This is a genomic window from Pseudomonas corni, assembly GCF_057128765.1.
Window position 1 is genome coordinate 27336 of record NZ_JBSKHW010000014.1, and the last position, 57671, is coordinate 85006.

A 57671-nucleotide genomic window follows, 5' to 3' on the forward strand; every position below is an offset into this window, starting at 1 on the left:
GAGTCTGGCTTGCCGACGATCTGGCGCGCAGCGGCAGCAAAACCGGCGAACGCAATATGCCTGACACACCCCGCCACCTAGCTGAGGGCTGCTGCGCAACCCATCGTCGGCAAGCCGGACTCCTACGGCCTGCGGCCAGAATCAACAGCAGGACTGTAACGATCTCCCGCTTCTGCCGAAGGCGTAGGAGTCTGGCTTGCCGACGATCTGGCGCGCAGCGGCAGCAAAACCGGCGAACGCAATATGCCTGACACACCCCGCCACATGGCTGAGGGCTGCTGCGCAACCCATCGTCGGCAAGCCGGACTCCTACGGCCTGCGGCCAGAATCAAAAACAGGACAGTCCCGCTCCCCCGCTTCTCAAAGACCTATCCCCTAGGTTTGCCGTCAAAATCATCGGCAATAAAAAAGGACCTGACGCTTTGGTATAACCCCAGGCTATCGGTGTATGTGATGTTTTGACTAGACGCCGAGGTCGCTCTTTCACACACTCAGCGCAAGGTTTGCCGCCACTGATTGCGGACGAATCACTCATAACAAATACAAGAAAGAGGATCACCATGCCCATCGCATCCTTTCGACGCGCGTCCCGTTTGCTGCTCGGTTGCACGCTGCTCTGCGCCAGCGCTCTCCCCACTCTCGCCCTCGCCTGGGCACCCGACAAAAACGTCGAAATCATCGTCGCAGGCGGCCCCGGTGGCGGCACCGACCAGTTGGGCCGGCTGATCCAGTCGATCATCAGCACGCACAAATTCCTCGACGTGAACACCATCGTCCTCAACAAGGGCGGCGGCAATGGCGCCGAAGCCTTTCTCGACCTGAAGATGTCCAAGGGCGATGCCGACAAACTGGTCATCGGCACCAACAACATCTATCTGCTGCCGCTGGTCTCGAAACTCGGCTACGAGTGGAAAGAGCTGACGCCAGTTGCCGCCGTCGCCGAAGACGACTTCATCCTCTGGACCTACAAAGACGCGCCGTGGAAAGACGCCAAGGGCTTTTACGACGCCGTCAAAGCCGACCCCTCGAAAATGCGCATGGGTGGCAGCCAGTCCAAAGACGTCGATCAGACCCTCACCCTGCTGCTGAACCAGACCACCGGCAGCAAACTGGTGTACATCCCGTTCAAGAGTGGCAGCGAAGCCGCGACTCAGCTGGCTGGCAAGCACATCGCCGCCAACGTCAACAATCCCAGCGAAAGCATCAGCCAATGGCGCGGCGACCAAGTGCAACCGCTGTGCGTGTTCAGTAAAGAGCGCATGGGCTACACAGACAAGGTCGCAGGCGACAAATCCTGGGGTGATGTTCCGACATGCAAAGAAGAAGGATTGGGCGTCGATCAGTACCGTTTCCCACGCACCGTGTTCATGCCGGGTGATGTCAGCGCCGAACAGCGCGCGTTCTACACCGACTTGATGCGCAAGGTCAGTCAGACACCGGAGTTCAAGGCGTACGTCACGCAGAACGCACTGGTGCCCACTTTCCTCGAAGGCGATCAGCTAACGGCCTATATCGAGCAGGACACCGCCCGCGTCACTCCGGTGTTCAAAGAAGCTGGCTGGCTGCGCAACTGATCGACTTTGCCGCCGCTGGCCCGGAATAACGGGCAGCAGCGGCCACCTTCGGAGGTGACTCATGTCTCAATCTTCTCAATCGCCATCACTGGTCAGCACACGCTGCATCGAACTCGGCCTGTCGGTGTTTACATTCGCCATCGGCGCGGTGGTGATGTTCGGCAGTCTCGAACAAGGCATCGGCTGGGGCGACTCAGGCCCGGAGCCTGGCTATTTCCCCTTCTACATTGGCCTGTTGCTAAGCCTGGCGAGCCTGGCCAATGGCGTGTTGACGCTTGTGCGCTGGAAACCCCTGAGCCTGAGCTTCGTCAGCCGCGATCAGTTCAAACAGGTGCTGTCGGTGTTCATCCCGATTGCTTTGTTCGTCTGCGCCATGCCCTTCACTGGCATCTACATTGCCTCAGCGGTGTTCATCGCCTGGTTCATGTGGCGTGACAAGGTGCGCGCCAAACCCTACGGCAAATGGATGATCGGCAGCGTTTCCGGCGGTGCAGTGCTCGCCAGCTACCTGATCTTCGCCTTGTGGTTCAAGGTGCCGCTGGACGCAGGCCCCATGGGTGACTTGATCGCCATGGCTGGGAGATCGATGCGATGAGCGAGTTCGATTCCCTGCTGCAAGGCATGAACCTGATCCTCACGCCCGGTCACATCGGGCTGATGGTGATAGGCGTTTTACTGGGCATTCTGGTCGGCGTGCTACCCGGCCTCGGCGCGCCGAACGGTGTCGCACTGCTGTTGCCACTGACGTTCACCATGTCGCCGGTGTCGGCGATCATTCTGCTGTCGTGCATGTATTGGGGTGCGCTGTTTGGTGGATCGATCACGTCCATCCTGTTCAATATTCCCGGGGAGCCGTCGTCGGTGGCGACCACCTTCGACGGCTATCCCATGGCCCGCGAAGGCCGCGCCGCTGAAGCGCTGACCGCCGCATTCAGTTCGGCATTGATCGGCGCACTGGCCGGCGTGTTGCTGCTGACGTTCCTGTCCACTCGCATCGCCGCCTTTGCCATGACGTTCAGCTCGCCGGAGTTTTTCGCTGTGTATCTGTTGGCGTTCTGCACCTTCATCGGTATGAGCAAAAACCCGCCATTGAAAACCGTGGTCGCGATGATGATCGGCTTCGCCATGGCAGCCGTCGGCATGGATACCGTTTCCGGAAACTTGCGCCTGACCTTCGACCAACCCGTGTTGATGACCGGCATCAGTTTTGAAGTGGCGGTGATCGGCCTGTTCGGTATCGGCGAGATTCTTTGCACTGTTGAAGAAGGCCTGGTGTTTCGCGGCGAGCACGCACGCATCACCCCGATGGTGATTCTGCGCACTTGGGCAAAACTGCCCCGTTACTGGTTCACCATCCTGCGCAGTACGATTGTTGGCTGCTGGATGGGGGTGACGCCGGGCGGTCCTACAGCGGCATCGTTCATGAGCTACAGCATCGCCCGCCGTTTCTCGAAGAATCGTGAGAACTTCGGCAAAGGCGAACTCGAAGGCGTGATCGCCCCGGAAACTGCCGACCACGCAGCGGGCACGAGCGCCTTGCTGCCAATGCTGACGCTTGGGATTCCAGGTTCTGCCACCGCAGCCGTGATGCTCGGCGGCCTGATGATCTGGGGTTTGCACCCTGGCCCGACGCTGTTTGTCGAACAGCATGATTTCGTCTGGGGCCTGATCGCCAGCATGTACCTAGGCAATGTGGTCAGCCTGATCGTGGTGCTGGCGACTGTGCCGTTGTTCGCCTCGATCCTGCGCATTCCGTTCTCGATCATCGCGCCAATCATCATCATGGTCTGCGCCATCGGCGCGTACTCAGTGCATAACTCGATGTTCGACGTCATGTTGATGTTGGGCTTCGGCGCCCTGGGCTATCTGTTCAAGAAGCTCGGTTATCCGATTGCGCCGCTGGTGCTGGCCGCCGTGCTGGGCGACAAGGCCGAAGACGCCTTTCGCCAGTCGATGCTGTTTTCCGACGGGCAATTGGGCATCTTCTGGTCCAACCCGCTGGTGGGTAGCCTGACCACCGCCGCGCTGTTGATGCTGTTCTGGCCGCTGATCTCTGGCGGTATCAGTGCCCTCTTCGGCTGGCGCAGTCGTCACGCGTCCAAGCCCAAAACGCTGTGATCACACGCAACGCTGGCAACGTCCGGGATTTCTTGTCAGGCTCGCCGCAGACTTTACTGCGAGCGAGCCCCATGACCCGAATCCCTGCCGCCAACGTGATTCACAGCCGCCTGCGTCTGCGCCAACTGCGCCTGATGCTGGCGCTGCAGGAGTTCGGCTCGCTGCGCCGCGCCGCCGACAACATCGGCATGACCCAACCCGCCGCCACCAAAATGCTGCACGAAGCCGAGGACCTGCTCGGTGTCGAGTTGTTCGAACGTCTGCCACGTGGCATGCGCGCTACGCCGTTCGGTGAAACCGTCATTTATTACGCGCGCATGGTCTTCGCTGAACTGAGCGGCATGCGCGAAGAACTGGTAGCGCTGGAGTCCGGCAACCTCGGGCGCGTAGCCGTCGGCGCCATTCCGGCACTGGCTTCGGGGCTTTTGACGCGCACCATCGCCACACTGAAAAAGAGCCATCCGCGCTTGTCCATGAGCATTCAGGTCGACACCAGCGATGTGCTGGTACAAGCCTTGTTGCAGGATCAATTGGACGTGGTGCTGGGACGTATTCCCGGTGGCGCGCGGGCCGAAGAGTTGTTGTTCGACAGCCTGGGCGAAGAGGCGCTGTGCGTGATCGCAGGGGCACAAAATCCACTGGCGAAAGCCTCAGACCTGAGCTGGGCCACGTTGCAAAACGAGACCTGGGTTTTGCAGCAACACCCCAGCCCCATGCGCGCGATCATCAATCAGGTATTCCATAACGCTCGCGTCGATATCCCCAATAGCATCGTTGAAACCACTTCAATCATGACCTTGCTGTCTCTGGTGCAGCAGACCGACATGCTCGGCGTGACTCCCGTTTCGGTGGTCGAAGACTATCCGGGCCGCGACCTGCTCACCGTCCTGCCGATCAGCTTCGAAGCCCGCCTGCCGCCCTACGGCCTGATCACCCGCCGCCACCGTATTCAGTCCTCGGCAATGCAGGCGTTTATCAATTCGGTGAAGGCGGCGCAGCCGGGGTGAGTTGTGCCCGGATGAATTGAACTTGCTGTCATCTCGGCATTGCTCAACATGCTGCACCCTTAGTTATCACAATTCATTTAACTCTCCGTGAGGATTCGGGGACCTGCGGCTCGGGATAATTCAGTCATGCCCGATCGCAGCGCCCGCTGCACCCTTCAGCAATCCGAGCTTCAAGGAGATCCACCATGAAAACGTTAGCCACTGCAGTTCTGTCTCTGTGCATGGCGTTCGGCGCCGCCAGCGTGTTTGCCGCCGATACCATGAGCAACGACAGCATGAGCAAAGATTCGATGTCCAAAGACGCCATGTCTCAGGGCACGATGAAAAAAGACATGTCCAAAGATGCGATGAGCAAAGACGGCATGAAAACAGACACCATGAAGAAGGACGGCATGTCCCAGGATTCGATGAGCAAAGACGGCACCAAGCACGATGCGATGTCCAAAGACGCGATGAAAAAAGGCGCCATGAGTCAGTAAGTATCTAGCTGATCTCCAAAAGCCCGCTTCGGCGGGCTTTTCGTTGGGCGAAGAGCTCAGCTGTAACAAAGATACGGTGCATCGCACATTGCCGAGTGAACAAAAACCCTGTGGGAGCGGACCTGTCCGCGAAGGGGCCAGTACATTCAACACATTTTCTGCGTCAGAAATGACGTCTTCGCGGACAGGTCCGCTCCCACGGGCGTTGCACCTGCACCGAGAAAACATTGTGGCCAGGCAACAGCGATTGCCTATCGCCCCCAAGAAAAAAACGAACCAACCCGCCTCGCCCTCCTCTTACGTCCCAGTGCCTTACCCACCGTTCAGCCAGACGACCGGTCTGGCAGCGTCCGCTGTCTACAGCGACACTCCTTACATCAGAAGAAGAGGATTCCCACATGCTATGGAAAAAAGGACGTCGCAGTGACAACGTCGTCGATGCGCGCGATGAATCAGGTGGTGGCGGCGGTGGGATGCGCATTGGTGGCAAGGGGTTGGGCATTGGCGGGATTGTGATCATCGTGGCGTTCGGTTTGTTGACCGGCCAGGACCCAATGCAGATCCTCAGTGAGATCACCGGGCAGTCCGGCCAGACCACAGCGGTCAGCCCGCAGACCAAGCAAGCGCCGCCTGCCAACGATGAACAAGCTGACTTCGTGCGCGCCATCCTTGGCGATACCGAAGACACGTGGGGTCAAGTCTTCCAGCAAGCCGGACGTCAATATAAAAACCCGACACTGATCCTTTTCCGCGGTCAGGTGCAATCGGCCTGTGGCTTCGCGTCGTCGGCCAGTGGACCGTTTTATTGCCCGGCAGATCAACGTGTGTATCTGGACATGGAATTCTTCCAAGAAATGTCGCAACGCTTCAAGGCCGCCGGGGATTTCGCTCAGGCTTACGTGATCGCGCATGAAGTCGGCCACCATGTACAGACGTTACTGGGTGTTTCGGATAAAGTGCAGGCAGCGCGTCAGCGAGGCCAACGCATGGAAGGCGATAACGGCTTGCTGGTGCGTCAGGAGTTGCAGGCCGACTGCCTCGCTGGCGTCTGGGCTTTCAATGCGCAAAAGCGTTTGAACTGGCTTGAACCCGGCGATATTGAAGAGGCGCTGAACGCGGCCAATGCCATTGGCGATGACCGTTTGCAGCAACAAAGCCAAGGCCGTGTCGTGCCGGACTCATTTACTCACGGGTCGTCCGCCCAACGCGTTCGCTGGTTCAAGACCGGCTTCGCCCAAGGCCAAATCAACCAATGCGATACATTCGCCGCGAAGAGCCTCTGATCACATGATGAAACCGCTTTCGATCCTGTTGTTGGGCACCCTGCTGAGCATGACGGCTCACGCTGCGGATCAGGCGGTCAAATCCATCAGCCCAGACCGGCTGTTGATCAACGGCAGCAGTCAGGCGACGCTGGGCTTGAGTCAGAGCTGGACCCGGCCCAGTCCGCAGATTCAGCGGGTGGTCATTGTGTTCCACGGTCGGTTGCGCAATGCCCAGACGTACCTGCGCAGTGTAGAACGCGCCGCGAATCAGTCGCGGCAGCGCTCGAAAACTCTGTTGATCGCGCCGCAGTTTCTCGACGAGAAAGACATCACCGCCCACCACTTGCCGGAAACCGTGCTGCGCTGGCACGCCAACGACTGGATGGCGGGTGATAAATCCGAAGGCGCCAAGCCTGTCAGTTCGTTCGTGGTCATCGACCATATTCTCAAGCGCCTGAGCGACAGCAAGCTGTTCCCGAATCTGAAAGAGATCGTGATCGCCGGCCATTCCGGCGGCGCGCAAGTGGTTCAGCGCTACGCGATGATTGGCGGCAAGGAAGACGCGCTGCTCAAGAAAGAAGGCATCAAGCTGCGTTACGTGATCGCCAACCCCTCGTCCTACGCCTACTTCGACGCGCAACGCCCACACCCTGTGGACGCGGCGAGCTGCCCGACCTTCGACACCTGGAAATACGGCCTGAACAAGTTGCCGGCCTACGCGGAAAAGGACACGCCGGCTGAAATCGAAGCGGCGTACGTCAAGCGCGATATCACGTATCTGCTCGGCGAGAAGGACATCGACCCCAATCACCCGGCGCTGGACAAGGATTGTGGCGCAGAGGCCCAAGGGCCGTTCCGGCTGGCACGGGGCAAGAATTACTTTGAATACCTGACCAAGCGCCACCCCGAAGGCCTGAATCAGCGCCTGGTCGAAGTGCCGAACGTGGGGCATAACGGCGACGAGATTTTCACCTCGCCTGAGGGGCAGGCGGCGTTGTTCAGGCCTTAGCGCCTGAATCCTGTAGGAGCGCGCTTGCCCGCGAAAACGTCAAAAGTATCAATGCATTTTTGGCGTCTGATGAATCGTTCGCGGACAAGCGCATTCCTACAATCGAATGCGCAGCCGTGCAGGTCATGCGTTGATCATTGATCTGAGCGCCAGACAATCCTGTGCATGCCAATCCGTCAGCTCCGGCCAGGGATTGTTCGGCAGGTTAACCAGCACGGTCTGCGTGCCCGCCGCCCGTCCGCAGGCCAGGTCGAATTGATAATCCCCGACCATGACCATCTGCGACGGCTCGACACTCCAGGCGTTCGCCAACTTCAATAAACCGCCAGGATCTGGCTTGGGTGGCGCTTCGTCGCGGCCCAGTACGTCCTCGACCGCAAAGCAATCGGCAAGACCAATCGCCTCAAGCGTCACATGCGCAAGCTCGCGGGCATTGCGGGTCAGAATGCCCAGTCGAATACCTCGCGCCGCCAGCTCGCGCACCAGGTCCACAGCACCAACGGCAGGCCGCGAGCCCAGCGCCAGTTCACGTTCGTGCTCAAGCAGCCACGCGTGTTTGGCCGCACTAACGTCGGTGGGCAGCGCTGCAAGATGGGTGAGGATGTCGTCTTCAAGAGGGATGTCCAGCGCGCGCTTGATCGCCGGAAAGTCATGCACGGCGATGGTCAGCGTGCCGTCCATGTCGAACACCCAATGGCGCAACTGGCTCAGGCTCATGCCCAATCCTTGCGATGGCGAATCAGACCTTCCTGACTGACCGACGCCACCAGTTGTCCGGCGCGGTTATAAACGCTCCCACGGGAAAAACCACGGGAATTGCCAGCCCATGGGCTGTCCATCGCGTAGAGCAGCCACTCGTCCGCGCGCAGGTCGCCGTGAAACCACAACGAATGATCGAGACTGGCGATTTGCATGTCTTTCTGCCACACCGTCTTGCCGTGGGGGCCGAGCGAGGTGGTCAGCAGGTTGAAGTCCGACGCGTAAGCGAGCAGGTATTTGTGCAGCGCGGGGATGTCCGGCAACGTGCCATCGGCGCGAAACCAGATGTACTGCACCGGATCGCCGGGCACCGGGTTGTAAGGATCTTTTTTGGTCACCGGGCGAAATTCGATGGGCTTGGGGCAGAGCAACTTGTCTTTCATGTGCTCGGGAATCAGGTGCTCGCGCTGGCGCATCAGCTCAAGCTCGGAGGGCAGGTTTTCCGGCCCCACTACGTCAGGCATTTGGCTCTGATGTTCAAAACCCGCTTCGTCGTATTGAAACGACGCGCTGCACGTGAAAATCGGATGCCCCTTCTGAATGGCCGTCACGCGACGGGTGCTGAAGCTGCCGCCGTCCCGCACTCGGTCCACTTGATACACCACCGGCAACAGCGCATCGCCCGGGCGCAGAAAGTAGCCGTGCAAAGAGTGAACGTGGCGCGCTTCTTCAACCGTTTGACTGGCCGCTGACAGTGACTGTCCCAACACCTGCCCGCCGAACAGCTGGCGAAAACCAAGGTCCTGGCTGCGCCCGCGGAAGAGGTTTTCTTCAATCGGTTCCAGGCTCAGCAGCGACACCAGATCATCCAGCACTTGGCTCATTGGGGGTTCCTCACACATGAAAATATCCCGCATAAAACAACGCCGCGCACATCGAGTGGCGGCGATCCGCGTTGTTTGCAGGACGGATTGGGCGAAATGATACAGGGGTTTGTAGTCCGATTCTCGCGCAGCGTGGAAGGGATTGATCGTGATTACAGCGTGGCGAGCCATTGCTGACGATTGATCCGATACAGCACGTGCGGTTTCAGCGGATGGCCGTCTGGCAGGTTGGGATGTGCGAAGTCGTCGTCCGGATTATTGTGCATGCCGATGGCCTGCATGACCTTCTGCGACGGCTGATTGTTGACCGCCGTGAACGATACGATTTCGTCCAGATCCAGATGCTCGAAGCCGCAGCCCATCGCAGTCCACGCCGCTTCGCTGGCAAATCCCAGCCCCCAGTGTTCACGCGCCAGGCGCCAGCCGATTTCCACCGCCGGGGTGAAATGGGCGTCGAAACCCACGACGCACAGCCCGGTGAAGCCGATAAATTGACCCGTGTCCTTGCGCTCAAGAGCCCACAAGCCGAAGCCATATTCGGCAAAATGCCCGCGAATACGCCCAATCAGCTTGGCGCTGTCGAGGCGGCTCATGGCGTTGGGGAAAAACTTCATGACCTGCGGGTCCGCGCACATGAGTGCAAAGGCGGGCAAATCATCATCTCGCCATTGACGCATCAACAAGCGTGCGCTGTTGAGCTCAAGTATCGGCTCCATCGACATCTCCCATCCCAGCCTGTGATCGACTCGCCAGCGCTTTGCGAGCCACGGCGTTAAAGGCTGTGCGGCGCCCGGCATTACTGGCAAGATCGCCGTTCAATCCGCACTCGTAAACATCATGTCCCTGCCGCTCATCTACCACGAAGACTACAGCCCGGACTTCCCGGCGGATCATCGTTTTCCGATGGACAAGTTCCGTTTGCTTCACGACCACCTTATCGACACCGGCTTGACCACAGATGCTCAATTGTTTCGCCCGGAGGTTTGTCCGAGGGAGATTCTGGCGCTCGCACATGACCCTTCCTACATCCGCCGGTACATGGATGGCGATCTTTCCCGCGAAGATCAACGCCGTCTCGGCTTGCCATGGAGCGAGGATCTGGCACGCAGAACGGTGCGTGCAGTAGGCGGGTCGCTGCTGACGGCAGAAAAAGCGCTGCAACACGGTATGGCCTGCCATTTGGCCGGCGGAACGCACCACGCCCATTACGACTACCCCGCAGGATTCTGCATTTTTAATGATCTGGCGGTGATCAGCCAATTCCTGTTGCAGAGCGGTCGCGTTGATCGGGTCCTGATCTTCGACTGCGATGTGCACCAGGGCGACGGCACGGCGCGCATTCTGGCGGACACAGACGAGGCGATCACTGTGTCGCTGCACTGTGAAAAAAACTTCCCCGCGCGCAAGGCGCAAAGCGATTGGGACATCCCGCTGCCCATGGGCATGGGCGACGATGAGTATTTGAAAGTCGTGGATGAAACTCTCAATTACCTGCTGCCGTTTTATCAACCGGATCTGGTGCTGTATGACGCAGGCGTGGATGTACACAAGGATGACGCGCTGGGCTACCTGCAGCTGACAGACCAGGGCGTCGCCCGGCGGGATGAGGCGGTATTGCGCCATTGCCTGGGCCGCAACATCCCGGTGATGGGCGTGATTGGCGGCGGATACAGCAAAGACCGCGAAGCACTGGCACGACGACACGGCATCCTGCATCACAGTGCGCAGCGGGTTTGGGTGTCGGAGGGGTTGTAGGTTCGCAAGCCACTCTCTTGTAGGAGCGCGCTTGCCCGCGAAAGATTCTACACACGATAAAGATGGCTGGATTCTGAAGACCCTATCGCGGGCAAGCGCGCTCCTACAGGTCCGTCGTTAGTTACCCACATCCGCTGTGGAGCGGCCTGTGGATAACCTGAGTGCAACACGGTAACCGCCCGCAAACGCGGGGCTTGGCGCGACCTGTACGTTTTTTGCTCAATAGTTGTCCACAGGTCACTCGTTTGCCTTGAGCGTCGGGTAGAATGCGCGACCTTCTTCGCCAGTTCCTGCTCGCCATGACCTCGACAGCCACCTCAACTTCTCAATCAGTCGCCATTATCGGCGGTGGCCCTACTGGCCTGATGGCGGCCGAAGTGCTGAGTCAGGCAGGCGTCAAAGTGGATGTCTATGACGGCATGCCCTCGGTAGGTCGCAAGTTCCTGCTGGCAGGGGTTGGCGGTATGAACATCACCCATTCCGAGGCTTATCCAGCGTTTGTGTCGCGGTACGCCGAGCGCGCGCCGATGATTGCGCCGCTACTGCGTGGCTTCGGCGCTGACGATCTGTGCCAATGGATTCACAAGCTCGGAATCGAGACGTTCATCGGCAGCTCAGGCCGGGTCTTTCCCACCGACATGAAAGCCGCTCCGCTGTTGCGCGCCTGGCTCAAGCGTCTGCGTGACGGCGGCGTGGTTATCCACACCCGCCATCGGTGGTTGGGCTGGAACGACGACGGCAGTCTGCTGATCGACAGCCCTGGTGGCGAACTGTCCATCGCCCCCGCCGCTACGTTGCTCGCTTTGGGCGGCGCCAGTTGGCCGCGATTAGGTTCCAACGGCGCGTGGTTTGAACTGCTAAAAGCGCGAGGCATCCCACTCGCACCGTTGCAAGCCGCCAACTGCGGTTTCGAGGTCGCATCTTGGAGCGAGCTGCTGCGCAGCAAGTTTGCGGGTGCGCCGCTCAAGAACATCGCCATCGGCCTGCAAGGCCACTCCCTGCGATTGGGCGAATGCGTGATCACCGAAACCGGCGTGGAAGGCAGCCTGATTTACGCGTTGTCAGCGCAGATTCGTGGGGCGATCAACCGACAGGGCTCAGCCACGGTTGAAGTCGATCTGCTGCCCGGTAAAGCGCTTGGCGATGTCGAAAAAGCCCTGAGCAAACCCCGTGGTTCGCGTTCGATGTCCAAGCATTTGCACAGCCAGCTGAACCTCGACGGCGCGAAAGCAGCGTTGCTGCGAGAGTTGGCGCCAGCCAGCGCGTTCGCTGACCCGATGTTGCTGGCGCAGGCGCTAAAAGCGTTGCCGCTGACGCTGATCAAACCGCGCCCTCTGGACGAAGCCATCAGTACTGCTGGTGGTGTGCCTTTTGAGGCTTTGGACCAGCGCTCGATGCTCACCACATTGCCGGGGGTATTCTGCGCCGGTGAAATGCTCGACTGGGAGGCCCCAACGGGCGGCTACTTGCTCACAGGCTGTTTTGCCAGTGGACGAGCAGCCGGTCTTGGGATGTTGGAGTGGCTGCGGCGCGATTGAATCGCGCGCGACCGCTCATGCTCAGGCGATGCGATCCAGCCGTTGCTTGATTGCCGGGGCGTCCTGTGGAATCTGCGCAGCCCTGGCCTTCGCCGCACTGACGCCGGTGATCCGTTTGCCCAACTCATACCCCTTCATCTCGATGTACTTGTGCGCCAGTGCGGCAATGCCTAACGCGGCGATCACGACGGCCACGACCATCAAGTTATTGGCCCACAGCGATCCGGTGTCCATGAACCGTTGCCCGTTAATCATCGGCGCCAGTTCTTGGCCCGTGAATTTTTGCGCCACGATGAACACCGTCGACAAGCAGAACAATAAGGCGGCGTGAGTCATGTAGATCGAATACGACAGCTTGCCCAACAGCACGAAAAAGCTCGTCTTTAGAAACGTCGACACCAGCCCGCCTTCAAAGGCGAACAGTAGCACCAGCCCGCAGAAGAACAGGCCGCCGATGGGAGAGCGGTATTCGAAATCATTCATGACGATCACGTACGTGGCGTACATCAGCACGCATTCCAAAACGGTCATCAGCCACAACGTCGGTACAAATTTGTCGCGAATTTGCAGATAAGCCACGTAAGTCACGTTGCCGGCAAAAAAGCACGAGAGCCCTTGCAGCGCACGTTCTACCAGCAAGTCGCTACCGCTGAAAATCACCCCAAACGCGATCAACGACACGCAGGCGAACAGCGCAAATCGCGTCTTCATCGCGAACATGCACAAGCCGCCAAACAGCATGTATATGTAGAACTCGATGCTGATGGTCCAGGACGGATAGTTGAACGACATGGTTTCAGTCAGTGTGGTCCAGGCCTGGACCAGCAGCAGATTGGGCAAGATTTCCGACGGCGCAAAAAGGCCGGTGAACGGGACGTTATTAAAATAAAAACCCTTTTTGTAGGCCGTCCAGCGTACCAGCTCAAATGTGATGAACACCGCCAGCATCACAAGGTGCAGAGGATAGAGACGGAACACCCGTGAGATGAAAAACGACTTGAACGTCAGATGGGCCTTCATGCCGTAGGTGTGCGCCAACACAAAACCGCTGAGCACAAAGAAGAAGTTGAGCAAGACTTCGGCGTGGCGAAAGAAAGGGAGCTCGGTGAACGAACCTACAACGTGCAGATGATAAAAAACCACCAGGAGCGCGCAGACTCCTCTAAAGCTATCAAGTGTCGTAAATCGCTGAGCAGGTTTCATAACGCGACATCCTTGCTGGTCCGTGGAATCTTGATCGGTGAGGCTTGAGAGGGCGGCCAGTGCACACGTTATTTTGTTCAGCGATAGGCAAACAGTTGAATTATTTCATCCCTGATACATTTGCCATTGGAATGTTGACGCCAGTATTTGCCGAGCATGGGTTGCAGCAATAAGTGCGATGAATCGCAGGGGATATGGGTGATGAATTCGCAGCATTTGAGCCCACCGATTGCTGGACCTGCTTTTTTTTAAAAACGCTGGGCCCTCGGTCACGTCGACCCATTGCAGCGTTGAAGCTCATGCCTTGAAATTTGACGCGCTAATTTCTGACGGCGCGCATTCAGATATTCAAACCCCAGCCGATAGCCATGAAGACGTGAACACTCTGCTGGCTTGAACAAGAACAACCTTCCAGCCGCTTGATTTAAAAAATTGAAACACTGGAGGTTTTGGATGAATAGCTGGTTTGCAAACATCAGCGTCAACATGAAATTGGCGCTCGGCTTTGGCGTCGTATTGTTCTTTACTGCCCTGCTTGCAGTGACCGGCTGGACCAGTCTGGGCAGCCTGATTGAACGCAGTGAGCGGATGAACGACATCTCCGACCTCAGCGATCAACTGACCAAACTGCGCGTGACCCGCCTGCAGTACATGATTGCCAATGGCGATGACACCGCAGCCCAGGCCGTACAGAACGCGATGGACGGCTACAAGGCCCTGCAGCAATCGCTGCTGGCTCGCTTTACCAATCCGCTTAACCTCAAGCCGCTCAACGCGTTGGCTGAACAGACGGGTGCCTATCAAAAGTCGCTGGACAAGATGCGCGACGGCTATCGCACCAGCACCAACGTTCGCGCCGAAATGGGCGTCAATGCCGTCAAAGGCGCGGAGCTTATCAACGTCATTAACGATGATGTCGTGCGTCTCGATGCGACCGACGAGCGCCGGTTCGCGCAATACCAGGCAATCATCAAGGCCAAAGAAGACCTGATGCTGGTGCGTTACGAAGTGCGTGGCTTCACCGCCAGCCCGAACGCCAAGACAGAAGAGACCGCACTGCGTCAGCTGGAAACCGCGATCAGCGGCATGGCGCCGCTCAAGGCTGCATTCGCCGATACCCAGGCCGATCGACTCAAGCAACTGGAGGCCTCGCTGCTGAACTACCGCACCTCGGTGCAGGGTTTCCAGGCCGCCAACAGCCAGATTGTGGCTGCCCGCACAGAAATGACCGATGAGGGCGCAGCTATCGTCAAACTCAACGGCGAGCTGCACGATCTTCAGCAAAGCCTGCGTGATCAGGACAGCCAGAACGCCCGCAACCTGCAGATTGGCACAACCTTGCTGGCGCTGATTTTCGGCACGCTGGCGGCGCTAATCATTACGCGACAAATCACCCGTCCGTTGCAGCAGACCCTGGCGGTGGTAGATCGCATCGCATCTGGTGATCTGTCACAGACGCTGGTGGTCACACGCCGCGACGAAATCGGCGTGCTGCAACAAGGCATTCAGCGCATGGGCGCGACCTTGCGTGACTTGATCGGCGGCATCCGCGACAGCGTTACCCAAATCGCCAGCGCGGCCGAGGAGTTGTCAGCCGTTACCGAACAGACCAGCGCTGGCGTTAACAGCCAGAAGGTTGAAACCGATCAGGTTGCCACCGCGATGCACGAGATGTCAGCCACTGTGCAAGAAGTCGCGCGCAACGCCGAGCAGGCCTCGGTTGCCGCATCCGCTGCCGATCAACAGGCGCGCGACGGCGATAAGGTTGTCGGCGAAGCCATTGCCCAGATCGAGAAGCTGGCCAATGAAGTCGGCCGTTCGACTGAAGCGATGACCGTGCTGGAGCAGGAAAGCGACAAGATCGGCAAAGTCATGGACGTGATCAAGGCCGTCGCGCAACAAACCAACCTGCTAGCACTGAATGCTGCCATCGAGGCGGCCCGTGCCGGTGAGGCCGGTCGTGGTTTTGCGGTAGTGGCCGATGAGGTCCGGGGCCTGGCCCAGCGCACTCAGCAGTCCACCGAAGAAATCGAAGGGCTGGTGGCTGGTCTGCAGAACGGTACGCGGCAGGTGTCGGACATCATGCTAAGCAGTCGTACCCTGACCGACAGCAGCGTCGCCCTGACCCGCAAAGCCGGTACATCGCTCAACAGCATCACCCAGACCGTTTCCAACATTCAGGCGATGAACCAGCAAATCGCCGCCGCAGCCGAACAGCAAAGCTCGGTGGCCGAAGAGATCAGCCGCAGTATCCTCAATGTGCGCGACGTCTCCGAACAGACCGCCGCCGCCAGCGAAGAAACCGCCGCCTCCAGCGTCGAACTCGCTCGTCTGGGTAATCAGCTGCAAATGCTGGTGAGTCATTTCAAAGTTTGATCTTGCTACCTGCGCTGGGTTTCGATGCCCGGCGCAGGTACTTTTTAATCATTTTGAGGACGTAAGTTGTTTTTTTAATAATAATGGCGAGTACTTAACGGTTTTGAGAGGCTCCGATGAGCAATCTTGCAGGCTATGCATGGCTGACTCACACCTACCGCGTTGCACTCTGCCAGCCGTTAAAGGTCCGCAGCCACATCGGCAGCAGCCGTAAAGACGTCACCTCCGACGGCGTTACAGAACAAACCTTCCCCGCCCAATATCAGCCAGGCCCCATCCTGAGCGAGCATCTTACTTTTGCGTTTAAGCGCGAGCCTATCCACCTGGAGTGTCTGGCGAGATTATTCTCAACGCTTGATCCTGCCGAGCTTGAGCATTGGATTGATGCGGAACCCACCGGGCAATATGCTCGAAAAGCCTGCTTTCTGTACGAATGGCTGACTCAAAAAACATTAGCTCGTGATGATTTGAACAAAGGCAACTATGTCCCCTTGCTGGACGAGAAGCTCTACCTGACCAGCGTCAATCCTTCGCGAAACACTCGCTGGCGAATCGTCGACAATCTACCCGGCACCCCTGCATTTTGTCCGATGATCCGGATCACTCCCGCCCTGACCGAGCTTATTCAATACGATCTGGATGCAGCACTTGCGCTGCTTGGGGTCGAGTTCGGACCAGACACTCTGTTGCGCAGCGCCGTTTGGCTGACCATCAAGGAAAGTAAATCCAGTTTTGCCATTGAGCATGAAGAACAAAAAGTCGACCGCATCAAACGCTTCGCTGCTGTCATGGAGCAACGCTGCGGTCAGGGCCAGCCGCCGCTGAGTGCTGATCAGATTGAGTCAATTCAACAGGCGATTTTGGGTCCAAGGGCGCTGTCCTACGGTATTCGAAAGTCCCCGGTATTTGTTGGGCAGACGCGAGGGTTCCAGAACGTTTTGCATTACCTGGCGCCGGGCTGGCAGCAGGTTGAAGGCATGCTCAACGGGCTCATGAATTTCGAGAAAAAAACCCGTGGCAGATCGTCGATCTTGAGAGCTGCGGCGATTTCATTTGGATTCGTTTATATACACCCACTCAGCGACGGCAACGGTCGTATCTCACGCTTTCTGGTGAACGACATATTGCGACGAGATCACTACCTTCCCGCGCCCTACATCCTCCCTGTATCGGCGGTTATGCAAGATCACAGTCTTCGTCCGCAAAACTACGATCAGGTGCTTGACGAGTTTTCCCGGCCTTTGATGCAGGCCATCGAAAGCGAGGTGCATTTCGATGAGTATGTGAAATACCAGGACGGTGTCGAGTCAAACCTGAAGTACGAAGGGTACGACGTGACCGGGCCTGCGTGGCGGTATATCGACATGACCTCCCACGGCGAATACATGGCACGTGTGATTCGCCAGACCGTCGATAAGGAGATGCGTGATGAAGCGAGCATTCTTCGTGATCACTATCTGCTGCGCGAGGCGATCAAAAATATTGTGGAAGGCCCGGATGCGGACATTGACCGAATAATCCGCTCCATCCATCAATCTGGAGAACACGTCAGCAACAAACTCCTCAGGCAATATCCGTTACTGGCTGACGAAGCAATCCTGAAAGAAATCATCGCGATCGTGCAACGGTATCTGCGCTAGACATACCTGACGTACTCAAGAAAGGGATTTACTCGGCGTCCTTTTCCCACATACTGCCCGCGCTGTTTTCATCTTCTTATTCAGAATTATCTTCATCATTGCCGGGTTCATATTCATGAAAAAAGTCCTGCCTTATCTGCTGTCTGCCGCTGTCTCCCTCGTCCCTGCCGCCTTCGTCCATGCCGCCACCGCACCTGCGCCCGTACAGCTGATCGTGCTCAGTTCCGGTGGGATCATGGGCGCTTTTCAAGCCATCAGCCCTGAGTACGAGCAAAGAGTCGGTGTGAAGTTGATCCCGGAAGTGGCGCCATCGATGGGTGCCACACCTCAGGCGATTCCTAACCGTCTGGCCCGCCGTGAGCCTGCCGACGTGGTGCTGATGGTGGGCTCGGCGCTGGACAAATTGATCAAGGACGGCCAGGTCGATCCGAAAACCCGTGTCGATATTGGCAAATCCTACATCGCCATGGCCGTGCGACACGGCGCGCCAAAACCGGATATCAGCACCATGGAAGCGTTCAAGGACACGTTGCTGAACGCCAAAAGCATCGCTTATTCCGACAGCGCCAGCGGTGTTTACCTGTCACGCGTGTTGTTCAATCAAATGCATATCGCTGACCGAATCAAGGACAAGAGCCACATGATCCCGGCAGAGCCGGTGGGTGCAGTGGTGGCCCGTGGCGACGCTGATATTGGCTTTCAGCAACTGAGCGAGCTCAAACCGGTTGAAGGCATCGACATCATCGGTCTGATCCCCGATCAAGCCCAGCAGATGACCCTTTATTCGGCGGGCGTCGTCACCCAGAGCAAGCACCCGGAACAGGCCAAAGCGCTGGTGGATTACCTGGGATCGAGCGCAGCGGCGGCGGCAGTCAAGACCAGCGGGCTGGACCCGATCGCGAAGTAAACCCGTGCGGCGTGCGAAGCAGCGGGTCGATCACTGATTTAACGGAATAAGCAGATAACTGTGGGAGCGGACTCGTCCGCGAAGAGGCCAGTACATTCAACGCATTTGTTGCGCCTGACGTATAGCCTTCGCGGACGAGTCCGCTCCCACGGGATTGGCGTCCAACACACCATCGCGGCAATTGGACGAGGGGCCAGGCCAACCTGGGTGAGTTAATCCAGCACCAACTCAATCAACTCGCCCCGTACGTCCTCACCCTCGATGTGCAACATTCCCACTGTAATCGGCAGCTTGAAACGCCGCGGCCCGGCGCTGCCCGGGTTGATGAACAACACGCCATGCCGCATCTGCTGCAACGGTTTATGCGAATGCCCGGTGACCACCACGCGGACATCTGCTGGCAGAGTCACCGGTACATCGGCCAGGATGTGCGTGACATAAATCGCCACCCCGCCCACCCGTAACATAGCCTCATACGGCACATCGCTGGCCCAGGCATCGTCGGTGTCGTTGTTGCCGCGCACCACCGTCAACGGCGCGATGGCACCTAACGCGTCGAGGATTTCCGGCTTGCCGATGTCGCCGCCGTGGATGATCTGATCACAACCCTGCAAAGCGCTCAGCGCTTGCGGTCGCAACAGACCATGGGTGTCGGAAATCAGGCCGATTTTCATGCTGTTCGATTACCCCTGAGCCGAAGCGGCGTTCTGCCGCGCCTGCACACGCTTCATGCTGATCATCGCCAGCAATGCGATCACTGCAACGAGCGAGGCGAAGAACTCGCCCACGTGACGCAAACCAAACGTATGAACACTAAAGCCCACAGCAATGACAGGGACGGAAATCGAGATGTACATCACCACGAAGTAAGCGGAGGTCACCGCCGCTTTATGATCCGGCGGACTCTTCGCACTCACCGCGCCCATGCCCGCGCGGAAAATCATGCCCTGCCCCATCCCGGCAACAAAGCCTGCCAGTACCAGCAACAGCACCTGCGTCGTAAGAATGCTCAAGCACAGGCAAATCATGCCGACGATCAACGCCAGACAACCCAGTGTCATGTGCCGCTGCGCCGGTAACCATTGCAGCGAAGCCTGCCCCACCACAGATGCCACAAAGAACAGGCCGATCACCGCGCCAATCAGCAGCCCGCTGGTTTGCCCCATCACTTGAATCATCAGCGACGGCACCATACTGGTGAACAACCCGGCGACGCTGAAGCCTGCCAGCCCGGCAATCGACGCGGGAATGAACACGCTGCGCACAGAAGCCGGAATCGATGGTTTCTGAATACTCAGGTGCAGCGTCTCAGGCCGAGTCACGGTTTCACGAGCCGACAAGACGCCGATCGCTGCCAACAGCAAAAACGCCAGGTGTATGTAGAAAATAAGATGCAGCGGGTCTGGAAGGTATTGCGAAGTGATCCCGGCCAGCAGCGGGCCAAGCCCCAGTCCAAACATGTTCGCGGCGGTGGCGATCAGCGTCGCGCGCTTGCTCCAGCGCTTGGGCGCCAGCTCAATCACCGCAACGGTGGCAGTACCAGTCATGATCCCCGCAGAAAACCCGGAAAACAGCCGACCGATCAACAGGCCAGCGATAGAGTCTGTGTACAGAAACACCACCGCACTGATTGCCCCCATCAACAGGCCCACGCACAGCAGCGGTTTGCGCCCCAATTGATCCGACCAGCTCCCCACTGCCAGCAGCGCCGCGATCACGCCAGCTGCATAAATAGAAAAGATGATCGTCACCCAACTCGCATCGAAGCCAAGGCGTTGCTGGTAGATCGCATACAGCGGCGTCGGCAGCGTCGTGCCCACCATGGCAATCAACAGCGCGCACGCCACCAGAAAAAAATCGCGCGTTGAAGATGAAGCGGCCTGTGTCATGGGGTCTCCCTGAGAAGTTGAAAACGGGGCGGCCATTATCAACGGATGTCGGCGCAAATCTGGAAATAAATTTACACAACCGAAGGTGCACGCTGTTAACGATGACATTTCAGCAGGCAGCGAAGCCGAAAATCCCGTCAGCGTGCTAGCCTTGCGCAACAACATAACGAAAGTGACTGCCCCGCATGTTATTTCGATTTCAGGCAGCCAGCCGCCCATGACCAAGAAAACCCCCGTCACCATTACTGACATCGCCCGCCGCGTGAACATGACGCCGGTGACTGTGTCCCGCGCGCTGAACAAGCCCGATCTCGTCAAACCGGCCACCCTGGCGCGCATTCTTGAGGTGGCTCAGGAACTGGATTACGTACCGAACGCGTTCGCCCGCAGCCTCAAGCGCAGTGAAAGCATGATCATCGGCGTGATCACAGCGTCGGTGGATAACCCTTTCTACAGCGAGATGATCAAGGCCATTTCGCGAGAAGCGAAAAAGCATGGCTATACCATCATGCTGGTCGACACCGACGGCTCCGAAGAGCTGGAAAGCAAGGCGGTGGACACGCTGCTCAGTTATCGCGTGGCCGGGATCGTGCTTTCACCGGTATCGGACGAGCCCGAATACCAGCCGGGGTATCTCTCACGCTTGAGTAATGGCGACATGCCGGTTGTGCAACTGGATCGGGCGTTGCAGGACAGCCCGTTCAGCCATGTGGTGCTGGACAACTACCACAGCGGCTTGAACGGCGCGCGCTACCTGCTGGCTCAAAATCCGGACATGCAGCGGCTGCTGGTATTGACCGGCCCTGCGCACTCGCGCATCTCCGAGGAGCGACTCAAAGGCGTAAAAGCGGCGCTGGCCGAAACCGGTAAAAAGGTGCAGCTGCATGTCTTTGCCGGGGATTACACCCTGGAACCCTCCTATCAGAGCACGCTGCGCTATCTGCGCGACCAACCCCGACCCGATGCGATTTTCGGTTTCAATCAGTTAATCACCCTAGGCGCGATGAAAGCCCTGCGTGATCAGAAAATCAGCCACGAGGACGTCACCATTTGCGGGATCGATCGGCTGCCTTTCGGTGACATCTTCGGTATCCCCATCGCCTGCATTGCCCACGATGCATCGCTGGCTGGCAGCAGCGCAGTCAGCATGTTGCTGGAGCGGATTCAGGATCGGACGCTGCCCAAAAGCAAAGTGGTGATCGTGGGCGAACTGGAGAATGGCGCCAGCTGAGCAGGCGACAAAGGGTTTAAGCTTCGGGCCCCATTCATGCCACCATGTGCGCCCTTGATTACGGCGCCCAGACCCGCTGCTCGATTTTTATGCAGCCCCGACGGCCTCGGCGCGAAACCAATAACAGTGAGGATTCGTACCATGCAAGACGTCGTTATCGTTGCCGCCACCCGCACCGCGGTCGGCAGTTTCCAAGGATCTCTGGCCAATATTCCTGCGGTTGATCTGGGTGCTGCCGTCATCCGTCAATTGCTGGCTCAGACCGGTCTCGACGGATCGCTTGTCGACGAAGTGATCATGGGCCAGGTACTAACCGCAGGCGCCGGGCAAAACCCTGCGCGCCAGGCATCGATCAAAGCAGGTCTGCCCTTTGCCGTTCCGGCCATGACCCTGAACAAGGTCTGCGGCTCGGGTCTGAAAGCGCTGCATCTGGCGACACAAGCGATTCGCTGCGGTGACGCCGACATCATCATCGCGGGCGGCCAGGAAAACATGAGCCTGTCCAACTACGTCATGCCCGGCGCACGCACCGGCCTGCGCATGGGCCACGCGACCATGATCGACACGATGATCAGCGACGGTTTGTGGGATGCGTTCAACGATTACCACATGGGCATCACCGCCGAGAACCTGTCGGAAAAGTACGACATCAGCCGTGAAGCGCAAGACGTGTTTGCAGCGTCCTCGCAGCAGAAAGCCACCGCCGCCGTTGAAGCGGGGCGTTTCGTCGATGAAATCACCCCGATCCTGATTCCTCAGCGCAAGGGCGACCCGCTGTCGTTCGCCACCGATGAACAGCCTCGCGCCGGCACCACCGCCGAATCGCTGGCCAAACTCAAACCTGCTTTCAAGAAAGACGGCACCGTGACAGCGGGCAATGCCTCGTCGCTCAATGATGGGGCTGCGGCAGTAATCCTCATGAGCGCTGCAAAAGCAGAAGAATTGGGCTTGCCGGTGTTGGCGCGCATCGCGGCTTACGCCAACGCCGGTGTCGATCCGGCCATCATGGGCATCGGCCCGGTAAGCGCGACACGCCGCTGCCTGGACAAGGCCGGCTGGTCGCTGGAAGAACTCGACCTGATCGAAGCCAACGAAGCCTTTGCGGCGCAATCGCTGTCGGTGGGTAAAGAGCTGGGCTGGGACATGAACAAAGTCAACGTCAACGGCGGCGCGATTGCCATCGGCCACCCGATCGGTGCGTCGGGCTGCCGCGTGCTGGTGACCCTGTTGCACGAAATGATCAAGCGCGACGCCAAGAAGGGCCTGGCGACGCTGTGCATTGGTGGTGGGCAAGGCGTGGCGTTGGCGTTGGTGCGGTAACACAGTCCTCATTTGTAGGAGCGCGCTTGCCCGCGATTGCGGTGCGTCAGAGACGTAAATGTGTCTTACGCACCGCAAATCGCGGGCAAGCGCGCTCCTACAACGGGTGGCGTTTCATCACTGCCACCCAAACCGCCGCACATAAAACCCCTTCACCGCCTGCGTCAGCGCGACATACCCCAGCAAGATCACCGGCAAGATGACGAAATACAGCGGCGGCAGTGCCTGCAATTTGAAGTAGTGCGCAAACGGCCCCATCGGCAGGAAAACCCCCACCGCCATGATCATCCCGGTCATCACCATCAACGGCATGGCCGCGCGGCTCTGCAGGAACGGGATCTTCGGAGTGCGGATCATGTGCACCACCAGGGTTTGCGTGAGCAGCCCGACGACAAACCAGCCAGACTGAAACAGCGTCTGATGCTCAGGCGTGTTCGCGCCGAATACGTACCACATGATCGCGAATGTGCTGATGTCGAAGATCGAACTGATCGGCCCGAAAAACAGCATGAAACGCCCCACTTCCGAAGGCTGCCAGCGCTGCGGTTTTTTCAGCAGCTCGTCGTCGACGTTATCGAACGGGATGGCAATCTGCGAAATGTCGTAAAGCAGGTTTTGCACCAGCAGATGCATCGGCAGCATCGGCAGAAACGGGATGAACGCACTGGCCACCAGCACCGAGAACACGTTGCCGAAGTTGGAGCTGGCGGTCATCTTGATGTACTTGAGCATGTTGGCGAATGTCCTGCGCCCCTCGAGTACGCCCTCCTCCAGCACCATCAGGCTTTTCTCCAGCAGAATGATGTCGGCAGCCTCTTTGGCGATGTCCACCGCGCTGTCCACCGAAATACCGATGTCCGCCGTGCGCAAGGCCGGGGCGTCGTTGATACCGTCACCCATGAAACCCACCACATGCCCGTTGGCCTTGAGCAGACGCACGATGCGTTCTTTGTGAGACGGTGTGAGTTTGGCGAAGACGTTGGTGGTTTCCACCGCCACCGCCAGTTCTACATCGCTCATGCGCTCGATATCGCCGCCCAGCAGCAACCCTTGGCGCTCCAGGCCCACTTCTCGGCAGATCTTCACGGTCACGCGCTCGTTGTCGCCGGTCAGCACTTTCACCGCAATGCCATGCTCGGCCAATGCCTTGAGCGCAGGCGCGGTGCTTTCTTTGGGCGGATCAAGAAACGCCACGTAACCGATCAGCGTCATGTCGCTTTCATCGGCCAGGCCATAAGTCTCACGACCGGCCTCCATTGAACGCGCAGCCACGGCGACAACGCGCAGGCCCTCTTCATTGAAAGCAGCCGTCACGTCGAGAATGCGTTCCAGCAATACATCGCTTAGCACCTCTTCGTCTTCGCCATGGCGCACGCGGGTGCAGACGCTAAGCACTTCTTCCAGCGCGCCCTTGCACACCAGCAGGTGCGGATGTCCCTGTTCAGCCACCACGACCGACATCCGGCGCCGATTGAAGTCGAACGGCACTTCATCGATCTTGCGAAACGCCGTGCCCACTTGCAGTTCGCGATGGACCTCAACATGCTCCAGCACCGCCACGTCCAGCAGGTTTTTAAGGCCGGTCTGGTAGTAGCTGTTGAGGTAGGCCATTTCCAGCACATCGTCAGATTCATCGCCCCAGACATCGACATGGCGTGCCAGGAAAATCTTGTCCTGGGTCAACGTGCCGGTCTTGTCCGTACACAGCACGTCCATAGCGCCGAAGTTCTGAATGGCATCCAGACGCTTGACGATGACCTTCTTGCGCGACAGGAACACCGCCCCCTTGGCCAAGGTGGAGGTGACGATCATTGGCAGCATTTCCGGGGTCAGCCCGACCGCGATGGACAGTGCGAACAGCAGCGCCTGCATCCAGTCGCCCTTGGTGAAGCCGTTGATGAACAGCACCAGCGGCGCCATCACGAACATGAAACGAATCAGCAGCCAGCTGACCTTGTTCACCCCGGACTGAAACGCAGTCGGCGCACGGTCGGTGGCGCTGACACGCTGGGCCAGCGCCCCGAAATAGGTGTGATTGCCGGTGGTGAGGATCACGCCGGTCGCCGCACCGGACACTACGTTGGTTCCCATGAACAGGACGTTTTCAAGGTCTAGCGGGGTGTCCGGTTGAGTGCCTTGGCGGCGGGGAAATTTCTCCACGGGCATGGATTCGCCCGTCATGGCGGCCTGGCTGACGAACAGGTCCTTGGCGCTGAGCACGCGGCAATCGGCGGGGATCATGTCGCCCGCTGACAACACGATCACATCCCCGGGCACCAGTTGCTTGATCGGCAGTTCGAGGCGTCGGGACCGGCTGGTTGTCTGCGCAAAATCAGCGTCATCGTGAGCGCGACGAAGCACCGTTGCGGTGTTGCTGACCATGGCCTTGAGCGCATCGGCCGCCTGATTGGAGCGCGCTTCCTGCCAGAACCGCAGCAGGGTCGATAGCACCACCATCGAGAAGATAACCGTGGCCGCTTTCATGTCCTCGGTCAGCCACGAGATGAACGCCAGCAAGGTCAGCAGCAGGTTGAACGGGTTTTTGTAGCAGTGCCACAGATGCACCCACCACGGCAGAGGTTGTTCGTGCTCGACTTCGTTGAGGCCATGGCGCTGACGCAGCGCTGCCGCCTGGGCATCGGTCAGGCCGTCGTTGTGGCTGCCGAGCTGGTCGAGCAAGGATTGAGCGTCGCTACTGGCCCCGCGAGTGAGGGTTTGCGCCAGCGTCGGCGGCACTTCGCGGCTGACGGTGGTGTCGGTCAAGCTGTCGAGCATCGCCAACCGGCGGAAGTGCCGGGCAATGTGCCGATTTTGCAGAAAGCCTGCGAAGAACTCTTTCAGGAGGGTGATTTTCATGGCTATGGCCCTGGGCTGAAGATTTTGCAAAAACCTTGAGCAGGCACTGCCGACCTGTAGCCACGAACCCCTTGGAACGATGGCACAACAGATTGGCCCGCACGCCAAAAAGGCGTGCGCGTTCGTTGCCCGATGGCGACCGGTAAGTCAGCCATCAGGCATTTGGTCAGCGTCATAAGAAAGGACAGGAGCAGATTCAGAACAGAACCTGCCGAGCTGCCGCCTCTCGCGTTGTCGGCGAGCGGGCGGCAGTGAAAAGACTGCGCGCTAGCGTGCCGAGGATTGGCCGGTGATCAATACCGGCTGACGTCTGTCACTCGAACTAGTACCCACTGAGGGTCTCCGCTTTGGTTGAAAACGGGCGAAGATTACGCCCGGCTTTATGCAGAGTAAACCGTCAGAAAGCGCCTTCGCCGGGTATCGGAAAAGTCTTCAGGGAGCGTTCAGGATTAGCCACAGGACGCGCAATCGATAACGCTATGACCGATGAATAAATGCACTTGTGGGAGCGGACCTGTCCGCGAATGCTGAGGTACAGCCGACCGGGATTTATCGTCTGTCCCGGCCTATTCGCGGACAGGTCCGCTCCGACGGTATTAACGCTTGACGACAGTTCCCATTCGGCCAGATCATGCGGCGCTCTACCCAGCCACAACACCGTATTTGACCAAACTGCTAAACTCCCGCGCCTCATTCCGATACCAAGGCGCCGTGCATGTCTTCGCTGAATCAGGCGCTTCGCGTCGCCCTCCATAATCGCCAATCGCTGCTGACTGAACTGCACGCTCAAGGCACCGATTGCTATCGCCTGTTCCATGGCAGCCAAGAAGGCGCCAGCGGCCTGACCATCGATCGCTACGGCCCGCAGTTGCTGATCCAGAGCTTTCATAACAGCCTTGATCGCGAATCCCTTCTGGCGGCGCACGCACTGGTGAACAGTCAACTGGGCCTGGAAACATTGCTGGTCTATAACGACCGCTCCCAAGGCAATTCGCGCATCGACCGCAATGACGCGGTGTACAAGGCCGATGACATAGCGCTGGAGGACATGATCGGCCATGAATGGGGCTTGAACTATCGAGTGCGTGGGCGGCATGCCGGGCAAGACCCGTTGCTGTTTCTGGACCTGCGCAATGCCCGGGGTTGGGTCAAGGATCACAGCGCCGGTAAAAGCGTGCTCAACCTGTTCGCCTATACCTGCGGCGTCGGTTTAAGCGCAGCAGCGGGCGGCGCCAGTGAAGTCTGCAATCTGGATTTCGCCGAAGGCAATCTGGCCGTCGGGCGAGAGAACGGCCTGCTGAACCCGCAGCTCAAAGCGATGGAGTTCATCCAGTCCGATTACTTCCCCGCCATCCGCCAGTTAGCCGGGTTGCCAGTTGCCGCACGTCGCGGCCACAAGCTGCCGGATTACCCTCGTCTGGAACAGCGCCAATACGATTTGGTACTGCTCGATCCCCCAGCGTGGGCCAAGAGCGCTTTTGGTACCGTTGATTTGCTGCGTGATTATCAAAGCCTGCTCAAGCCAGCCATTTTGACCACGGCCGGAGATGGCGTTCTGATCTGCTGCAACAATCTGGCGAAGGTCAGCCTGGAAGACTGGCGCGATCAAGTGCTGCGTTGCGCCACAAAAGTCGGCCGCCCCGTGCGTGAATCCCAGGTATTGACCCCTGGCGCGGACTTCCCGTCGATGGACCAACAGCCGCCGTTGAAAACGCTGATCTTGCAGTTCTGACATCCCGCAGGTATTTAGGAATCTTCCTACAGCCTCTGTAACAACCGATTTCGGAACCAGATTGGCGTGCCATACTCCAAGGACCTCCTATAAAGAGAGTCGACGCCCCACATGCCCAAAGGATTGAAACGCGCCATTGGCGCTTTGCTGGCCGTTTTCGCAATCTACAGTTTGCTGGGGTTTTTGATTTTGCCCGGTATTGCATTGCGGGTGATCAACCAACAGTTGGCGAACTACTCCACCGTTCCGGCGAAACTCGACCGACTGGAACTCAATCCCTATAGCCTTGAGGTCACGTTGTGGGGCTTGAACATCGGCGCACCTGGCAAGGAAGACGTCGGCTTCGAGCGCTTGTACGCGAACCTTCAGATCGACAGCTTGTGGACCCGCGCTCTGCACTTGAAAAAGGTGGAGCTGGACAAGCCCAAGACCGAACTGCTGTTTGCCAAAGACGGCAAACTCAATCTGGCGCAATTGTTCAAACTGCCGCCGAGCGAACCTGCCAAGCCAGACGAGCCCCCAAGTAAGCCGTTCCCGCTGCGCATCGGCGAAATCAAACTGGCCAGCGGTTACGTGCACTTTCAGGACTTGCGCCCGAGTGAGCCAATCGAGTTCCTTTACGACGCCCTGGATTTCGAGCTGAAAAACCTCAGCACTTTGCCTGAAGACAACGCCGACATGACCCTGGTCGCGGCTGGCCCTGCGGGCGGCCAGATTGACTGGGTCGGGCGCATCAGTCTGGTGCCGATCACCTCCGAAGGCACACTCAAAGTTACCGACGGCCAGATGAAAGTCTGGTGGCCCTACGTTCGGGACGCGCTGCCACTGGCGTTGCAGGACGGCATCCTCAATCTCAACACTCACTACAAGCTCAGCCTGGCAAAAGAAACCGAGCTGTTGCTGGATAACACCTCTCTAAGCGTCGCGCCGTTCGGGATCAATGCGCCAGACGGCCGTCCGCTGGTGCGCCTGAAAAAGCTCGAGGTGAGCGACACGTCTATTGATCTGGCCAAGCAGTTGGTCACGGTCGGCAAGATCCGCAGCAACGGTCTTGAGACTTGGGCGGCGCGAGAAGCCGACGGTCAACTCGACTGGCAAAAACTCTTCGCCAGTCAGCCTGCCAAAGCCAGTGAAGCGGCGAAAAAAGAGCCAGCTGCCGCATCGGGAACCGAAGCCAAGAAAGCCGAAATTGCTGCTGCCCCGAGCAAACCGTGGCAGGTCCTGCTGCGCGATGTTCAACTTCGCGACTACAAGGTGCATTTAGCGGACCGAGTGCCGAAAGAACCGGTAGAGATAGACCTCGGGCCGTTGAACCTAGACGTGCAGAATTTCGACAGCCTCAACAAATCGCCCTTTAACCTCAAGCTCGACACCGGGCTTGGCAAGCAGGGCAAGCTGACCGCCGAAGGTGAGGTCAATCTTGCTCCCGTTCGCGCCAAGCTCAATGTCACCACGCGTGATATCGATCTGCGAGTAGCCCAGGCCTACGTCACGCCGTTCATTCGCCTGGAAGTGCGCAGCGGCATGCTCAACACCGATCTTGCCGTTGACCTGAAAAGCACCGAGCCTTTGGCATTGGGTGTGACCGGCAAGGTCCAGGTTGATCAACTCCACACCCTGGATACGCTCAAATCCCGAGACTTCGTTCGCTGGCAGCAACTGAATCTTGAAGGCCTGAATTTCCAGCTCGGCGACAGCCTGACCATCGCTCAGGTCAATCTTGAGCAGCCTTACGCGCGCTTCATCATTGCTGACGATCGCACCACCAACATCAATGACCTCCTGGTACCGCAGCCAGCGGACAGCAGTACCAATGCCGCTGCCGCAAAAACCAAAGCAGCCAGTAACGAAAAGCCCATGGGCATTCGCATCGGTGAAGTGAACATCAACAACGGCTCTGCCAACTTCGCAGACTTCAGCCTGACGCCCAACTTTGCCACCGCTGTTCAGCAGCTCAATGGCAAGATCGGCACCCTCGATAATCGTCAGAACAAACCTGCCAGCGTCAACATCAATGGCAAGGTCGACCGTTACGCGCCAGTGACCATCAAGGGCGCGCTCAACCCGTTTGATCCACTGGCGAGTCTCGACATCGCCACCAGCTTCAAACGCGTCGAGCTGACCAATCTGACGCCTTACTCCGGCAAGTTTGCGGGCTATCGCATTCGCAAGGGCCGGCTGAATCTCGATCTGCATTACCTGATCACCAAAGGTCAGCTCAAGGCAGAGAACAAGGTAGTGCTGGAACAGCTGCAGTTGGGCGAGAAGGTTGATAGCCCTGATGCAGTCAGTTTGCCGCTCAAACTCGCCATCGCATTGCTCAAGGATTCCGACGGCAAGATTTCCATCGAACTGCCGGTCTCGGGCGACCTGAACAATCCGCAGTTCAGCGTAATGCCGATTGTGTGGCAGACCCTGCGCAATCTGGTGGTACGTGCGGCGACCGCACCGTTCAAGTTCATCGGTGGGCTGGTCAGTGGGGGCGGCTCGCAAGACCTCGGTACCGTATCGTTCGCAGCGGGTTCGGATGAATTGAGCGGGGAAGCCCAAGCATCCCTCGACAAGCTGTCGGCGGCGCTCAAGGAGCGTCCGGCATTGCGCCTGGAGATTGAGGGCACCAGCGCTGAATCCAGTGACGGTCCGTTGATTGCCCAGCAGCGCCTGGAACGCGAATACCAGAGCACGTACTACAAGATCCTCCAGCGTCGCGGCGATAAAGTGCCCGCCCAAGCGAGCGATCTGCAAGTGCCTGACAGCGAGAAGCCACCGATGCTCGAAGGCATTTACCGCACGCGCCTTAAACAGCAACCGCCCGCCGAATGGGTTGATCTGGGCAAGGAAGAACGCCAGGGCAAGATGCGTGAAGCGGTACTTAAATCCTGGAGCTCCAGCGCTTTATTGCTTCGTCAATTGGGACAATCGCGCGCCAGCAGCATCAAGGACTATCTGGTCGACAAAGGCCAATTGGCGGATGATCGCGTGTATTTCGTCGACGCCAGTCTGGGTCAGGCCGAAAAAGACGGGCGCGTCATTAGCCCACTGCATCTGGACAGCGAGTAACGGCATTTGAAGAACGTGCGAGCGGGGATTTGGGTTGGACTTGGTCTATCGGTGCTGTCGGCACTGGCTCAGGCAGGAACGTTGCGTTGCGGCAGTCAGCTGATCAGCGTGGGTGACCGTATGTTCGAGGTGCAGCAGAAATGCGGCCAGCCCGTGAGCCAGGACGTGATTGGCTACAAAGAGACGGTCAATCACTTCCGTCAGGTGGATCAGGTTCAGGTTCAGGAATGGATCTACGGACCTAACAACGGCATGTATCAGTATCTGAGATTCGAGGGTGGCCGGCTGGTGTTGATCGACAGCAAGCGCGGTAAGTGAAGCCCTGCAGGATTTGTACGCGTTGCACAATTTGTAGGAGCGCGCTTGCCCGCGATAGGTTTGGTGTCGATGCAGGCTTGTCAGAAACCGCAATCGCGGGCAAGCGCGCTCCTACAGAGTTTCCGAACCCACAATAGAACAGGCCCCGACGTAATCGCCGAGGCCTGTAATGACCACGTCCTTGTGGTCTTTCGCATGAACCTTCAATCGTTCAGTCAGCGCTCGTCATGAGCACCGACTGACGTTTTCCATGGTCATTTCATATCTGGGAGCTGATTACTCAGCTTTCAGGCCGTCAGCCGAAACAGCTTTGACGCCTTTGATTTTCTTGGTGATGGCTACAGCAGTAGTCTTCTGAGCTTCTGTGATAGCAACGGTCGACGACAGGGAAACCACGCCTTTGTTGGTTTCTACCTTGATGTCAGAACCTGGAATGCCTTTTTCAGTCAGCAGATCAGATTTAACTTTGGTGGTGATCCAAGTGTCAGAAGTAGCTTCTTTGGTTTTGGCGACTTCGTTTGCAGCAACCACCATCGGCGCTTTAGTAGAAGTCTCAGCCAGGGCAACGTTGGCCATAGTCAGAGTCAGAGCAGCGGTAGCAGCAGCGATAGCGAACTTCTTCATACGAGTAACTCCTGTTTTTCTCAGAATCTGCAGCAAGCGTATCGCTGCAGGGTTACGGTATATATCGCAAGCGGTGTGCCAACGCAGTGATACGATTAAAACCTATATATTTCAATGGCTTATATTTTTAGCTGGCGTCGACAGTCGTGCAGATTGCCCGTTTACACAAAGTTCCGATTGCAAGATGCATGTTCTGACAAGCGTGGATACGCGCGTTAGCCACGTAACTCCTTAAAAGCGCTCATAAAAAAAGGACCCCGAGGGGTCCTTTTCAACGACAGGTAAAGCCAGGTGCGATTAAACGCCTGAGGCTTTCGCTGCTGCTACGTCTTTGATCGACAGCTTGATACGGCCGCGGTTGTCCACGTCCAGCACCAGAACTTCAACTTCCTGACCTTCTTGCAACACGTCGGTCACTTTCTCGACCCGAGCATCGCTCAGCATTGAGATGTGAACCAGGCCGTCTTTGCCAGGCAGGATGTTGACGAATGCGCCGAAGTCGACGATGCGCTCAACCTTACCGACGTAGATTTTGCCGATCTCGGCTTCGGCAGTGATGCCCAGAACGCGCTGACGTGCTGCTTCAGCTGCTTCTTTGGTTTCGCCGAAGATCTTGATCGAGCCGTCGTCTTCGATGTCGATCGAAGCTTTGGTTTCTTCGCAGATAGCACGGATGGTCGCGCCGCCTTTACCGATAACATCACGGATTTTGTCGGTGTCGATCTTCATTGCGATCATGGTCGGAGCATTTTCCGACAGCTCGGTACGCGACGTGCCGATGATCTGGTTCATCTGACCGAGGATGTTCAGGCGCGCTTCCAGGGCTTGGCCCAGAGCGATCTCCATGATTTCTTCGGTGATGCCTTTGATCTTGATGTCCATCTGCAGCGCGGTAACGCCTTTGGCAGTACCCGCTACTTTGAAGTCCATGTCGCCGAGGTGGTCTTCGTCACCAAGGATGTCGGTCAGGATGGCGAACTTCTCGCCTTCTTTAACCAGGCCCATGGCGATACCGGCGACCGGCGCCTTCATTGGAACGCCAGCGTCCATCAGGGCCAGGGAAGCGCCGCAGACCGAAGCCATGGAGCTCGAACCGTTGGACTCAGTGATTTCCGACACCACACGAATGGTGTACGGGAACACGTCAGCAGCAGGCAGCATCGCCTGAACCGAACGACGAGCCAGGCGGCCGTGACCGATTTCACGACGACCAGCACCGCCCATGCGACCACACTCGCCCACCGAGAACGGAGGGAAGTTGTAGTGCAGCATGAACGGGTCTTTACGCTCGCCTTCAAGGGTGTCGAGCAGCTGAGCGTCACGGGCAGTACCCAAGGTCGCTACAACCAGCGCCTGAGTTTCGCCACGGGTGAACAGTGCAGAACCGTGAGTCTTCGGCAGTACGCCAACTTCGATGTTCAGCGGACGCACGGTCTTGGTGTCGCGACCGTCGATACGTGGCTTGCCGTTTACGATGTTTTCGCGAACGGTGCGGTATTCGATTTCGCCGAACGCTGCTTTCACTTCGCTGGCAGACGGGCTGCCTTCTTCAACGGCCAGTTTTGCAACGATCTGGTCTTTCAGCTCGCCCAGACGCGCGTAGCGGTCAGCCTTGACGGTGATGGTGTAAGCCTGGGAAATCGCGTCGCCGAACTCGGAACGGATAGCACCCAGCAATGCAGTCGCTTCAGGCTTCGGTGCCCATGCCCAAGTAGGCTTGGCGGCTTCAGCAGCCAGCTCGGTAACCGCTTTGATGACCGATTGGAATTCGTCGTGGGCAAACAATACAGCGCCCAGCATCTGGTCTTCGGTGAGCTCTTTGGCTTCCGATTCAACCATCAATACCGCTTCGGACGTACCGGCAACGACCATGTCCAGGCTCGATGCTTTAAGTTGTTCGTAAGTCGGGTTCAGCAAATAGCCGGTGCTTTCGTGGAAAGCAACGCGCGCGGCGCCGATAGGGCCGTCGAACGGAATGCCGGAGATGGCCAACGCAGCCGAAGTACCGATCATTGCAGCGATGTCCGGATCGGTTTTTTTGCTGGTGGAAACGACGGTGCAGACAACCTGCACTTCGTTCATGAAGCCTTCAGGGAAGAGGGGGCGGATCGGACGGTCGATCAAACGCGAGGTCAGGGTTTCTTTTTCGGAAGGACGGCCTTCACGCTTGAAGAAACCGCCTGGGATCTTGCCTGCGGCGTAGGTTTTTTCTTGGTAGTGCACGGAAAGGGGGAAGAAGCCTTTGCTCGCGTCTGCATGCTTGGCGCCGACCACAGTCACGAGAACGGTGACGTCGTCGTCAACGGTGACCAATACTGCACCAGAAGCTTGACGGGCAATGCGGCCTGTCTCGAGGGTTACGGTCGATTGACCGAATTGAAACTTCTTGATTACCGGGTTCACGGTTTCCTACCTTCTTTGTGGCTCTTTGGGGAACTGGTTTCTTGCGAATTCTTGGGCAGCGGCGGGAATCGGACCCGTCGACAGTCCAGATAAAACTTGAGGCTGGAAGCCCGCCCGGCTCACCGATAACCGATGAGCCCGCGACGGACAACCAACCTCTACCTGAGTCGTTATTAGCGACGCAGACCCAGACGCGCGATCAGTGCTGCGTAACGGCTGATCTCTTTGCCCTTCAGGTAATCCAGCAGCTTGCGACGCTGGTTTACCATACGGATCAGACCACGACGAGAGTGGTGATCTTTACCGTTGGCTTTGAAGTGACCTTGCAGTTTGTTGATGTTGGCGGTCAGCAGTGCAACTTGCACTTCTGGCGAACCAGTATCACCAACAGCTTGCTGGTAGTCGGTTACGATCTGAGCTTTTTCTTCAACGCTGAGTGCCATGTGGGCAATCCTTTTATCAGGAAATCGTTTCAGAGAAACGACTTCAACAGGCCGAGAGCAAACTCTCGTATTAAAAAGTGAGGGGTGACCGTGCCTGTTAACAGCCACCCTCATTACCACTGAGCCAGGAAATCCCTGTCTCGATGGGTCCGGTCATTCCGACCGAATCAATCGACGCGGCGCGATTCGCCCGTCTTCACTCACTTCACCGATTCCGATGAAGCGTCCTTCATGATCCTGCACCCGAACCATGCCTGACTGCGGCGCGTCCGGTGCTCTGACTGGCTGACCGTGCAACCAGTAAAACGAACTGTGCTCGGAAAACTGTAGCAGCGGCCAGTGCAGCAATCCGCTGTCTGATGGCATCAGGAACCGATCAACCGCTTCATTGCCACCTTCGGCGTGAACCGCTTCCAACTCTTCCAGCGTTACCGTCTGGGTGAGGTCGAAAGGCCCTGCATGCGTGCGGCGCAGCTCTGCAACATAAGCACCACACCCCAGCTGCTCGCCGATGTCTTCAACCAGGGTACGAATATAAGTGCCCTTGGTGCAGTCGACCGACAGACGCGCTGTTTCGCCTTCACACGCCAGTAATTCCAGGCGCGCAATAGTAACAGAACGCGCCTCGCGCTCCACCACTTCCCCCGCACGTGCCAGCTTGTACAACGGCTGGCCATCACGCTTGAGGGCGGAGTACATCGGAGGTATCTGACTGATTTGTCCACGAAAACAGGGCAACGCCGCTTCGATTTCGGTACGACCAACGGTTACCGGACGCGTCTGCAAAACCTCACCCTCAGCATCTGCCGTGGTGGTGGTTTTCCCCAACTGCATCAGGGTTTCATAACCCTTGTCCGAATCGAGCAGGTATTGCGAAAACTTGGTTGCCTCTCCAAAGCACAACGGCAGCACGCCTGTGGCCAGAGGATCAAGGCTGCCGGTATGGCCAGCCTTTTCGGCATTGAGCAACCAACGCACCTTCTGCAAAGCTGCGTTGGACGTAAAACCCAGCGGCTTGTCGAGCAGGATGATCCCGCTGACGTTGCGGCGAATACGCTTGACCTGAGCCACGCCTTACTCCCCGGAACCGTCTGGCTTTTCGCCCTGCGGATGTTGACCGTCTTCGGCCACCGCACGCTCGATCAGCGCAGAAAGGTGAGCACCACGCACGACGCTTTCGTCGTAGTGGAAGTGCAGTTGAGGCACGCTGCGCAGCTTCATTTCACGAGCCAACTGCATACGCAGGAAACCTGCTGCTGCGTTAAGCACCTTTATCGTCTGAGCGATTTCTTCCGCGCTGTCCTGACCCATGACGGTCATGAAAATCTTGGCGTGGCCCACATCGCGACTCACATCGACCGCGGTGATGGTGACCAACCCTACGCGGGGGTCCTTGATTTCACGGCGGATCAACTGCGCCAGCTCACGCTGCATCTGATCACCGATACGTTGGGTACGGCTGTATTCTTTTGCCATGTCTTGTTACCTGTCACTGACCCATGGCAAAAGCCATGCGGTCTGAAAGCGGCAAACGCCCGGCCTGGCAGAAGCCGGACCGGGCGTTGCGTTTAGAGTCCATGATGGGCGCCGAGCATAAGCATGCGGCGCTCACCATCGCTCCTGAAGCTCGCAAATTAGAGGCTGCGAGCCACTTGGACCTTCTCGAAGACTTCGATCTTGTCACCGACCTTGACGTCGTTGTAGCTCTTGACGCCGATACCGCATTCCATGCCGGCACGAACTTCCGAAGCGTCATCCTTGAAGCGGCGCAGGGATTCCAGCTCGCCTTCGAAGATAACGATGTCTTCGCGCAGTACGCGGATTGGACGGTTACGGTGAACAACACCTTCAAGAACCATACAGCCAGCGATCGCGCCAAACTTCGGCGAACGGAAAACATCGCGAACTTCAGCGATACCCAGGATGTTCTCCCGGACGTCACTGCCAAGCATACCGGTGAGGGCTTTCTTGACGTCTTCGATGATGTCGTAGATCACGTTGTAATAACGCATATCCAGACCTTCCTGCTCGACGATCTTGCGAGCGCCAGCATCGGCACGCACGTTGAAGCCGAACAAGACAGCATTCGAAGCCAGCGCCAGGTTAGCGTCGCTCTCGGTGATACCACCGACACCGCCGCCGACTACGCGCACTTGCACTTCGTCGTTGCCCAATCCGTTCAACGCGCCGTTCAAAGCTTCCAGCGATCCACGGACGTCGGATTTGAGGACGATATTGAGCGTCTTCTTCTCTTCCTGACCCATGTTTTCGAAGATGTTTTCCAGCTTGCCTGCGTGAGCACGAGCCAGTTTAACTTCGCGGAACTTGCCTTGACGGAACATCGCCACTTCACGGGCTTTCTTCTCGTCTGCAACAACGCTCATCTCGTCGCCAGCGTCCGGTGTACCGTCCAGGCCAAGAATCTCGACCGGGATGGATGGACCGGCTTCCTTGATAGGCTTGCCGTTCTCGTCGAGCATGGCGCGAACGCGGCCATAGTTCGAACCAACCAGCACCATGTCGCCCTGACGCAGCGTACCGTCCTGAACCAGCACAGTCGCAACCGGACCACGGCCTTTATCAAGGCGCGATTCAACCACAACACCACGACCAGGGGCCGACGGCGTAGCGGTGAGTTCCAGAACCTCTGCCTGCAACAGAACAGCTTCGAGCAATGCGTCGACGCCGGTACCCATTTTCGCGGAGACCGAAACGAACGGCGTATCACCGCCCCACTCTTCAGATGTCACGCCGTGAACCGAAAGCTCACTGCGGATGCGATCAAGGTCTGCGCCTGGCTTGTCGATCTTGTTCACTGCAACGACCAGCGGAACACCGGCCGCCTTGGCATGTTGCACGGCTTCGATGGTCTGCGGCATCACACCGTCGTCAGCAGCGACAACGAGGATCACGATATCGGTCGCCTTGGCACCACGAGCACGCATTGCGGTAAACGCGGCGTGACCCGGGGTATCGAGGAAGGTAACCATGCCACGCTCGGTTTCAACGTGGTAAGCACCGATGTGCTGAGTGATACCGCCGGCTTCGCCAGCAGCAACCTTGGCACGACGGATGTAGTCGAGCAGCGAGGTTTTACCGTGGTCGACGTGGCCCATAACGGTCACGACTGGAGCACGGGAGAACGTCTCGCCTTCAAACTTCAACGACTCAGCCAGAGAATCTTCCAGAGCGGTGTCGCTGACCAGGGTCACTTTGTGGCCCAGCTCTTCGGCGACCAGTTGGGCAGTTTCCTGATCCAGTACCTGGTTGATCGTGGCTGGAGTGCCCAGCTTGAACATGAACTTGATGATTTCAGCAGCCTTGACCGACATCTGCTGAGCGAGATCGCCAACAGTGATGGTCTCGCCGATCTTCACTTCGCGCACAACAGGGCCGGTTGGGCTCTGGAAACCGTGAGCGTTGCGTTTCTTCAGCTTGGCCTTGCCGCGACCGCCGCGACGGAAACCATCGCTTTCTTCGTCGGTAGTGCGTGGCGCAACACGTGGCGCAGGCGCTTTCTCTTTGACCGATGCACGATGAGGAGCGTTTTTACGCTCGCCATCACCACCGCCGCCACGACGACTGTTGTCATCTGCACGCGGTTTGTCCGGACGACGCTGCTCTTCACGCTTGCGAACGTCCAGAGTAGGCGTCGGTGCAGCAGCAGGCGTTTCGCGAACAGGCGCAGCAGCAACGACAGGCGTCGGCTCCGGCGCAGGTGCGGCAACAGCGCCCGCAGCATCAGAAGACGGCTGAACACCAGCAGGCTGGCGACGCGCTTCTTCGTCAACACGTGCGCGAGCTTCTTCTTCAGCCTTTTGACGTGCGGCATTTTCTACAGCACGACGTTCGTCCAGCTCACGCTTGCGCTCGGCTTCGATTTCTTCCGGGCTGCGCTGAACGAATACTTTCTTTTTACGTACTTCAACACTGATGCTCTTGCTGCCAGCAACACGCAGTGTGCTAGTGGTTTTGCGCTGCAAAGTGATCTTGCGCGGCTCTTCCACTTTCGCCTTGTGACCGCTTTTCAAATGAGTCAAAAGGGCTTGTTTTTCAATATCAGTCACATCTTGCTCGGCGGCGGTGTGCGGCAGACCTGCCTCACGCATCTGCTGCAACAGGCGCTCTACCGGTGTTTTGACCTCATCGGCCAGTTGTTTCACCGTGACTTGCGTCATGCACTTCTCTCCTCAGGCCGCGCCTAATTACTCGAACCAATGGGCTCGGGCGGCCATGATCAACTTGCCGGCACGATCATCGTCAATGCCGTCGATGTCGAGCAGGTCGTCAATAGACTGCTCGGCCAGGTCTTCGCGGGTAACTACGCCGCGCACCGCCAGTTCCATCGCCAAATCCTTGTCCATACCCTCAAGCGAGAGTAGGTCTTCGGCCGGATGGGCGTCTGCCAGCTTTTCCTCTGTAGCAATGGCTTTGGTCAACAAACGATCCTTGGCCCGAGCGCGAAGCTCGTTGACGGTATCTTCGTCAAAGCCGTCGATGTTGAGCATCTCTTCCACGGGTACGTAGGCAATTTCTTCCAGGCTGGTGAAACCTTCATCAACCAGCACCTGTGCCAAATCTTCGTCGACTTCCAGCTCGTCGATGAAGTTGCGCAAGATGTCGCCGGTTTCTGCCTGTTGCTTAGCCTGGATGTCCGATTCGGTCATCACGTTCAACGTCCACCCAGTCAACTGACTGGCCAACCGAACGTTCTGACCACCACGGCCAATCGCCTGGGCCAGGTTGTCTGCGCCTACAGCGATGTCCATGGCATGGGCATCTTCATCAACGATGATCGCGGCAACTTCAGCCGGCGACATTGCGTTGATAACAAACTGTGCCGGGTTGTCGTCCCACAGCACGATATCCACACGCTCGCCACCCAACTCCCCGGATACAGCCTGAACGCGAGAACCGCGCATGCCGATACAGGCGCCTTGCGGGTCGATACGTTTGTCCTTGGAGCGAACGGCGATTTTTGCACGCGAACCCGGATCACGAGAGGCCGCCATCACTTCGATGAGGCCTTCAGCGATTTCAGGAACTTCGATCCGGAACAGCTCGATCAGCATCTCAGGCGCAGTACGCGACAGGATCAACTGAGGGCCACGGTTCTCCGTGCGGATTTCTTTGAGCAGTGCGCGCACCCGGACACCGACGCGGAAAGTTTCCCGCGAGATGATGTCTTCACGTGCCAGCAATGCTTCAGCATTGTTACCCAAGTCGACGATGACATTGTCACGTGTAACTTTTTTAACAGTGCCAGAAATGATTTCGTTGAGACGTTCACGATAAGCATCGACGACCTGAGCACGCTCAGCTTCACGGACCTTCTGCACGATGACCTGTTTTGCAGTCTGTGCAGCGATGCGGCCAAACTCGATGGAGTCGATCTTCTCTTCGATCAGATCGCCAGCCACCGCGCCAGGCTTTTTCTCTTGGGCCTGATCTACAGCTAACTCGTAGGCCGGATCATCAAGGTCTTCGTCTTCGACGACCGTCCAGCGACGGAAAGTTTCGTAGTTACCGGTCTGGCGATTGATTTCCACACGCAGTTCAACTTCGTCTTCGAAACGTTTTTTGGTAGCAGTGGCCAGAGCCAGCTCCAACGCTTCGAAAATTACACTCGCCGGTACGCCTTTTTCATTGGATACCGACTCAACAACCAGCAGTACTTCTTTGCTCATCGTACGCCTCGCCTTTCGCAAGCCATTGGATCCGCGGGATCCGCGTCTCAGTCAAACGTGGGAATAATGTTGGCTTTGTCGATCTGGTCGATCGGCAACAGGTATTCGTGGTCCTCAACTTGCACCACGACGTCCTGCTCCTCCACCCCGCGGAGAAGGCCCTGAAAGTTGCGTCGGCCATCAAAGGGCGAGCGCAGCTTTATCTTCACTTGTGCCCCGGCGTGCAAGGCAAACTGTTCGATGGTGAACAGTGGGCGATCCATGCCAGGAGAAGAAACCTCAAGCGTATATTCAGCGCTGATCGGATCTTCGACATCCAGAATGCCGCTGAGCTGGCGACTGACAATTGCGCAGTCTTCAACCAGAACGCCGTCTTCTTTATCGATAAAAATACGCAGCAGTGAATGTCGGCCCTGGGAGACGTATTCGATCCCCCAACATTGATAGCCAAGACCTTCGACCACCGGGACCAACAAGGCCTGCAACTGTTCTAGCTTGCTCGACACCTGAACCCCCTCGTGCATGCTGTGCAAATAAAAAAATGGGCGAAACGCCCATCAATGAAAACGCCGTCGAACAGCGGCGTAGTAAAGTGTCCAGCTAACAAAAAGCCCCTAAAAAGGGGCTCCGCTAAAACTGGTTGCGGGGGCTGGATTTGAACCAACGACCTTCGGGTTATGAGCCCGACGAGCTACCAGACTGCTCCACCCCGCGACAAAGCTGGGGCGGAAGTATACGACCGATCCCGTTAAGAATCAATCCAACATCCACCTACAAGAAAGCCCGCATCTGCGGGCTATCTTGTTAATTGGTACCGAGAAGGGGACTCGAACCCCTACACCCTATGGGCACAACCACCTCAAGGTTGCGTGTCTACCAATTCCACCACCTCGGCATTACAACTCTTTTTGCAGCCCCAATATCAGCTGCGAATCCCGTGCTACTTCTGCTGCGGAGCTTGAGGTACGTCAGCTGGAACAGCGGCTGGCTTCTGTTGCCCTTCTAGCACCGGAACATCATCTGCTGCCGGCTTTTGCTTTACTTCAAGTACCGCTGGATCTGGCAAACCTACTTGAGTTAGCTGGTGAGCTTTCTCTTTAGCAAAGTAACCTAACCCTAAGCTAGTTATGAAGAAACAGGCCGCGAGTATAGCAGTAAATTTACTGAGAAAGGTAGAGGAACCTTGTCCGCCGAATACAGTATTTGACGCACCTGCTCCGAAAGACGCACCAGCGTCCGCACCTTTACCCTGCTGTAGCAATACAAGAGCAACAACGCCCAAAGCACCCAGCAGATGAAAAACGACTACGACTGTTTCCAGCATTTTTTCAGTTTCCCGCGGCGCGAATAATCGCACCGAACTCATCTGCATTCAGGGAGGCACCACCAATGAGCCCCCCATCGATATCCGGCATGCCGAACAGTTCAGCCGCATTGGCCGCCTTCACGCTGCCGCCATAAAGAAGCCGCACGCCTTGTGCGACCTCAGCATTCTCTTTTGCCAACTGCGCACGAATAGCGGCGTGCACGTCTTGAGCTTGTTGTGGCGATGCAGTCAGTCCGGTGCCAATGGCCCAAACTGGCTCGTACGCAATAACCGCGTTCACAAGCGCATCAATACCAAGCTCTTCGATGATGCTATCAAGCTGTTGCCCAACAACATCAAGCGTCTTGCCAGCCTCACGCTCTTCAAGGGTCTCTCCAACGCAAAGCACTGGAATAAGACCACTCGCTTGCGCTGCAGCGAACTTGCGGTTCAGGACTTCATTGCGCTCACCCATTATCTGGCGACGCTCAGAATGACCCACAAGTACCAGCTTGCAGCCCGCATCAGCTAGTTGACTAGGGGAGACCTCACCGGTCAACGCCCCCTGCCCTGCCTCATGCGCGCAGTTTTGACCACCGACAAGAATTGATCTGCCATGCAGTCCACCCACTACCTGATCGATATGCAGACTCGACGGAAAAACCGCGATATCTACACCACCAGGGAGGGACAAATTGCCCAGACCCTCGATCAGCTCAGCGACGCTGGCGCGGGTACCGTGCATTTTCCAGTTACCAGCTACCATAGGGCGACGCATGCTGTACCTCGTCGGTCAAAGTGGGCGCAGATGTTACCCAACAGTTTCAACACTGGCAAGCCGAATTCAGGCGCATATTTCAGTAACGAGCTTTGCCAACTCATCTGCATAACCGCTGACCTGCGCCTGGTCTTCACCTTCGACCATTACTCGCACCAACGGCTCGGTCCCAGACTTGCGCAGCAGCACGCGGCCACGGCCAGCCATGGCCGCCGTAACGCGGTCGCAAGCTTCAATGATGGATGGGTGCGATATTGGATCAATATCACCGCCACTGAAACGCACATTGACCAGCACTTGGGGGCATTTGCGCAGAGCCTGACGCGATTGGGCGAGGGTCTCGCCACTGCGCCTCAACGCCAGCAACACCTGAAGCGCCGCAATAATCGCATCACCAGTAGTGGTGTGCTGGAAACAGACGATGTGTCCTGAGTTCTCACCACCCACCTGCCAGTTGCGCTCCAGCAGCTCGGCAATTACGTAGCGGTCGCCGACATTTGCGCGCACGAACGGAATATTCAGTTCGCCTAATGCCAGCTCAAGCCCCAGATTGCTCATTAAAGTCCCGACAACACCGCCCTGCAAACGGCCACGCTCGTGGAGATCACGGGCGATGATGAACAACAATTCATCCCCATCAACAATCGCCCCCGTGTGGTCCACCATCAGGACCCGATCGCCGTCGCCATCAAAACCGATACCCATATCAGCCTTCTCGGCCACTACCGCAGCCTGAAGCGCGCCCATGTGGGTCGAGCCACAATCTTCGTTGATGTTCAGACCGTTAGGCGCTGCCGACAGGACAGTGACCTGGGCGCCGAGCTCTCGGAATACGTTCGGCGCGACTTTATAGGTGGCCCCGTGTGCGCAATCGATGACCAGCTTCAGGCCCGCGAAATCGGTACTGGTGGGCACGCTGCTTTTGCAGAATTCGATATAGCGACCAGCAGCATCGTTGATGCGAGAGACCTTGCCCAGCTTTTCTGACTCGGCAACCGTCATCGGCGCATCGAGCAGTTCTTCGATCATCATCTCGATCTCGTCAGGCAGCTTGGTGCCCTGCCCCGAGAAGAATTTGATGCCGTTGTCGTAGTGCGGGTTATGCGATGCACTGATCACGATGCCTGCTTCAGCATGAAACGTCCGGGTCAGGTAGGCGATGGCCGGTGTCGGCATGGGACCCAGCAGCATCACGTCAGCACCGGCGGCAGAGAGCCCGGCCTCTAACGCCGATTCAAACATGTAGCCTGAAATTCGCGTGTCTTTACCTACAAGGATCCGACAGGCACCCATCTTGCGAAAAGCCATCCCGGCTGCCCAGCCCAGTTTGAGCATGAAATCAGGCGTGATCGGAAACTGACCAACGCGACCGCGTATGCCGTCGGTACCGAAATATTTCTTGGTGCTCATGGAAACTCCATCGTTCTTATTTTGCCGATTCAACAGCGGCAATCATGCGCACGACATCGACGGTTTCGGCGACATCATGCACACGAAGTATTCGGGCACCCTGGATCATTGCCATAGCAGCGAGCGCAAGGCCACCAGACAAGCGTTCAGCGACCGGCCGATCAAGCACCTTACCGATCATGCTCTTGCGTGAAACACCTACCAGCAATGGGCGCCCTAAAGCTTGAAGCGCCTGCATATGCTTGAATAAGCTCAGATTATGGTCCAGGGTTTTGGCAAAGCCAAACCCGGGATCCAGGATGATTTTTTCGCGGTCAATCCCCGCCGCGACACATTCAGCCATCCGGTCACGCAAAAATGCGCTCACCTCGCCCACCAGATCGACATAGTGAGGATCGTCCTGCATGTCGGTGGGCTCGCCACGCATATGCATCAGACAAACAGGCAGCCCGGTAGCAACAGCAGCATCCAGCGCACCTTCGCGTCGCAGCGAACGCACGTCGTTGATCAAACCAGCACCCAGACGCGCTGTTTCACGAATGACGGCAGGCGTCGACGTGTCCACAGAGATAACGACATCAAGCTCAGAATGGATCGCTTCGACAATGGGCGCAACGCGTTCCAGCTCTTGTAGCGGGGATATGGCATTAGCGCCCGGACGAGTCGACTCACCGCCCACATCGATTAGCGTCGCACCTGCGCCAACCATTGCTTCTGCATGACGCAATGCCGCATCCCGTTGAGCGAAACGGCCGCCATCGGAGAAGGAATCAGGAGTGATATTTAGGATACCCATCACGTGCGTATGGGTTAAATCAAGAACCCGGTTGCCGCAAGGCAACCGGGTTGGGTACAGCGCAGAAGTCATATCAAGCCCTAGTGATCAGCAGCAGGGCCGCCAATCGGAGTTTCAGGACGAGGACCAACCGGAGCGGTAGGCGTGCCAGAGTTACCCGAACCACCTTCCCAGTCGCGAGGCTCGCGAGGCGCGCGGCCCGCCATGATGTCGTCGATTTGCTCAGCATCAATTGTCTCGTACTTCATCAAGGCATCTGCCATGGCGTCCAGCTTGTCACGGTTATCCGTGAGGATCTGCTTGGCGGTGCCATAGCACTGATCAATGATGCTGCGCACTTCGGAGTCGATCAAACGTGCAGTATCAGCCGAAAGACTTGCATTCTGACCACCACCGCCACGACCCAGATAGCCACCTTCCTCGTCTTCGGAGTACATCAGCGGACCGAGTTTTTCCGAAAGGCCCCACTTGGTGACCATATTCCGCGCGATCTGACTGGCCCGCATGATGTCGTTCGACGCGCCGGTAGTCACACCGTCGAAGCCAAGTGTCATCTCTTCAGCGATACGTCCGCCGTAGAGGGAGCAGATCTGACTGATCAACGCACGCTTGGACAGGCTATAGCGATCTTCCTCGGGAAGGAACATCGTTACACCAAGAGCGCGACCGCGCGGGATGATCGAAACCTTGTAGACCGGATCGTGCTCAGGCACTACACGACCTACGATGGCATGGCCTGCCTCGTGGTAGGCGGTGTTCTGCTTTTCTTTCTCGGACATCACCATGGATTTGCGCTCGGCGCCCATCATGATTTTGTCTTTGGCCAACTCAAACTCTTTCATCTCAACGATGCGTTTGCCTGTGCGAGCGGCGAACAGCGATGCTTCGTTAACCAGGTTTGCCAAGTCCGCGCCAGAGAAACCAGGCGTACCACGAGCAATAACGGCTGGAGCAACGTCGTCGCCCATAGGCACTTTGCGCATATGAACTTTGAGAATCTGTTCACGACCGCGAATATCTGGCAGACCCACAACAACCTGACGGTCGAAACGACCTGGACGCAGCAATGCCGGGTCGAGGACGTCTGGACGGTTGGTTGCTGCGATCACGATAATGCCGTCGTTCATTTCGAAGCCATCCATCTCAACCAGCAACTGGTTGAGAGTCTGCTCGCGTTCATCGTGACCACCACCCATGCCGGCGCCACGATGGCGACCCACAGCATCGATTTCGTCGATAAAGATGATGCACGGCGCATGCTTCTTGGCCTGCTCGAACATGTCACGAACGCGGCTTGCACCAACGCCCACAAACATTTCTACGAAGTCAGAACCGGAAATAGTGAAGAACGGTACTTTGGCTTCGCCGGCAATGGCTTTGGCAAGCAACGTTTTACCGGTACCTGGAGGGCCGACCATGAGTACGCCGCGTGGAATACGCCCACCCAGTCGCTGGAACTTGCCCGGATCCCGGAGGAACTCAACCAGCTCGCCAACCTCTTCCTTTGCCTCATCGCACCCTGCGACGTCAGCCAAGGTCGTCTTGACCTGATCTTCAGAGAGCAGGCGCGCCTTGCTCTTGCCGAAGCTCATCGGCCCGCCTTTGCCCCCGGCACCACCTTGCATCTGGCGCATGAAGAACATGAAGACCGCGATGATTACCAGGATTGGGAAGCTGGCAACGAGCAACTGAGTCCAGATGCTTTGCTGCTCAGGCTGCTTACCCTCGATCACAACGTTGTTGTCGACCAGATCACCGATCAGGCCGTTGTCCTGAATTGCCGGACGAATCGTCTTGAAGGAGTCGCCATCGCTGCGCTTACCCGTAATGACGTAACCGTCAACGGCAACTTTCTCGACCTTGCCATCCTTCACTTGCTGGATGAACTCAGAGTAGTTGAGGGTTTGCGGCTCGTTCGGGCTGGAAAAGTTGTTCATCACCGTCACAAGGACGGCAGCGATGATCAACCACAGGATCAAATTCTTTGCCATATCGTTCAATTAGCTACCCTCTGAAACAAGCTCCAGGCTGGAACCTGCCTCGCATGATATTCACCGGCCTAACTTACTACAGATCCTACAGGCGTGGCAGGCGGCGTCTGTAACCCTTTGTGAAACTTTGACTACACAATCTTGAGAACGCTCCGACAATTAAGCCATTCAAAAAAAGCTATGGCCTCACGTCAAAGTCGCTCGACGCTTGCAGATCCTTCGATGCCCCGGAAACCACGTCCCAGCAAATACTGCTCGCGGGAGCGATCACGTGACGACAAGGGCTTGCGCATCTGAACCTTGTCGAAGAGCTTGCGGATGTCCTTGTGGTACACATCAAAGCCTTCACCCTGGAAAACCTTGATCAGAAAATCACCACCGGGCCGCAAAACCCGTCCAGCGAGGTCGAGTGCCAATTCGCAGAGAAACATTGCACGTGGCATGTCAACAGCGCTCAGTCCACTCATATTGGGGGCCATATCGGAAATCACAAGGTCTACCTGTGTATTACCGACGGCTTCTAGGATCTGTGCTAGTACAGCATCTTCGGTGAAGTCCCCCTGAATAAAGGTCACATCCGGGATGCTGTCCATCTCAAGAATGTCGGAAGCAATCAGTCTCCCCTGCCCACCTATCAGACGACTGGTCACCTGAGACCAGCCCCCCGGCGCAGCGCCAAGGTCAATAACAGTCATTCCGGGGCGGATGATTTTGTCTTTTTCCTGGATTTCGAGCAGCTTGTAACTGGCACGCGAACGGTAGCCGTCTTTCTGTGCCATTTTGACGTATTTGTCGTCGAAATGCTCTTTGAGCCAGTTATGACTGGTTTTGGAACGGGCCACGTAGCACCTCAAAATTGGACGAGTCGCGATTAACTGGGCGGTCCCGGACTCGCTCGGGTAAACTGGCCGCCGCTTTTTACAAGATCAGACGCAGAGGTCAGATTATGCCGCTCACACAAGAGCAGAAGAAACAATACAAATCCATTGGCCACCATCTGAAACCGGTGTTGACTGTGGCTGACAATGGTCTGACTGAAGGTGTGTTAGCCGAATTGGAACGCGCACTGAGCGATCACGAGCTGATCAAGATCAAGCTCAACATCCTCGATCGCGAGAGCCGCCTGGAATCCATTGCGCAATTGTGCAAGACCGGTCACGCGGATCTGGTACAGGTCATCGGCAAAATGGCGCTCATCTATCGCAAGAACGCCAAGGTAAACAAGCAACTGTCCAACGTACACCGCTTCGCCTGATAGTGGCTTGCCGCATCTGCGACACCGGGCTGCCAGCTTCAAACAAAGCTGGCAGCCCGAGATAGCACCCGCGCAATGCGGGCGCCGCTATCAAATATGGCGCACTTCTACAATTTCATACTCAATGACACCACTCGGGGTTTTCACCACGACGACGTCGCCTTCTTCTTTGGCGATCAAAGCACGCGCGATCGGGGAACCGACAGATATCTTGCCCAGCTTGATATCAGCTTCATCCTCTCCAACGATCTGGTAAGTCACGCGGTCGTCAGTTTCGACGTTGGCGATCTCTACAGTCGTGCCGAAAATCACCTTGCCAGTATGCGGGATCGCACTGACGTCGATGACCTGTGCATTCTGCATACGGCCTTCGATGTCACGGATACGCGCTTCGACCATACCCTGCTGCTCGCGGGCAGCATGGTATTCGGCGTTTTCCTTCAAATCGCCCAGTTCACGGGCAGTGCCGATGTCCTGGCTCAGCTTTGGACGAACGATCTTGGTCAGATGAGCGTGTTCTTCTTCCAGGGCTTTCGCGCCCTGGAGAGTCATTGGATATTTGATCATGCCTTCAATCCTGCATGGAGATCCTGTAGGCGCCGCACGGTTTTTTCAGGACCAAACTTCAGCGCTTCGCAGATTGCCTCGCCCGCAGCGATGGTAGTCGTGCAGTAAATTTTGTGCTGCAAGGCGTTGCGACGGATGGAGTAGGAATCGGCGATCGATTGCCGACCCTCGGTAGTGTTGATGATCAGAGTAACTTCGTCGTTCTTGATCATATCGACAACGTGCGGGCGGCCTTCGGTCACCTTGTTAACGCGGCGTACTTTCAGACCCGCAGCTTCGATCAGGCGCGCGGTTCCAGCGGTAGCCACAATTTCGAAACCCAAGTTGATCAGGTCGCGAGCGACGCCTTCAACCAATGGCTTGTCGTCGTCACGTACGCTGATGAACGCAGTGCCGCCGGTCGGCAGCAATTCACTGGCCCCCATCTGAGCTTTAGCGAACGCCTCGCCGAAGGTATCACCCACGCCCATGACTTCGCCGGTGGATTTCATCTCTGGGCCAAGGATCGGGTCGACGCCTGGGAACTTCGCGAACGGGAATACTGCTTCCTTCACGCTGTAGAAGTTAGGGATGATTTCCTTGGTGAAGCCAATTTCCTTCAGTGTTTTGCCAGCCATGACGCGGGCGGCAATCATCGCGAGGGAAACGCCGATGCACTTGGATACAAACGGTACGGTACGCGATGCACGCGGGTTCACTTCGATGACGTAGATGTCTTCGCCTTGCAGCGCCAACTGCACGTTCATCAAACCGACGACGCCTAGCTCGAGCGCCATCTTTTTGACCTGCTCGCGCATTTCGTCCTGAATGTGCGCAGGCAGCGAGTACGGAGGCAGGGAGCACGCGGAGTCACCGGAGTGAACGCCGGCCTGCTCGATGTGCTGCATGATCGCGCCGATCACCACGTCGGTGCCGTCGCAAACTGCATCCACGTCCATTTCGATGGCGCAGTTGAGGAAGTGATCCAGCAGCACCGGGCTGTCATTGGAGACTTGGACCGCTTCACGCAGGTAACGCTTGAGCTCGTCTTCTTCGTAAACGATTTCCATCGCGCGGCCGCCCAGAACATAGGACGGACGCACCACCAGCGGGTAACCGATCTTGGCGGCAGCGCGAATGGCTTCATCTTCGCTACGCACGGTGGCATTTGGCGGCTGACGCAGGTTCAAACGCTCAACCATCTGCTGGAAGCGTTCGCGGTCTTCGGCACGGTCGATGGCATCAGGGCTGGTGCCGATGATTGGCACGCCAGCAGCTTCAAGGGCACGCGCCAGTTTCAGCGGGGTCTGACCGCCGTACTGGACGATCACGCCTTTTGGCTTCTCGACGCGGACGATTTCCAGAACGTCTTCCAGGGTCACTGGTTCGAAGTACAGGCGGTCCGATGTGTCGTAGTCGGTCGATACGGTTTCCGGGTTGCAGTTGACCATAATGGTCTCGTACCCGTCTTCACGCAGCGCGAGTGCCGCGTGAACGCAGCAGTAGTCAAACTCGATGCCCTGGCCGATGCGGTTCGGACCGCCGCCCAGAATCATGATCTTGTCGCGAGTCGTCGGCTTAGCTTCGCACTCTTCTTCGTACGTGGAGTACATGTACGCGGTGTCGGTGGCGAATTCGGCTGCGCAGGTGTCCACGCGCTTGTAAACCGGGAACACTTCGAGCTTGTGACGATGGGTACGAAGGTTCTTCTCGGTAACGCCCAGCAGTTTGGCCAGGCGCGAATCGGAGAACCCTTTGCGCTTGAGACGATACATCAGATCACGGTCGATGCTCGACAGGCCTAGCGTCTTGACCTTTTCTTCGTCCTTGATCAGATCTTCGATCTGAACCAGGAACCAAGGGTCGATCATGTTCATGTTGAAGATCTGCTCGACCGTCATGCCAGCGCGGAAAGCGTCAGCGACGTACCAGATACGCTCGGCACCCGGCACAGTCAGTTCGCGTTTGAGCACGCTCATGCTGTCCGGATTGCTCAGGTCCAGCTTAGGGTCCAGACCGCTCACGCCGACTTCAAGACCGCGCAGTGCTTTCTGCAGGGATTCCTGGAAAGTGCGACCGATGGCCATCACTTCGCCGACCGACTTCATCTGAGTGGTCAGACGGGCGTCTGCTTTCGGGAATTTCTCGAAGGCAAAGCGTGGCAGCTTGGTGACGACATAGTCGATGGACGGCTCGAACGATGCTGGGGTCTTGCCGCCGGTGATTTCGTTTTGCAGCTCGTCCAAGGTGTAACCGATGGCCAGCTTGGCGGCAACGCGAGCGATCGGGAAACCGGTCGCCTTGGAAGCCAGTGCCGATGAGCGCGAAACACGTGGGTTCATCTCGATCACGACCATGCGGCCAGTGTCAGGACAGATACCGAACTGCACGTTCGAACCGCCGGTCTCTACGCCGATTTCACGCAGTACCGCCAGCGAGGCGTTACGCATGATCTGGTATTCCTTGTCGGTCAGCGTCTGGGCTGGCGCAACTGTGATGGAGTCTCCAGTGTGGACGCCCATCGGATCGAAGTTCTCGATGGAGCAGACGATGATGCAGTTGTCCTTTTTGTCACGGACAACTTCCATCTCATATTCTTTCCAGCCGATCAGTGATTCGTCGATCAGCAGCTCTTTGGTCGGAGACAGGTCAAGACCACGGGTGCAGATTTCTTCGAATTCTTCGCGGTTATACGCGATACCGCCGCCCGTGCCACCCATGGTGAACGATGGACGGATGATGCAGGGGAAGCCGAGCTTCTCAAGCACCGTGTACGACTCTTCCATCGTGTGCGCAATGCCGGAGCGCGGGCAATCCAGTCCGATAGATTTCATCGCCTTGTCGAAGCGTGAACGGTCTTCAGCCTTGTCGATGGTGTCCGCGTTGGCACCAATCATTTCAACGCCAAACTTCTCCAGAACGCCTTCGCGCTCCAGATCCAGTGCGCAGTTCAGCGCCGTCTGGCCGCCCATGGTTGGCAGCAGAGCGTCTGGACGTTCTTTTTCGATGATTTTGGCAACGGTCTGCCACTTGATCGGCTCGATGTAGGTCGCGTCCGCCATGTCCGGGTCGGTCATGATGGTGGCCGGATTGGAGTTGACCAGAATGACGCGGTAACCCTCCTCGCGCAGAGCCTTGCAGGCCTGGGCGCCGGAGTAGTCGAATTCACAGGCCTGGCCGATCACGATGGGGCCGGCGCCGAGAATCAGGATACTTTTAATGTCTGTACGTTTTGGCATGGGTTGTCACTCAAATCCTATGTCAGTCGGCAAGCCGTCTTGAACATTCTCTGCGGTAGCTGGGCGGGCCCGCTGGACCGAAATCATCCAGCGCGCCACCGTCACCTGCTCACTATGGTCGAGAGAGCCGCTTAGCGGCGCTTGGCCATCGCGGTGATAAAGCGATCAAACAAAGGCGCAACGTCAGTTGGGCCCGGGCTCGCTTCAGGGTGGCCCTGGAAGCTGAAGGCGTCCTTATCGGTACGCTCGATACCCTGGAGGCTGCCATCGAACAGCGATTTGTGGATCGCACGGACGTTGCTCGGCAGGGTGGCTTCGTCAACCGCAAAACCGTGGTTTTGGCTGGTAATCATAACGATGCCGGTGTCCAGATCCTGAACCGGGTGGTTGGCGCCGTGGTGGCCGAGGTCCATTTTGATGGTCCGCGCGCCGGAAGCCAGGGCCAGCAACTGGTGACCCAAGCAGATGCCGAACACCGGAATGTCGGTTTCCAGCACGTCTTTGATCGCTTGGATGGCGTAGTCGCATGGCTCCGGATCACCCGGGCCGTTGGACAGGAACACTCCGTCAGGCTTGAGCGCGAGAACTTCACTCGCCGGCGTCTGTGCAGGTACGACCGTCACGCGGCAGCCGCGAGCGACCAGCATGCGCAGGATATTCAGCTTGACGCCGTAGTCGTAGGCGACCACGTGGTACTTCAAATCGGCAGCAGCGATTTCAGCGCTGGTATCGGTTTTCAATTCCCACACACTTGAGCGCCATTCGTAGCTCTTCTGGGTGCTGACTTCTTTCGCCAGGTCCATGCCCTTGAGGCCAGGGAAGCCGCGAGCTGCAGCAATCGCAGCTTCTTCAGAAATGTTGTCGCCGGCCATGATGCAGCCGTTTTGAGCACCTTTCTCACGCAGAATGCGGGTCAGGCGGCGGGTGTCGATACCAGCGATCGCGACGGTATTGTTAGCCTTCAGGTAATCGGCCAGGGACATCTTGTTGCGCCAGTTACTGGCAACCAGCGGCAGATCTCGAATTACCAGACCCGCCGACCAGACGCGGTCAGACTCGGCATCTTCCGGCGTGGTGCCAGTGTTGCCAATGTGCGGGTAGGTCAGGGTTACGATTTGCTTGGCATAGGAAGGATCGGTAAGGATTTCCTGATAGCCGGTCATTGCGGTGTTAAACACCACCTCACCAACGGTTTGACCGTCGGCTCCAATGGCTTCGCCACGAAAAATGCTGCCATCAGCAAGGGCGAGTATGGCTGGCTTAGTCAAGAAGACCTCCCGTAATAAAGCCTGAAAGGGCGTTCGCAGGTTGTAAAAAAGCGGAATGACGTATAGACACGTCACCCCGCTTTTTTATCGAATTCTCTGCGCGCTTTTAGTGGACACACTAAAGCTGTAGCTTACAGAAAGAGGTCTTTTTAATCCACCGCTAAAACGCCGAGAAGGCTAGGGATTGCGACAGGACATCGCGTAGCGGCTCTAAACAGCGGGCAGGATACAGGTAAAACACCTGACCTGCCCGCAATGTTACGTGTAGCGGGTGTTAACGCAAATCCAGCACGTCCTGCATGTCGTACAGACCTGGCGCCTTGCCATCGAGCCATAGCGCAGCACGAACAGCGCCCTTGGCGAACGTCATGCGGCTGGACGCCTTGTGCGTGATCTCAACGCGCTCTCCATCAGCGGCGAACAGAACAGTGTGATCGCCGACGATATCGCCAGCACGGACCGTAGCGAAACCGATGGTCTGCCGATCACGGGCACCGGTCTGCCCTTCGCGGCCGTAAACAGCCACTTCGTTCAGATCCCGCCCCAATGCCTGGGCAATAACTTCACCCATACGCACTGCAGTGCCCGAAGGTGCGTCGACCTTATGGCGGTGATGGGCCTCCATGATCTCGATATCGACATCATCGCCCAACACACGCGCAGCGGTGTCGAGCAGCTTCAGGCACAGGTTGACGCCCACGCTGAAATTGGCCGCGAAGACGATTGGAATGTCCTTGCCTGCCTCAACCAGTCGCTGCTTCTCTTCGACGCTGAAGCCGGTCGTGCCGATGATCATCGCCTTGCCCGCCTTGCGGCAGAACGCTAGATTTTTCAGGGTCACAGACGGATGGGTGAAATCGATCAGTACATCGAATTCATCAGCCACCCTGGCCAGATCACCCGACAGCGGCACGCCGATACGACCCAACGCAGCCAGCTCACCGGCATCAGCACCCACCAGCGTACTGTCCGGCCGATCGATGGCAGCCGTTAATCCGGCGCCCTGCGTCGCCTGCACGGCTTCGATCAGGGTTTTGCCCATGCGCCCAGCGGCGCCCATCACAGCAATACGTCGCATGCACCGCTCCTTAGAGGTCGCCGAAGAAGCGCTTCACGCCTTCGAACCAGCCATTGGCTTTGGGCGAATGAGAGCTGTCACCATCAAGCGATGCACGCAACTCTTCCAGCAACTCGCGCTGACGACGTCCCAGATTGACTGGCGTTTCAACAGCTACGCGACACATGAGGTCGCCCGCACCGCCGCCACGCACCGGCGCAACGCCCTTGCCCTTCAGGCGGAACTGCTTGCCGGTCTGAGTGCCTTCCGGGATTTTCAGTTTGACCCGACCATCCAGCGTCGGCACTTCCAATTCGCCACCTAATGCTGCGTCCGTGAAGCTGATCGGCACTTCGCAGTACAGATGCTTACCGTCACGCTGGAAGATCGCGTGCTCACGCACGTTGATGACGACATACAGATCGCCGGTCGGACCGCCCTGCACGCCCGCTTCACCTTCACCCGACAGACGAATGCGGTCGCCGGTATCGACACCAGGCGGCACTTTGACCGACAGCGTTTTGTATTCTTCGACGCGACCTTCGCCGTGGCACGAATCGCACGGGTCAGAGATGATTTTGCCGTTCCCGTGGCAACGCGGGCAGGTCTGCTGAACAGAGAAGAAACCCTGCTGCATACGCACCTGACCAATACCGCCACACGTTGGACAAGTAACGGGCGCCGAGCCTTTCTTAGCACCAGAACCATCGCAAGGCTTGCAGTTGACCAGCGTCGGGACGCGGATATTGACTGTGGTACCACGGACGGCTTCTTCCAGGTTCAGCTCCAGCGTGTAACGCAAGTCGCTGCCACGCTGGGCGCCGCCCCGGCCACCGCCGCCACGACCGCCGCCGAAGAAGTCGCTGAACACGTCGCCGAAGATGTCGGAGAAGTTCTGTCCACCAAAACCGGCACCGCCGCCGCCCATGGTTTGATCAACACCGGCATGACCGTATTGATCATAGGCCGCGCGCTTGCTGGCATCGGACAGGACTTCATAAGCTTCGTTTGCCTCTTTGAAAGAGTCTTCAGAGGCTTTGTCACCCGGGTTGCGATCCGGATGAAATTTCATCGCGAGACGACGGTACGCCTTTTTCAGGTCCGCTTCGCTGGAGCCACGCTCCACCCCAAGTACTTCGTAATAGTCACGCTTTGCCATAAGTTTTCTGCACTCTTGAGGACGTCCGACAATACCCTCCTGAGATTGCCGAACTCGTTGGACCCCCATTCAGGCCCGGACCCAACTCACGTCAATTCAACGATCCTGGTCTTCGTTCATCGGCCAACTCATTAGCCGAGAAAAGCGGCAGAACAAGCCGGAATGCAGGAGCATCCGGCTTTGCCACAAGGCTTGTGGAAGTTATCCACAAGCCAGAAATTCGTCTGTTCCAGACACGCCAACGCGGGAGCAAGCTCCCGCGCGGCGACATCCTACCAGCGACCACCCGAAAGCGGTCAACTGGCGTTCAAGTGAGCCTGCGCTTACTTGTGGTCTTTTACTTCTTCGAACTCAGCGTCTACTACGTCGTCGGCTGGCTTGCTTTCTTCCTGACCAGCTTGAGCGCCGCCTTCAGGTTTTTCAGCTTGCTCGGCGTACATTTTCTGAGCAACCGGCGCCGACAGCTTCGACAACTCTTCGACTTTCGCGTCGATGGCAGCTTTGTCGTCGCCCTTCACAGCAGCTTCCAAGGCTACGAGCGCAGCTTCGATGGACGTCTTCTCCTCGGCGGTCACTTTGTCGCCAGCATCAGCGATCATTTTGCGCGTCGAGTGAACCAGTGCATCGCCCTGGTTGCGAGCAGAGGCCAGTTCTTCGAACTTGCGATCTTCTTCGGTGTTGGCTTCAGCATCACGGATCATTTGCTGAATCTCTTCGTCCGACAGGCCGGAGTTGGCCTTGATCACAATGGACTGAGTCTTGCCGGTGGCTTTGTCCTTCGCGCCGACGTGCAGGATGCCATTGGCGTCGATGTCGAAAGTCACTTCAATCTGTGGGACACCACGTGGAGCTGGTGGAATCTCAGCCAGATCGAACTTGCCCAACGACTTGTTCGAGGCGGCTTGCTTACGCTCGCCCTGCAGAACATGGATGGTCACGGCGCCCTGGTTGTCATCGGCAGTCGAGAACACCTGGGATTTCTTGGTAGGAATCGTGGTGTTTTTCTCGATCAGCGCAGTCATCACGCCGCCCATGGTTTCGATACCCAGGGTCAGCGGGCTGACGTCCAGCAGCAGAACGTCTTTCACATCACCAGCCAGAACTGCGCCTTGGATCGCAGCACCCATGGCAACAGCTTCGTCCGGGTTAACGTCTTTACGAGCTTCTTTACCGAAGAACTCGGTCACTTTCTGCTGAACCAACGGCATGCGGGTTTGACCGCCGACCAGGATCACGTCGTTGATCGCGCTGATGTCGATACCGGAGTCTTTCAACGCAATGCGGCAAGGTTCGATGGTGCGCTGAACCAGGTCTTCAACCAGCGCTTCGAGCTTGGCGCGGGAGATTTTCACGTTCAAGTGCTTAGGACCGGTTGCATCTGCAGTGATGTACGGCAGGTTAACGTCGGTCGAATTGCTCGAAGACAGCTCGATCTTGGCTTTTTCAGCACCTTCTTTCAGGCGCTGCATGGCCAGCGGGTCACCCTTGAGGTTCATGCCGCTTTCTTTCTTGAATTCTTCAACGAGGTAGTCGATCAGACGAATGTCGAAGTCTTCACCGCCCAGAAACGTGTCGCCATTGGTGGCCAACACTTCGAACTGGTGCTCGCCATCGACTTCAGCAATTTCGATAACCGAGACGTCGAACGTACCGCCGCCCAAGTCATAAACGATGACAGTGTGATCGCCCTTCGCTTTGTCCATACCGTAAGCCAGTGCGGCAGCGGTAGGCTCGTTGATGATACGTTTTACATCCAGACCCGCGATGCGGCCGGCATCCTTGGTAGCTTGACGCTGGCTGTCGTTGAAGTAAGCCGGAACGGTGATAACGGCCTCAGTCACGGTTTCGCCCAAGTAGTCTTCGGCGGTTTTCTTCATCTTCTTCAGGATTTCAGCGGAAATCTGAGGAGGAGACATTTTCTTGCCGTTGACTTCAACCCATGCGTCGCCGTTATCAGCCTTGGCGATTTTGTACGGGACCATTTGAATGTCTTTCTGTACGACTTCTTCTTCGAACTTGCGACCGATCAGACGCTTTACCGCGTACAGGGTGTTGTGCGGGTTGGTAACGGCCTGACGCTTGGCGGATTGGCCAACCAGAATTTCGCCATCGTTCGCGTAAGCGATGATCGACGGGGTGGTACGAGCGCCTTCGGCATTCTCGATAACCTTGGCTTTACCATTTTCAAGAATGGAGACGCAGGAGTTGGTGGTCCCCAGGTCGATACCGATAATCTTGCCCATCTTTTGAATCTCCCAGAACTTTAATTAGGTTGCCGCAACTGCGTAGACAAATTGCGGTAATTCTTTAATGCATGGCCTGTAAATGGGGGCCACTCAGCTGATTTCAAGCCTGCTCGTCAATTGACGGTGCAACAGGCGATGGTGCCTTGCTGACCACGACCATAGCCGGGCGCAACAGACGACCATTGAGCTGATATCCCTTTTGGAACACTTTCAGCACGCTGTTGGGTTCGACATCAGCGCTTTCTTGCATAGCCATCGCCTGATGGTGCTCGGCGTTGAACGGCTGACCATGCGGATCGATGGCTTCAAGCTGATAACGCTTGAGGGTGTCGCCGAACATCTTCAGCGTCAGCTCGATGCCTTCACGCATCGGACGGATGCTTTCATCGTCGGGATTGGACAGATCCAAACCGCGCTCGAGGCTATCGACGATTGGCAGCAAGTCACCTGCAAATTTCTCCAACGCGAACTTGTGCGCCTTCTCTACATCCTGTTCTGCACGACGGCGGACGTTCTGCAGATCAGCGGCAACACGCAGGGAATGGTCCTGGGCAGCTGCCAATTGCTCTTCAAGCACTTGCACACGGGTAACCAAATCTTCTC

The 57671-nt window shown here is 57.4% G+C and carries 46 protein-coding genes and 2 tRNA genes (1 of these 48 only partly in view); 18 read left to right on the top strand and 30 right to left on the bottom strand.

Annotation, left to right across the window (positions count from 1 at the left end):
* The first annotated feature begins 560 nt into the window (after nt 1–560).
* The 7 genes from ACWKV9_RS20455 to ACWKV9_RS20485 all read left to right on the top strand — a co-directional run bounded on the left by ACWKV9_RS20455 (nt 561) and on the right by ACWKV9_RS20485 (nt 7452).
* Entirely contained in the window at nt 561–1574 is a 1014-nt protein-coding gene (locus tag ACWKV9_RS20455) for a Bug family tripartite tricarboxylate transporter substrate binding protein (RefSeq protein WP_483837955.1), read from the top strand.
* Between the two features lie 61 nt (nt 1575–1635).
* Nucleotides 1636–2169, top strand: coding sequence for a tripartite tricarboxylate transporter TctB family protein (locus ACWKV9_RS20460; RefSeq protein ID WP_483837956.1), 534 nt, complete (start codon nt 1636–1638; stop codon nt 2167–2169).
* Nucleotides 2166–3692, top strand: a complete 1527-nt coding sequence (locus ACWKV9_RS20465; protein WP_483837957.1) for a tripartite tricarboxylate transporter permease — start codon at nt 2166–2168, stop codon at nt 3690–3692. The genes ACWKV9_RS20460 and ACWKV9_RS20465 overlap by 4 nt, the downstream gene beginning before the upstream one ends.
* A 71-nt stretch (nt 3693–3763) precedes the next feature.
* Nucleotides 3764–4699, top strand: a complete 936-nt coding sequence (locus tag ACWKV9_RS20470; RefSeq protein ID WP_483837958.1) for a LysR family transcriptional regulator — start codon at nt 3764–3766, stop codon at nt 4697–4699.
* A gap of 185 nt (nt 4700–4884) precedes the next feature.
* A complete protein-coding gene (locus ACWKV9_RS20475) occupies nt 4885–5178 on the top strand; it encodes a pentapeptide MXKDX repeat protein (RefSeq protein ID WP_483837959.1) in 294 nt (97 codons plus the stop codon).
* A gap of 398 nt (nt 5179–5576) precedes the next feature.
* Nucleotides 5577–6461, top strand: a complete 885-nt coding sequence (ypfJ, locus tag ACWKV9_RS20480; protein WP_483837960.1) for a KPN_02809 family neutral zinc metallopeptidase — start codon at nt 5577–5579, stop codon at nt 6459–6461.
* 4 nt (nt 6462–6465) lie between these two features.
* Nucleotides 6466–7452: an alpha/beta hydrolase gene (locus ACWKV9_RS20485; protein ID WP_483837961.1), complete on the top strand. Its 987-nt coding sequence runs from the start codon at nt 6466–6468 to the stop codon at nt 7450–7452.
* A gap of 123 nt (nt 7453–7575) precedes the next feature.
* On the opposite strand, the gene ACWKV9_RS20490 is transcribed toward ACWKV9_RS20485, so the two are convergent.
* The 3 genes from ACWKV9_RS20490 to ACWKV9_RS20500 form a co-directional block, all read right to left on the bottom strand.
* A complete protein-coding gene (locus ACWKV9_RS20490; RefSeq protein WP_483837962.1) occupies nt 7576–8169 on the bottom strand; it encodes an HAD family hydrolase in 594 nt (197 codons plus the stop codon).
* Entirely contained in the window at nt 8166–9035 is an 870-nt protein-coding gene (gene tesB / locus ACWKV9_RS20495; RefSeq protein ID WP_483837963.1) for an acyl-CoA thioesterase II, read from the bottom strand. Before tesB ends, ACWKV9_RS20490 begins: the two co-directional genes overlap by 4 nt.
* Nucleotides 9036–9187: 152 nt before the next feature.
* Nucleotides 9188–9751 (bottom strand): GNAT family N-acetyltransferase, encoded by a 564-nt coding sequence (locus tag ACWKV9_RS20500; RefSeq protein ID WP_483837964.1) that lies wholly within the window; start codon nt 9749–9751, stop codon nt 9188–9190.
* A gap of 121 nt (nt 9752–9872) precedes the next feature.
* Here ACWKV9_RS20500 and ACWKV9_RS20505 point away from each other — a divergent pair, with 121 nt between their 5' ends.
* Nucleotides 9873–10790: a histone deacetylase family protein gene (locus ACWKV9_RS20505; RefSeq protein ID WP_483837965.1), complete on the top strand. Its 918-nt coding sequence runs from the start codon at nt 9873–9875 to the stop codon at nt 10788–10790.
* A gap of 299 nt (nt 10791–11089) precedes the next feature.
* Nucleotides 11090–12328: a TIGR03862 family flavoprotein gene (locus tag ACWKV9_RS20510; RefSeq protein WP_483838089.1), complete on the top strand. Its 1239-nt coding sequence runs from the start codon at nt 11090–11092 to the stop codon at nt 12326–12328.
* Nucleotides 12329–12349: 21 nt separating this feature from the next.
* Here ACWKV9_RS20510 and ACWKV9_RS20515 read toward each other — a convergent pair whose 3' ends face one another.
* On the bottom strand, nt 12350–13531 hold the full coding sequence (locus ACWKV9_RS20515; protein ID WP_483837966.1) for an acyltransferase family protein: 1182 nt from the start codon (nt 13529–13531) through the stop codon (nt 12350–12352).
* A 453-nt stretch (nt 13532–13984) separates the two neighbouring features.
* Here ACWKV9_RS20515 and ACWKV9_RS20520 point away from each other — a divergent pair, with 453 nt between their 5' ends.
* The 3 genes from ACWKV9_RS20520 (at nt 13985) to ACWKV9_RS20530 (ending at nt 18454) form a co-directional block, all read left to right on the top strand.
* Nucleotides 13985–15907, top strand: a complete 1923-nt coding sequence (locus tag ACWKV9_RS20520) for a HAMP domain-containing methyl-accepting chemotaxis protein (protein WP_483837967.1) — start codon at nt 13985–13987, stop codon at nt 15905–15907.
* 116 nt (nt 15908–16023) lie between these two features.
* A complete protein-coding gene (locus ACWKV9_RS20525) occupies nt 16024–17547 on the top strand; it encodes a Fic family protein (protein ID WP_483837968.1) in 1524 nt (507 codons plus the stop codon).
* 115 nt (nt 17548–17662) lie between these two features.
* Nucleotides 17663–18454 (top strand): substrate-binding domain-containing protein, encoded by a 792-nt coding sequence (locus ACWKV9_RS20530; RefSeq protein WP_483837969.1) that lies wholly within the window; start codon nt 17663–17665, stop codon nt 18452–18454.
* A 212-nt stretch (nt 18455–18666) separates the two neighbouring features.
* Here the strand turns inward: ACWKV9_RS20530 and ACWKV9_RS20535 are convergent, their stop codons facing one another.
* Together ACWKV9_RS20535 and ACWKV9_RS20540 are read right to left on the bottom strand one after the other, a co-directional pair.
* Nucleotides 18667–19128, bottom strand: coding sequence for a metallophosphoesterase family protein (locus ACWKV9_RS20535; RefSeq protein WP_483837970.1), 462 nt, complete (start codon nt 19126–19128; stop codon nt 18667–18669).
* Between the two features lie 9 nt (nt 19129–19137).
* Nucleotides 19138–20343, bottom strand: a complete 1206-nt coding sequence (locus tag ACWKV9_RS20540; RefSeq protein ID WP_483837971.1) for an MFS transporter — start codon at nt 20341–20343, stop codon at nt 19138–19140.
* A 217-nt stretch (nt 20344–20560) separates the two neighbouring features.
* Here ACWKV9_RS20540 and ACWKV9_RS20545 point away from each other — a divergent pair, with 217 nt between their 5' ends.
* Nucleotides 20561–21574, top strand: a complete 1014-nt coding sequence (locus ACWKV9_RS20545) for a LacI family DNA-binding transcriptional regulator (RefSeq protein ID WP_483837972.1) — start codon at nt 20561–20563, stop codon at nt 21572–21574.
* 141 nt (nt 21575–21715) lie between these two features.
* Nucleotides 21716–22894 carry an acetyl-CoA C-acetyltransferase gene (locus tag ACWKV9_RS20550; RefSeq protein ID WP_483837973.1) on the top strand — a complete coding sequence of 393 codons (1179 nt, stop codon included), beginning with the start codon at nt 21716–21718 and terminating at the stop codon, nt 22892–22894.
* A gap of 117 nt (nt 22895–23011) precedes the next feature.
* On the opposite strand, the gene mgtA is transcribed toward ACWKV9_RS20550, so the two are convergent.
* The gene (mgtA, locus tag ACWKV9_RS20555; RefSeq protein WP_483837974.1) at nt 23012–25750 is read right to left on the bottom strand and encodes a magnesium-translocating P-type ATPase; all 2739 of its coding nucleotides are present in this window, start codon (nt 25748–25750) and stop codon (nt 23012–23014) included.
* 715 nt (nt 25751–26465) lie between these two features.
* Here mgtA and ACWKV9_RS20560 point away from each other — a divergent pair.
* From ACWKV9_RS20560 to ACWKV9_RS20570, 3 genes are all read left to right on the top strand, one after another.
* Nucleotides 26466–27482, top strand: a complete 1017-nt coding sequence (locus ACWKV9_RS20560) for a class I SAM-dependent rRNA methyltransferase (RefSeq protein ID WP_483837975.1) — start codon at nt 26466–26468, stop codon at nt 27480–27482.
* A gap of 111 nt (nt 27483–27593) precedes the next feature.
* Nucleotides 27594–30542 (top strand): DUF748 domain-containing protein, encoded by a 2949-nt coding sequence (locus ACWKV9_RS20565; protein ID WP_483837976.1) that lies wholly within the window; start codon nt 27594–27596, stop codon nt 30540–30542.
* A gap of 27 nt (nt 30543–30569) precedes the next feature.
* Nucleotides 30570–30860 (top strand): DUF2845 domain-containing protein, encoded by a 291-nt coding sequence (locus ACWKV9_RS20570; protein ID WP_483838090.1) that lies wholly within the window; start codon nt 30570–30572, stop codon nt 30858–30860.
* 276 nt (nt 30861–31136) lie between these two features.
* On the opposite strand, the gene ACWKV9_RS20575 is transcribed toward ACWKV9_RS20570, so the two are convergent.
* From ACWKV9_RS20575 to rlmE, 16 genes are all read right to left on the bottom strand, one after another.
* On the bottom strand, nt 31137–31484 hold the full coding sequence (locus ACWKV9_RS20575) for a BON domain-containing protein (RefSeq protein WP_483837977.1): 348 nt from the start codon (nt 31482–31484) through the stop codon (nt 31137–31139).
* A gap of 297 nt (nt 31485–31781) precedes the next feature.
* Nucleotides 31782–33887 (bottom strand): polyribonucleotide nucleotidyltransferase, encoded by a 2106-nt coding sequence (pnp, locus tag ACWKV9_RS20580; RefSeq protein WP_483837978.1) that lies wholly within the window; start codon nt 33885–33887, stop codon nt 31782–31784.
* Nucleotides 33888–34060: 173 nt separating this feature from the next.
* The gene (gene rpsO, locus ACWKV9_RS20585; protein ID WP_483837979.1) at nt 34061–34330 is read right to left on the bottom strand and encodes a 30S ribosomal protein S15; all 270 of its coding nucleotides are present in this window, start codon (nt 34328–34330) and stop codon (nt 34061–34063) included.
* Nucleotides 34331–34483: 153 nt separating this feature from the next.
* Nucleotides 34484–35401, bottom strand: a complete 918-nt coding sequence (gene truB / locus ACWKV9_RS20590) for a tRNA pseudouridine(55) synthase TruB (protein ID WP_483837980.1) — start codon at nt 35399–35401, stop codon at nt 34484–34486.
* 3 nt (nt 35402–35404) lie between these two features.
* Nucleotides 35405–35806, bottom strand: a complete 402-nt coding sequence (gene rbfA / locus ACWKV9_RS20595; protein WP_483837981.1) for a 30S ribosome-binding factor RbfA — start codon at nt 35804–35806, stop codon at nt 35405–35407.
* 158 nt (nt 35807–35964) lie between these two features.
* The gene (gene infB / locus ACWKV9_RS20600) at nt 35965–38508 is read right to left on the bottom strand and encodes a translation initiation factor IF-2 (RefSeq protein ID WP_483837982.1); all 2544 of its coding nucleotides are present in this window, start codon (nt 38506–38508) and stop codon (nt 35965–35967) included.
* 27 nt (nt 38509–38535) lie between these two features.
* A complete protein-coding gene (gene nusA / locus ACWKV9_RS20605; RefSeq protein ID WP_483837983.1) occupies nt 38536–40017 on the bottom strand; it encodes a transcription termination factor NusA in 1482 nt (493 codons plus the stop codon).
* A 47-nt stretch (nt 40018–40064) separates the two neighbouring features.
* Entirely contained in the window at nt 40065–40523 is a 459-nt protein-coding gene (rimP, locus tag ACWKV9_RS20610) for a ribosome maturation factor RimP (protein ID WP_349801220.1), read from the bottom strand.
* Between the two features lie 131 nt (nt 40524–40654).
* A tRNA-Met gene (locus tag ACWKV9_RS20615) sits at nt 40655–40731 on the bottom strand.
* A gap of 95 nt (nt 40732–40826) precedes the next feature.
* Nucleotides 40827–40912: transfer RNA gene (locus tag ACWKV9_RS20620), tRNA-Leu, on the bottom strand.
* A 45-nt stretch (nt 40913–40957) separates the two neighbouring features.
* Nucleotides 40958–41341: a preprotein translocase subunit SecG gene (secG, locus tag ACWKV9_RS20625; protein WP_483837984.1), complete on the bottom strand. Its 384-nt coding sequence runs from the start codon at nt 41339–41341 to the stop codon at nt 40958–40960.
* Nucleotides 41342–41345: 4 nt separating this feature from the next.
* Nucleotides 41346–42101, bottom strand: coding sequence for a triose-phosphate isomerase (tpiA, locus tag ACWKV9_RS20630; protein WP_483837985.1), 756 nt, complete (start codon nt 42099–42101; stop codon nt 41346–41348).
* Nucleotides 42102–42167: 66 nt separating this feature from the next.
* Complete coding sequence (gene glmM, locus ACWKV9_RS20635; RefSeq protein ID WP_483837986.1) at nt 42168–43511, bottom strand: phosphoglucosamine mutase; 1344 nt, start codon at nt 43509–43511, stop codon at nt 42168–42170.
* Between the two features lie 16 nt (nt 43512–43527).
* The gene (gene folP / locus ACWKV9_RS20640) at nt 43528–44379 is read right to left on the bottom strand and encodes a dihydropteroate synthase (RefSeq protein ID WP_483837987.1); all 852 of its coding nucleotides are present in this window, start codon (nt 44377–44379) and stop codon (nt 43528–43530) included.
* Between the two features lie 8 nt (nt 44380–44387).
* Nucleotides 44388–46298: an ATP-dependent zinc metalloprotease FtsH gene (gene ftsH / locus ACWKV9_RS20645; protein WP_483837988.1), complete on the bottom strand. Its 1911-nt coding sequence runs from the start codon at nt 46296–46298 to the stop codon at nt 44388–44390.
* A gap of 191 nt (nt 46299–46489) precedes the next feature.
* Nucleotides 46490–47140, bottom strand: a complete 651-nt coding sequence (gene rlmE, locus ACWKV9_RS20650) for a 23S rRNA (uridine(2552)-2'-O)-methyltransferase RlmE (RefSeq protein ID WP_268798006.1) — start codon at nt 47138–47140, stop codon at nt 46490–46492.
* A gap of 104 nt (nt 47141–47244) precedes the next feature.
* Between rlmE and ACWKV9_RS20655 the strand changes: the two genes are divergently transcribed.
* The gene (locus ACWKV9_RS20655) at nt 47245–47553 is read left to right on the top strand and encodes a YhbY family RNA-binding protein (protein ID WP_483837989.1); all 309 of its coding nucleotides are present in this window, start codon (nt 47245–47247) and stop codon (nt 47551–47553) included.
* Between the two features lie 90 nt (nt 47554–47643).
* On the opposite strand, the gene greA is transcribed toward ACWKV9_RS20655, so the two are convergent.
* From greA to grpE, 7 genes are all read right to left on the bottom strand, one after another.
* A complete protein-coding gene (greA, locus tag ACWKV9_RS20660; RefSeq protein ID WP_483837990.1) occupies nt 47644–48120 on the bottom strand; it encodes a transcription elongation factor GreA in 477 nt (158 codons plus the stop codon).
* The gene (gene carB, locus ACWKV9_RS20665; protein ID WP_483837991.1) at nt 48117–51338 is read right to left on the bottom strand and encodes a carbamoyl-phosphate synthase large subunit; all 3222 of its coding nucleotides are present in this window, start codon (nt 51336–51338) and stop codon (nt 48117–48119) included. The genes greA and carB overlap by 4 nt, the downstream gene beginning before the upstream one ends.
* Nucleotides 51339–51469: 131 nt before the next feature.
* Nucleotides 51470–52606 carry a glutamine-hydrolyzing carbamoyl-phosphate synthase small subunit gene (gene carA, locus ACWKV9_RS20670; RefSeq protein WP_483837992.1) on the bottom strand — a complete coding sequence of 379 codons (1137 nt, stop codon included), beginning with the start codon at nt 52604–52606 and terminating at the stop codon, nt 51470–51472.
* A 274-nt stretch (nt 52607–52880) separates the two neighbouring features.
* Nucleotides 52881–53684 carry a 4-hydroxy-tetrahydrodipicolinate reductase gene (gene dapB / locus ACWKV9_RS20675; RefSeq protein WP_483837993.1) on the bottom strand — a complete coding sequence of 268 codons (804 nt, stop codon included), beginning with the start codon at nt 53682–53684 and terminating at the stop codon, nt 52881–52883.
* Nucleotides 53685–53694: 10 nt separating this feature from the next.
* Nucleotides 53695–54822 carry a molecular chaperone DnaJ gene (gene dnaJ / locus ACWKV9_RS20680; RefSeq protein WP_483837994.1) on the bottom strand — a complete coding sequence of 376 codons (1128 nt, stop codon included), beginning with the start codon at nt 54820–54822 and terminating at the stop codon, nt 53695–53697.
* A 323-nt stretch (nt 54823–55145) separates the two neighbouring features.
* Nucleotides 55146–57065, bottom strand: a complete 1920-nt coding sequence (dnaK, locus tag ACWKV9_RS20685; protein ID WP_483837995.1) for a molecular chaperone DnaK — start codon at nt 57063–57065, stop codon at nt 55146–55148.
* A gap of 103 nt (nt 57066–57168) precedes the next feature.
* Nucleotides 57169–57671, bottom strand: the 3' portion of a protein-coding gene (gene grpE / locus ACWKV9_RS20690; protein WP_483837996.1) for a nucleotide exchange factor GrpE. 64 nt of this gene lie beyond the right edge of the window; the window shows 503 of its 567 coding nt (coding positions 65–567); the start codon falls outside the window, past its right edge; the stop codon is at nt 57169–57171.

Coding starts and splice junctions, on each gene's coding strand:
- mgtA (WP_483837974.1), bottom strand. CDS start 25,750: ATGAAAATCACCCTCCTGAAAGAGTTCTTCGCAGGCTTTCTGCAAAAT.
- ACWKV9_RS20505 (WP_483837965.1), top strand. CDS start 9,873: ATGTCCCTGCCGCTCATCTACCACGAAGACTACAGCCCGGACTTCCCG.
- ACWKV9_RS20500 (WP_483837964.1), bottom strand. CDS start 9,751: ATGGAGCCGATACTTGAGCTCAACAGCGCACGCTTGTTGATGCGTCAA.
- rbfA (WP_483837981.1), bottom strand. CDS start 35,806: ATGGCAAAAGAATACAGCCGTACCCAACGTATCGGTGATCAGATGCAG.
- ACWKV9_RS20510 (WP_483838089.1), top strand. CDS start 11,090: ATGACCTCGACAGCCACCTCAACTTCTCAATCAGTCGCCATTATCGGC.
- ACWKV9_RS20455 (WP_483837955.1), top strand. CDS start 561: ATGCCCATCGCATCCTTTCGACGCGCGTCCCGTTTGCTGCTCGGTTGC.
- ACWKV9_RS20485 (WP_483837961.1), top strand. CDS start 6,466: ATGATGAAACCGCTTTCGATCCTGTTGTTGGGCACCCTGCTGAGCATG.
- nusA (WP_483837983.1), bottom strand. CDS start 40,017: ATGAGCAAAGAAGTACTGCTGGTTGTTGAGTCGGTATCCAATGAAAAA.
- ACWKV9_RS20465 (WP_483837957.1), top strand. CDS start 2,166: ATGAGCGAGTTCGATTCCCTGCTGCAAGGCATGAACCTGATCCTCACG.
- infB (WP_483837982.1), bottom strand. CDS start 38,508: ATGACGCAAGTCACGGTGAAACAACTGGCCGATGAGGTCAAAACACCG.
- greA (WP_483837990.1), bottom strand. CDS start 48,120: ATGATCAAATATCCAATGACTCTCCAGGGCGCGAAAGCCCTGGAAGAA.
- tesB (WP_483837963.1), bottom strand. CDS start 9,035: ATGAGCCAAGTGCTGGATGATCTGGTGTCGCTGCTGAGCCTGGAACCG.
- dnaK (WP_483837995.1), bottom strand. CDS start 57,065: ATGGGCAAGATTATCGGTATCGACCTGGGGACCACCAACTCCTGCGTC.
- rpsO (WP_483837979.1), bottom strand. CDS start 34,330: ATGGCACTCAGCGTTGAAGAAAAAGCTCAGATCGTAACCGACTACCAG.
- folP (WP_483837987.1), bottom strand. CDS start 44,379: ATGACTTCTGCGCTGTACCCAACCCGGTTGCCTTGCGGCAACCGGGTT.
- ACWKV9_RS20655 (WP_483837989.1), top strand. CDS start 47,245: ATGCCGCTCACACAAGAGCAGAAGAAACAATACAAATCCATTGGCCAC.
- ACWKV9_RS20550 (WP_483837973.1), top strand. CDS start 21,716: ATGCAAGACGTCGTTATCGTTGCCGCCACCCGCACCGCGGTCGGCAGT.
- tpiA (WP_483837985.1), bottom strand. CDS start 42,101: ATGCGTCGCCCTATGGTAGCTGGTAACTGGAAAATGCACGGTACCCGC.
- glmM (WP_483837986.1), bottom strand. CDS start 43,511: ATGAGCACCAAGAAATATTTCGGTACCGACGGCATACGCGGTCGCGTT.
- ACWKV9_RS20490 (WP_483837962.1), bottom strand. CDS start 8,169: ATGAGCCTGAGCCAGTTGCGCCATTGGGTGTTCGACATGGACGGCACG.
- dapB (WP_483837993.1), bottom strand. CDS start 53,684: ATGCGACGTATTGCTGTGATGGGCGCCGCTGGGCGCATGGGCAAAACC.
- ACWKV9_RS20475 (WP_483837959.1), top strand. CDS start 4,885: ATGAAAACGTTAGCCACTGCAGTTCTGTCTCTGTGCATGGCGTTCGGC.
- ACWKV9_RS20575 (WP_483837977.1), bottom strand. CDS start 31,484: ATGAAGAAGTTCGCTATCGCTGCTGCTACCGCTGCTCTGACTCTGACT.
- ACWKV9_RS20545 (WP_483837972.1), top strand. CDS start 20,561: ATGACCAAGAAAACCCCCGTCACCATTACTGACATCGCCCGCCGCGTG.
- ypfJ (WP_483837960.1), top strand. CDS start 5,577: ATGCTATGGAAAAAAGGACGTCGCAGTGACAACGTCGTCGATGCGCGC.
- ACWKV9_RS20565 (WP_483837976.1), top strand. CDS start 27,594: ATGCCCAAAGGATTGAAACGCGCCATTGGCGCTTTGCTGGCCGTTTTC.
- ACWKV9_RS20525 (WP_483837968.1), top strand. CDS start 16,024: ATGAGCAATCTTGCAGGCTATGCATGGCTGACTCACACCTACCGCGTT.
- ftsH (WP_483837988.1), bottom strand. CDS start 46,298: ATGGCAAAGAATTTGATCCTGTGGTTGATCATCGCTGCCGTCCTTGTG.
- ACWKV9_RS20540 (WP_483837971.1), bottom strand. CDS start 20,343: ATGACACAGGCCGCTTCATCTTCAACGCGCGATTTTTTTCTGGTGGCG.
- ACWKV9_RS20535 (WP_483837970.1), bottom strand. CDS start 19,128: ATGAAAATCGGCCTGATTTCCGACACCCATGGTCTGTTGCGACCGCAA.
- ACWKV9_RS20560 (WP_483837975.1), top strand. CDS start 26,466: ATGTCTTCGCTGAATCAGGCGCTTCGCGTCGCCCTCCATAATCGCCAA.
- carB (WP_483837991.1), bottom strand. CDS start 51,338: ATGCCAAAACGTACAGACATTAAAAGTATCCTGATTCTCGGCGCCGGC.
- ACWKV9_RS20470 (WP_483837958.1), top strand. CDS start 3,764: ATGACCCGAATCCCTGCCGCCAACGTGATTCACAGCCGCCTGCGTCTG.
- dnaJ (WP_483837994.1), bottom strand. CDS start 54,822: ATGGCAAAGCGTGACTATTACGAAGTACTTGGGGTGGAGCGTGGCTCC.
- ACWKV9_RS20515 (WP_483837966.1), bottom strand. CDS start 13,531: ATGAAACCTGCTCAGCGATTTACGACACTTGATAGCTTTAGAGGAGTC.
- ACWKV9_RS20460 (WP_483837956.1), top strand. CDS start 1,636: ATGTCTCAATCTTCTCAATCGCCATCACTGGTCAGCACACGCTGCATC.
- secG (WP_483837984.1), bottom strand. CDS start 41,341: ATGCTGGAAACAGTCGTAGTCGTTTTTCATCTGCTGGGTGCTTTGGGC.
- ACWKV9_RS20520 (WP_483837967.1), top strand. CDS start 13,985: ATGAATAGCTGGTTTGCAAACATCAGCGTCAACATGAAATTGGCGCTC.
- ACWKV9_RS20530 (WP_483837969.1), top strand. CDS start 17,663: ATGAAAAAAGTCCTGCCTTATCTGCTGTCTGCCGCTGTCTCCCTCGTC.